This is a genomic window from Limosilactobacillus reuteri subsp. reuteri (genome assembly GCF_000016825.1).
In the GTDB taxonomy this organism is placed as follows: Bacteria; Bacillota; Bacilli; order Lactobacillales; family Lactobacillaceae; genus Limosilactobacillus; species Limosilactobacillus reuteri.
Window position 1 is genome coordinate 1,718,528 of record NC_009513.1, and the last position, 57,671, is coordinate 1,776,198.

General features: G+C 38.4%; 59 protein-coding genes and 1 riboswitch (2 of these 60 running past the window's edge). Of the genes, 18 read left to right on the plus strand and 41 right to left on the minus strand.

Annotated elements, in window-relative coordinates:
- Both LREU_RS08660 and LREU_RS08665 read left to right on the plus strand, forming a co-directional pair.
- Positions 1–151, plus strand: partial view of a nucleoside hydrolase gene (locus LREU_RS08660; protein ID WP_003669060.1) — the final stretch only. It extends 812 nt beyond the left edge of the window; 151 of the gene's 963 nt are visible here — the last part of the coding sequence; its start codon lies beyond the left edge, outside the window; the stop codon is at positions 149–151.
- A 291-nt stretch (positions 152–442) separates the two neighbouring features.
- A complete protein-coding gene (locus LREU_RS08665) occupies positions 443–1,198 on the plus strand; it encodes a glucose 1-dehydrogenase (protein ID WP_003669062.1) in 756 nt (251 codons plus the stop codon).
- Between the two features lie 52 nt (positions 1,199–1,250).
- Here LREU_RS08665 and LREU_RS08670 read toward each other — a convergent pair whose 3' ends face one another.
- Positions 1,251–2,036: a sulfite exporter TauE/SafE family protein gene (locus tag LREU_RS08670; protein WP_003669063.1), complete on the minus strand. Its 786-nt coding sequence runs from the start codon at positions 2,034–2,036 to the stop codon at positions 1,251–1,253.
- Positions 2,037–2,145: 109 nt separating this feature from the next.
- Positions 2,146–2,235, plus strand: a riboswitch (TPP riboswitch).
- Between the two features lie 67 nt (positions 2,236–2,302).
- Here LREU_RS08670 and LREU_RS08675 point away from each other — a divergent pair.
- The 5 genes from LREU_RS08675 to LREU_RS08695 all read left to right on the plus strand — a co-directional run bounded on the left by LREU_RS08675 (position 2,303) and on the right by LREU_RS08695 (position 7,327).
- Positions 2,303–2,863, plus strand: coding sequence for an ECF transporter S component (locus tag LREU_RS08675; RefSeq protein ID WP_003669065.1), 561 nt, complete (start codon positions 2,303–2,305; stop codon positions 2,861–2,863).
- Between the two features lie 4 nt (positions 2,864–2,867).
- Entirely contained in the window at positions 2,868–4,250 is a 1,383-nt protein-coding gene (locus tag LREU_RS08680) for an ATP-binding cassette domain-containing protein (RefSeq protein ID WP_003669066.1), read from the plus strand.
- Positions 4,240–4,893, plus strand: a complete 654-nt coding sequence (locus tag LREU_RS08685) for an energy-coupling factor transporter transmembrane component T family protein (RefSeq protein WP_011953567.1) — start codon at positions 4,240–4,242, stop codon at positions 4,891–4,893. Before LREU_RS08680 ends, LREU_RS08685 begins: the two co-directional genes overlap by 11 nt.
- 41 nt (positions 4,894–4,934) lie before the next feature.
- Entirely contained in the window at positions 4,935–5,276 is a 342-nt protein-coding gene (locus LREU_RS08690) for a magnetosome magnetite crystal formation protein family (RefSeq protein WP_003669070.1), read from the plus strand.
- 89 nt (positions 5,277–5,365) lie between these two features.
- On the plus strand, positions 5,366–7,327 hold the full coding sequence (locus LREU_RS08695) for a cation:proton antiporter (RefSeq protein ID WP_003669071.1): 1,962 nt from the start codon (positions 5,366–5,368) through the stop codon (positions 7,325–7,327).
- A 47-nt stretch (positions 7,328–7,374) separates the two neighbouring features.
- On the opposite strand, the gene LREU_RS08700 is transcribed toward LREU_RS08695, so the two are convergent.
- Positions 7,375–7,731, minus strand: coding sequence for a DUF1304 domain-containing protein (locus LREU_RS08700; protein WP_003664884.1), 357 nt, complete (start codon positions 7,729–7,731; stop codon positions 7,375–7,377).
- 13 nt (positions 7,732–7,744) lie between these two features.
- Positions 7,745–8,638 carry an alpha/beta hydrolase gene (locus tag LREU_RS08705; protein ID WP_012390618.1) on the minus strand — a complete coding sequence of 298 codons (894 nt, stop codon included), beginning with the start codon at positions 8,636–8,638 and terminating at the stop codon, positions 7,745–7,747.
- 207 nt (positions 8,639–8,845) lie between these two features.
- Between LREU_RS08705 and LREU_RS08710 the strand changes: the two genes are divergently transcribed.
- Both LREU_RS08710 and LREU_RS08715 read left to right on the plus strand, forming a co-directional pair.
- Positions 8,846–9,259: a helix-turn-helix domain-containing protein gene (locus tag LREU_RS08710; RefSeq protein WP_003664887.1), complete on the plus strand. Its 414-nt coding sequence runs from the start codon at positions 8,846–8,848 to the stop codon at positions 9,257–9,259.
- 10 nt (positions 9,260–9,269) lie between these two features.
- Positions 9,270–10,127, plus strand: a complete 858-nt coding sequence (locus tag LREU_RS08715) for a hypothetical protein (protein WP_003669074.1) — start codon at positions 9,270–9,272, stop codon at positions 10,125–10,127.
- Positions 10,128–10,181: 54 nt separating this feature from the next.
- Here LREU_RS08715 and LREU_RS08720 read toward each other — a convergent pair whose 3' ends face one another.
- Together LREU_RS08720 and LREU_RS08725 are read right to left on the minus strand one after the other, a co-directional pair.
- Positions 10,182–11,168 carry a zinc-binding dehydrogenase gene (locus LREU_RS08720; RefSeq protein WP_003669075.1) on the minus strand — a complete coding sequence of 329 codons (987 nt, stop codon included), beginning with the start codon at positions 11,166–11,168 and terminating at the stop codon, positions 10,182–10,184.
- 45 nt (positions 11,169–11,213) lie between these two features.
- The gene (locus tag LREU_RS08725) at positions 11,214–12,626 is read right to left on the minus strand and encodes a PTS galactitol transporter subunit IIC (protein ID WP_003669076.1); all 1,413 of its coding nucleotides are present in this window, start codon (positions 12,624–12,626) and stop codon (positions 11,214–11,216) included.
- Positions 12,627–12,779: 153 nt separating this feature from the next.
- Here LREU_RS08725 and LREU_RS08730 point away from each other — a divergent pair, with 153 nt between their 5' ends.
- The 3 genes from LREU_RS08730 to LREU_RS08740 all read left to right on the plus strand — a co-directional run bounded on the left by LREU_RS08730 (position 12,780) and on the right by LREU_RS08740 (position 15,724).
- Complete coding sequence (locus LREU_RS08730) at positions 12,780–13,949, plus strand: MFS transporter (RefSeq protein ID WP_003669077.1); 1,170 nt, start codon at positions 12,780–12,782, stop codon at positions 13,947–13,949.
- A 172-nt stretch (positions 13,950–14,121) separates the two neighbouring features.
- On the plus strand, positions 14,122–15,003 hold the full coding sequence (locus LREU_RS08735) for an XRE family transcriptional regulator (RefSeq protein WP_003669078.1): 882 nt from the start codon (positions 14,122–14,124) through the stop codon (positions 15,001–15,003).
- A 10-nt stretch (positions 15,004–15,013) separates the two neighbouring features.
- Positions 15,014–15,724, plus strand: coding sequence for a hypothetical protein (locus LREU_RS08740; RefSeq protein ID WP_003669079.1), 711 nt, complete (start codon positions 15,014–15,016; stop codon positions 15,722–15,724).
- 233 nt (positions 15,725–15,957) lie between these two features.
- Here LREU_RS08740 and LREU_RS08745 read toward each other — a convergent pair whose 3' ends face one another.
- The 3 genes from LREU_RS08745 to LREU_RS08755 form a co-directional block, all read right to left on the minus strand.
- A complete protein-coding gene (locus LREU_RS08745; protein ID WP_003669080.1) occupies positions 15,958–16,416 on the minus strand; it encodes a hypothetical protein in 459 nt (152 codons plus the stop codon).
- A complete protein-coding gene (locus LREU_RS08750) occupies positions 16,413–16,820 on the minus strand; it encodes a hypothetical protein (protein WP_003669081.1) in 408 nt (135 codons plus the stop codon). Before LREU_RS08750 ends, LREU_RS08745 begins: the two co-directional genes overlap by 4 nt.
- A 129-nt stretch (positions 16,821–16,949) precedes the next feature.
- Positions 16,950–17,963 (minus strand): lipoate--protein ligase, encoded by a 1,014-nt coding sequence (locus LREU_RS08755; protein WP_003669082.1) that lies wholly within the window; start codon positions 17,961–17,963, stop codon positions 16,950–16,952.
- A 200-nt stretch (positions 17,964–18,163) separates the two neighbouring features.
- Here LREU_RS08755 and LREU_RS08760 point away from each other — a divergent pair, with 200 nt between their 5' ends.
- Both LREU_RS08760 and LREU_RS08765 read left to right on the plus strand, forming a co-directional pair.
- Positions 18,164–18,631 (plus strand): universal stress protein, encoded by a 468-nt coding sequence (locus LREU_RS08760; protein ID WP_003664906.1) that lies wholly within the window; start codon positions 18,164–18,166, stop codon positions 18,629–18,631.
- An 11-nt stretch (positions 18,632–18,642) separates the two neighbouring features.
- Positions 18,643–20,571 (plus strand): elongation factor G, encoded by a 1,929-nt coding sequence (locus LREU_RS08765; RefSeq protein WP_003669083.1) that lies wholly within the window; start codon positions 18,643–18,645, stop codon positions 20,569–20,571.
- A gap of 66 nt (positions 20,572–20,637) precedes the next feature.
- Here LREU_RS08765 and LREU_RS08770 read toward each other — a convergent pair whose 3' ends face one another.
- From LREU_RS08770 to tnpA, 3 genes are all read right to left on the minus strand, one after another.
- Positions 20,638–21,540, minus strand: a complete 903-nt coding sequence (locus LREU_RS08770) for an ROK family protein (RefSeq protein WP_003669084.1) — start codon at positions 21,538–21,540, stop codon at positions 20,638–20,640.
- A gap of 25 nt (positions 21,541–21,565) precedes the next feature.
- Positions 21,566–22,918, minus strand: a complete 1,353-nt coding sequence (gene brnQ, locus LREU_RS08775; protein ID WP_003669085.1) for a branched-chain amino acid transport system II carrier protein — start codon at positions 22,916–22,918, stop codon at positions 21,566–21,568.
- A gap of 84 nt (positions 22,919–23,002) precedes the next feature.
- Positions 23,003–23,452 carry an IS200/IS605 family transposase gene (gene tnpA / locus LREU_RS08780; protein WP_011953568.1) on the minus strand — a complete coding sequence of 150 codons (450 nt, stop codon included), beginning with the start codon at positions 23,450–23,452 and terminating at the stop codon, positions 23,003–23,005.
- Between the two features lie 74 nt (positions 23,453–23,526).
- On the opposite strand from tnpA, the gene LREU_RS08785 reads away from it, so the two are divergent.
- Positions 23,527–24,777: an RNA-guided endonuclease InsQ/TnpB family protein gene (locus tag LREU_RS08785; RefSeq protein ID WP_003669087.1), complete on the plus strand. Its 1,251-nt coding sequence runs from the start codon at positions 23,527–23,529 to the stop codon at positions 24,775–24,777.
- Between the two features lie 405 nt (positions 24,778–25,182).
- Here LREU_RS08785 and LREU_RS08790 read toward each other — a convergent pair whose 3' ends face one another.
- From LREU_RS08790 to LREU_RS08805, 4 genes are all read right to left on the minus strand, one after another.
- Positions 25,183–25,929, minus strand: a complete 747-nt coding sequence (locus LREU_RS08790) for an alpha/beta hydrolase (RefSeq protein ID WP_003669088.1) — start codon at positions 25,927–25,929, stop codon at positions 25,183–25,185.
- 34 nt (positions 25,930–25,963) lie between these two features.
- Positions 25,964–27,319 (minus strand): APC family permease, encoded by a 1,356-nt coding sequence (locus LREU_RS08795; protein ID WP_003669090.1) that lies wholly within the window; start codon positions 27,317–27,319, stop codon positions 25,964–25,966.
- Positions 27,320–27,495: 176 nt separating this feature from the next.
- Positions 27,496–29,907 (minus strand): phosphoketolase family protein, encoded by a 2,412-nt coding sequence (locus LREU_RS08800; protein WP_003669092.1) that lies wholly within the window; start codon positions 29,905–29,907, stop codon positions 27,496–27,498.
- Between the two features lie 269 nt (positions 29,908–30,176).
- On the minus strand, positions 30,177–30,908 hold the full coding sequence (locus LREU_RS08805; RefSeq protein WP_003669094.1) for a GntR family transcriptional regulator: 732 nt from the start codon (positions 30,906–30,908) through the stop codon (positions 30,177–30,179).
- Positions 30,909–31,039: 131 nt separating this feature from the next.
- Between LREU_RS08805 and ybaK the strand changes: the two genes are divergently transcribed.
- The gene (ybaK, locus tag LREU_RS08810; RefSeq protein ID WP_003669096.1) at positions 31,040–31,546 is read left to right on the plus strand and encodes a Cys-tRNA(Pro) deacylase; all 507 of its coding nucleotides are present in this window, start codon (positions 31,040–31,042) and stop codon (positions 31,544–31,546) included.
- A gap of 87 nt (positions 31,547–31,633) precedes the next feature.
- Positions 31,634–33,070 carry a C69 family dipeptidase gene (locus tag LREU_RS08815; RefSeq protein WP_003669097.1) on the plus strand — a complete coding sequence of 479 codons (1,437 nt, stop codon included), beginning with the start codon at positions 31,634–31,636 and terminating at the stop codon, positions 33,068–33,070.
- 58 nt (positions 33,071–33,128) lie between these two features.
- Here LREU_RS08815 and LREU_RS08820 read toward each other — a convergent pair whose 3' ends face one another.
- Together LREU_RS08820 and LREU_RS08825 are read right to left on the minus strand one after the other, a co-directional pair.
- Positions 33,129–34,961: an ABC transporter ATP-binding protein gene (locus tag LREU_RS08820; RefSeq protein ID WP_003669099.1), complete on the minus strand. Its 1,833-nt coding sequence runs from the start codon at positions 34,959–34,961 to the stop codon at positions 33,129–33,131.
- On the minus strand, positions 34,945–36,687 hold the full coding sequence (locus tag LREU_RS08825) for an ABC transporter ATP-binding protein (RefSeq protein ID WP_003669101.1): 1,743 nt from the start codon (positions 36,685–36,687) through the stop codon (positions 34,945–34,947). The genes LREU_RS08820 and LREU_RS08825 overlap by 17 nt, the downstream gene beginning before the upstream one ends.
- Positions 36,688–36,856: 169 nt before the next feature.
- Here LREU_RS08825 and LREU_RS08830 point away from each other — a divergent pair, with 169 nt between their 5' ends.
- Entirely contained in the window at positions 36,857–37,861 is a 1,005-nt protein-coding gene (locus LREU_RS08830) for a D-2-hydroxyacid dehydrogenase (RefSeq protein ID WP_003669102.1), read from the plus strand.
- A gap of 61 nt (positions 37,862–37,922) precedes the next feature.
- On the opposite strand, the gene LREU_RS08835 is transcribed toward LREU_RS08830, so the two are convergent.
- From LREU_RS08835 to LREU_RS08950, 24 genes are all read right to left on the minus strand, one after another.
- Positions 37,923–38,456: an ECF transporter S component gene (locus LREU_RS08835; protein ID WP_003669104.1), complete on the minus strand. Its 534-nt coding sequence runs from the start codon at positions 38,454–38,456 to the stop codon at positions 37,923–37,925.
- Between the two features lies 1 nt (position 38,457).
- Positions 38,458–38,838: a DUF4430 domain-containing protein gene (locus LREU_RS08840; RefSeq protein ID WP_003669106.1), complete on the minus strand. Its 381-nt coding sequence runs from the start codon at positions 38,836–38,838 to the stop codon at positions 38,458–38,460.
- A 288-nt stretch (positions 38,839–39,126) separates the two neighbouring features.
- A complete protein-coding gene (gene cobT, locus LREU_RS08845) occupies positions 39,127–40,179 on the minus strand; it encodes a nicotinate-nucleotide--dimethylbenzimidazole phosphoribosyltransferase (RefSeq protein WP_011953570.1) in 1,053 nt (350 codons plus the stop codon).
- A gap of 1 nt (position 40,180) precedes the next feature.
- Entirely contained in the window at positions 40,181–40,891 is a 711-nt protein-coding gene (locus LREU_RS08850) for a uroporphyrinogen-III synthase (protein ID WP_003669110.1), read from the minus strand.
- A 36-nt stretch (positions 40,892–40,927) separates the two neighbouring features.
- A complete protein-coding gene (locus tag LREU_RS08855; RefSeq protein WP_003669112.1) occupies positions 40,928–41,518 on the minus strand; it encodes a histidine phosphatase family protein in 591 nt (196 codons plus the stop codon).
- Positions 41,515–42,276 carry an adenosylcobinamide-GDP ribazoletransferase gene (locus tag LREU_RS08860; protein ID WP_003669113.1) on the minus strand — a complete coding sequence of 254 codons (762 nt, stop codon included), beginning with the start codon at positions 42,274–42,276 and terminating at the stop codon, positions 41,515–41,517. The genes LREU_RS08855 and LREU_RS08860 overlap by 4 nt, the downstream gene beginning before the upstream one ends.
- Positions 42,277–42,284: 8 nt before the next feature.
- On the minus strand, positions 42,285–42,875 hold the full coding sequence (locus LREU_RS08865) for a bifunctional adenosylcobinamide kinase/adenosylcobinamide-phosphate guanylyltransferase (RefSeq protein ID WP_003669116.1): 591 nt from the start codon (positions 42,873–42,875) through the stop codon (positions 42,285–42,287).
- 62 nt (positions 42,876–42,937) lie between these two features.
- Positions 42,938–44,269, minus strand: coding sequence for a glutamate-1-semialdehyde 2,1-aminomutase (hemL, locus tag LREU_RS08870; RefSeq protein WP_003669118.1), 1,332 nt, complete (start codon positions 44,267–44,269; stop codon positions 42,938–42,940).
- Positions 44,253–45,224 carry a porphobilinogen synthase gene (hemB, locus tag LREU_RS08875; protein ID WP_003669120.1) on the minus strand — a complete coding sequence of 324 codons (972 nt, stop codon included), beginning with the start codon at positions 45,222–45,224 and terminating at the stop codon, positions 44,253–44,255. Before hemB ends, hemL begins: the two co-directional genes overlap by 17 nt.
- Positions 45,225–45,229: 5 nt before the next feature.
- A complete protein-coding gene (gene hemC / locus LREU_RS08880; protein ID WP_003669121.1) occupies positions 45,230–46,147 on the minus strand; it encodes a hydroxymethylbilane synthase in 918 nt (305 codons plus the stop codon).
- Positions 46,137–47,402 (minus strand): glutamyl-tRNA reductase, encoded by a 1,266-nt coding sequence (gene hemA / locus LREU_RS08885; RefSeq protein ID WP_011953572.1) that lies wholly within the window; start codon positions 47,400–47,402, stop codon positions 46,137–46,139. The genes hemC and hemA overlap by 11 nt, the downstream gene beginning before the upstream one ends.
- Position 47,403: 1 nt before the next feature.
- On the minus strand, positions 47,404–47,862 hold the full coding sequence (locus LREU_RS08890) for a precorrin-2 dehydrogenase/sirohydrochlorin ferrochelatase family protein (protein WP_003669124.1): 459 nt from the start codon (positions 47,860–47,862) through the stop codon (positions 47,404–47,406).
- A 14-nt stretch (positions 47,863–47,876) separates the two neighbouring features.
- On the minus strand, positions 47,877–49,382 hold the full coding sequence (locus LREU_RS08895) for a cobyric acid synthase (RefSeq protein WP_003669125.1): 1,506 nt from the start codon (positions 49,380–49,382) through the stop codon (positions 47,877–47,879).
- Positions 49,383–49,456: 74 nt separating this feature from the next.
- On the minus strand, positions 49,457–50,260 hold the full coding sequence (locus LREU_RS08900; RefSeq protein ID WP_003669127.1) for an energy-coupling factor ABC transporter ATP-binding protein: 804 nt from the start codon (positions 50,258–50,260) through the stop codon (positions 49,457–49,459).
- Between the two features lie 11 nt (positions 50,261–50,271).
- Positions 50,272–50,949 (minus strand): cobalt ECF transporter T component CbiQ, encoded by a 678-nt coding sequence (gene cbiQ, locus LREU_RS08905; RefSeq protein WP_003669129.1) that lies wholly within the window; start codon positions 50,947–50,949, stop codon positions 50,272–50,274.
- A gap of 20 nt (positions 50,950–50,969) precedes the next feature.
- Positions 50,970–51,281, minus strand: coding sequence for an energy-coupling factor ABC transporter substrate-binding protein (locus tag LREU_RS08910; RefSeq protein ID WP_003669130.1), 312 nt, complete (start codon positions 51,279–51,281; stop codon positions 50,970–50,972).
- The gene (locus LREU_RS08915; protein ID WP_003669133.1) at positions 51,278–52,024 is read right to left on the minus strand and encodes an energy-coupling factor ABC transporter permease; all 747 of its coding nucleotides are present in this window, start codon (positions 52,022–52,024) and stop codon (positions 51,278–51,280) included. Before LREU_RS08915 ends, LREU_RS08910 begins: the two co-directional genes overlap by 4 nt.
- Positions 52,008–52,721, minus strand: a complete 714-nt coding sequence (locus tag LREU_RS08920; protein ID WP_011953573.1) for a cobalt-factor II C(20)-methyltransferase — start codon at positions 52,719–52,721, stop codon at positions 52,008–52,010. Before LREU_RS08920 ends, LREU_RS08915 begins: the two co-directional genes overlap by 17 nt.
- Before the next feature lies 1 nt (position 52,722).
- Entirely contained in the window at positions 52,723–53,502 is a 780-nt protein-coding gene (locus tag LREU_RS08925; protein ID WP_003669137.1) for a sirohydrochlorin cobaltochelatase, read from the minus strand.
- A complete protein-coding gene (cobA, locus tag LREU_RS08930) occupies positions 53,495–54,889 on the minus strand; it encodes a uroporphyrinogen-III C-methyltransferase (protein WP_003669140.1) in 1,395 nt (464 codons plus the stop codon). Before cobA ends, LREU_RS08925 begins: the two co-directional genes overlap by 8 nt.
- Entirely contained in the window at positions 54,879–55,637 is a 759-nt protein-coding gene (gene cobK / locus LREU_RS08935; RefSeq protein ID WP_003669141.1) for a precorrin-6A reductase, read from the minus strand. Before cobK ends, cobA begins: the two co-directional genes overlap by 11 nt.
- Entirely contained in the window at positions 55,634–56,359 is a 726-nt protein-coding gene (gene cobJ, locus LREU_RS08940; protein WP_003669143.1) for a precorrin-3B C(17)-methyltransferase, read from the minus strand. The genes cobK and cobJ overlap by 4 nt, the downstream gene beginning before the upstream one ends.
- A gap of 12 nt (positions 56,360–56,371) precedes the next feature.
- Positions 56,372–57,427, minus strand: coding sequence for a cobalt-precorrin 5A hydrolase (locus tag LREU_RS08945; RefSeq protein WP_003669144.1), 1,056 nt, complete (start codon positions 57,425–57,427; stop codon positions 56,372–56,374).
- A gap of 2 nt (positions 57,428–57,429) precedes the next feature.
- A protein-coding gene (locus LREU_RS08950; protein ID WP_003669146.1) for a cobalt-precorrin-4 methyltransferase crosses the window boundary here: on the minus strand, positions 57,430–57,671 show its final stretch. It continues 520 nt past the right edge of the window; only the last 242 of its 762 coding nucleotides appear in the window; its start codon lies beyond the right edge, outside the window; it ends in the stop codon at positions 57,430–57,432.

Sequence of the window (57,671 nt, forward strand, 5' to 3'; positions counted from 1 at the left end):
CCAAGAAGGACCTTACTATGGTCGAACAATTGGTGACAACGCTAAGTTAAACGATCCTAACCCTAATGTTAAGGTTGCCGTTAACGTTGACAAAGAACGTTACCTCAAGGCCTTCATGGATCGCTTAAACAAGCTTTTCAAAGAAAACTAAATTTAATTAAGAGGCTGTTGAAAAAACTTAGTTTTTAACGGCCTCTTTATTTATACAAATATTGTTAAGATATCGTGGAAATTAACCATAAGGCTCGAGGCTAAGTCCGTACGATAATCAGCCCGTGCCGTGCTAATCACCGTTCTATCCTTAGCCCACCGCCTTGTCGAGAAGGTTAATTCCCACTCACTTTCATTTTACAAGGCGTTATTCTCCTGTTTTTCTTCGATAGTTGTTATAATAAAATTTGTAAAGGATTGTTTTTGATTTTACTAAGGAAGTGTCTTATCAATGGGTCGTTTAGATAATAAAGTTGCAATTATTACTGGTGGTTCTAAAGGAATTGGAGCTGCTGTCGCAAAAAAGTTTATCGAAGAAGGCGCAAAGGTTGTTTTAACCGCTCGGAAGATGGATGAGGGACAAAAAGTCGCTGACCAACTAGGTGACAATGCGATCTTTATCCAACAAGACGTTGCTCGGAAAGGAGACTGGGACCGGGTAATCCGCCAAACTGTCCAAGTCTTTGGGAAGCTCAATATTGTGGTTAACAATGCGGGAATTGCCGAATACGCCGATGTTGAGAAGACGGACGCTGAAATTTGGGATAAAACAATTGCCGTTAACCTTACCGGTACGATGTGGGGAACTAAGCTCGGTATTGAAGCAATGAAGAACAACGGGGAAAAGAATTCAATCATCAATATGTCATCCATTGAAGGACTAATTGGTGATCCTGATCTCTTTGCATACAATGCTTCTAAGGGTGGTGTCCGCCTCTTAACTAAGTCCGCTGCGCTTGATTGTGCCCGGAAAGGCTATGACATCCGTGTAAATACAATTCATCCTGGTTATATCTCAACTCCACTAGTTGATAATTTGGTCAAGGATGATCCAAAAGCAGAAGGACACCTAGAAAGCCTTCATCCCCTTGGCCGTCTTGGAAAGCCAGAAGAGATTGCTAACCTCGCTTTATACCTTGCTTCAGATGAATCAAGCTTTAGTACTGGTTCGGAATTTGTCGCTGATGGTGGCTATACGGCTCAATAAAAAACAAAACAAAAGGATCATTGCCAAACTAGATGACAGTGATCCTTTTGTTTTAAATTAAATTCCGAATTACCAATGAAACTGCCAAAATCAATGATCCAACCCCGACAATTATTTGCATAAGACGGCCAGGCAGGTGGCGAACAATAATCGGTCCTAAGTAGCCCCCGATTACATTTCCAATCATCAACGGAATAACATAATTCCAATAAATTGTCGTCTCAAGTGCGAACACTATCCAGGATGTTGTATTTGTAACAGTCATCGCAACATTTTTTAGCGCATTATTAACTGCAAAGCTCTTTTGCCGATTGATCACTGTCAGCAAGGTTAGCATTAACACTCCGGCGCCGGCATTAAAGAAGCCCGAATAGATCCCAACAATAAAAATACCAATGATTGATAAAAATTGGCCAATCCGTGATTTACCAAATAATTTACTGTTTCCTGCCATCGTCCCTGTACTTTGCTTCGGATGATGGGGAAATAACAAGATAATTCCAGCTAACGCAATGCATAATGGCACCAGTTCCGCAAACCACTTACTGGGGACAGCAAACAGTAAAAAAGCCCCAATAACGGAACCAGCAAATACCAATGGCAGAATAATCCATAATTGCCGGCGATTATGCTCTAATTCCTTAAACGATGAAAAGACCGAACTATAGTTACCAGTGACTGTCGAAAAAGCACTCGTTACGTTTGCCATCACTGGCGGTAATCCTAGTGCAAGCAGTGATGGGTACGAGACTAGTGATGCTAAACCAGCGGCTGCACTAATAATCCCCGAAAGAATCCCAATTCCTAGTAATAATAAAACAAAAACTACTCCACTCATTTCTTAAACCATCCCTTTTAAATGCTAGTGTTAATTGTAAACCACTTTTCTAAGATAAGTAACCTAATTAACGATTTGCATTTCGTTATAATATTAGCTATGATAATAGAGAATAAATCTGGGGTGCCAAACGGCTGAGATAATACCCATTGAACCTGCTCTGGTTAATACCAGCGAAGGGAGATTCAGTGATATTAACTTAATGATTAACTCCATGATTTTTTGTCATGGAGTTTTTTTGCCCTTATATCTTAAGGAGTTTTATTATGACTAAACGTTCATTACATTTGCGTGACATTATTTTGCTTGCCCTAATTGGAATTATTTTTGGTGTAATTTATTTTGCAGCCGGCTTTGTCTATAACGGGCTAACTGTTCTGCTGACACCAATTGGTTATGGTCCAATGGCTAACGATTTAACAATGGGAATCTGGTGTATGGCTGGACCGCTTGCCGGCTTTTTGCTTCGGACACCGGGAGCGGCTTTCTTTGGTGAGTTTTTGGGAGCCGCCGTTGAAATGCTTCTCGGCGATCAGTGGGGAGCAGCCAACCTAATTTCTGGAGCAGTTCAAGGTATCGGGTCTGAGTTAGGTTTTACTTTTACGCTTTATAAAATGTATAACTGGTTGACCTTACTCATCTCATCCCTCACCCTTACATTTGTTACCTTTGGCTGGGATTGGTTCCGCAATGGTTATAATCACTTCAGCGGACAAATGCTCATTATTATGCTTATTGCGCGCTTCATTTCAATGTTTGTCTTCTCTGGAATTCTGGTTAAATTGATTACTAATCTTCTCCAACGAGCCCACTTAATTAAACACTAAGACTATGAAAAATATACGATTTAATGATCTTTCATTTAATTTTGATCAGCAACCAATCCTTAAAAATATCACCGCCGAATTTACGGCCGGAAAGATTCACTTACTTACTGGGGTCTCTGGGAGCGGTAAATCCACCATTCTCAAGTTAATTGCTGGTCTCCTGCCTAAATATGGTGGTGAAATAGTTACTGGAGCAGTCGATGTACCAACAGATGCTCAAATTGGGATGGTATTTCAAGATCCGTTAATGCAATTTGCCCTTGATACGCCACGCCACGAATTAGAATTCACCCTAGAAAATTGCCAGGTACCCACTGACAAAATTCCAGAGCGCGTTAAAGAAGCTTTACAATTTGGTAAAGTTGATGATCTTGCTAACCGGTTAATCACCACTCTTTCCGGTGGGCAACAACAGCGCGTGGCTTTAGCAGCTGCTACAGCAATGCAACCAAACGTGCTTTTATTAGACGAACCCTTTGCCAATATTGATGAAGAAAACCGCCAACTTATCCTTAAACAATTAGTCCGCCTCAACAGTGACTATCACACAACAATTATCATTACTGACCACGATTTGCATGGTTACGAGCGACTACATCCACTGGTTTGGCAATTAGCTAAGGGGCGCCTTGCCCAGCTTTCCACTAAAAATAGTAACCAACTTTTGACAGCGAGCGCTACTCCCCAAATTACCACTGCTCTTCCCCCGTCAACCTTACCTGTGATTATCAAATTTGATGAATTAGCAATAAAAAGAGGGAATCATTTCTTACTTTTACCAACCAATTTAGGCATTGTTAAAAATAAAATAACTTTATTAACGGGGCCAAATGGGATTGGTAAATCTACCCTTCTAAAAGCAATTGCCCGACTTTTAAAATATGAAGGAAAGATTGACTATGCGGGGGAAAGCATTCAAAAAATATCACCTGGGAAATATTACAAGCATCTGGGATTAATTTTTCAACATGCAAACGATCAATTCCTAAATGTAACTGTTGGCGAAGAACTGGCATTGGGCTTTAAGACTTGCCAGAATCCCTATTTTAGCCAACAACAAGTCAACGAAGCATTAGCAGCTCTTGGTCTGAACGGAAGAGAAGATCAAGTTGTTTATTCTTTAAGCGGTGGTCAAAAGAAAAAGCTGCAAATCTTGCTGATGTTAATGCGCGGACAAGAAACATTATTACTGGATGAACCATTCACTGGTTTAGATCCAGCATCTTTAAAGACTGTCCTACAACTAATCAAAGCATCCCAAAAAGAAAAACCACAGACTTTGCTAATTGTTAGTCATCAATTAAGCGGACTTGATGGTTTCATTGATTATCATCTTACAATGAATCATCAACGTCTTAATTATGTTGGAGGGAGTTATGAATCCTAGTTTAAAATTATTACTTGTTATTTTGCTTTCACTTGAGCTGACTTTTGTGACTAAGCTGTGGATTAACCTGATTGTCATTGTAGTGTGTTTGCTAATCCTTATTCATCAGCGATTTCACTGGCGACAATTTTGCTGGTTGGCTTTTGTCCCTCTCTTTCCGGCACTAGCTATTTTCATTACAATTGTCTTCTTTAGTCCTAGTCATAGTCTCTTCGATGGAACCGTTCTTTTCAGCCGACTCTATGTTTATGTCTGCCTTGGAACAGTCTTTACGTTTACAACCGATACCTTAACGCTTGCTCGCTCATTAGAACAAAATTGTCACCTTCCCAGCAAATACGCTTATGGGGTGCTCGCCGCTCTTAATCTAATTCCGAAAATGAAACAAGCCGTTACAACTATTTATACGGCCGGACAAATGCGAGGTGTTAATTTACATTGGTGGTCACCAACGCTCTACTTCAAAGCGATTCTGGTTGCGATTCAATGGTCAGATCAATTAGCGCAGGTCATGGAATCACACGGTTTCGTTGAAGGACAAGCACGAACAGCTACCGTGGATATCCCGATTACCAGCCACGATTGGCTTTCTTTTTTTAGTATTATTTGCCTTGTACAGATAATTGTAATTGCGCTCCCTTGAGTTTTCATGCGATAATAATATAAAAAGAAAGGACTGATATAGTGAACGATAATAATTTAACGGACCGGATCGTTAACGCTTTATCCTATTTAAGCATCTTATTTTTACCAGTTATCTTTCCACTAATTGTGTGGATAATTGCCAAAAGCAGTGATCGACCAACTATTGCCAAAAACGCTCGCTATGCATTTTGGAGTCAAATTTTCCCATTGTTATATGTAATAGGTGCAATTTTAGTCTTTAGTGTCTTTTCATTAAACCCCGCTAACTTCCACGGGGGCGCATTGTTTGGAATTCTCCTAACATTTGCTCTTTTATTAGCCCTTTTGTTATTTATTTATAATATTGCCATGGCCGTAAAAATGCTGATTGGCCGTGAATAAGCTTAAGTAAGAGAGTAGAGACCAGGAAATGCTAGTATTTTCCCGGTCTCTCATTTTTTATCCAAAATATCAAGTGAGGTGATTAATCGATGGAAATGATTTTAGGCATTGTTCTTCTATTGACTGCTGTTGTTGCAGCTAATGTTGTTCATCTTGTTTACCCTAAGATTCCACTATCCATCTATCAAATTATTGCAGGAATTCTTTTAGCATCCCTGCCTACTGAGGCCACTAACTTTACCATGCATCCAGAATTATTCATGATGGTGATTATTGCTCCTTTAATGTTTAATGACGGGCAGAACCAATCATTCCGTTATCTTTCAAGCAATATCAAATCGATCCTATCAATGACTGTTGGATTAGCACTTGTAACGGTCTTGATTACTGGTAGCTTTTTACATTGGCTTCAACCAGCAACGTTCTCCTTAGCACTTGCCTTTATGTTGGCCGCGATTGTTACGCCGACTGATGCGGTCGCTGTAAAGTCAATTACTACTAATATGAAGGTACCGAAAAATGTTAATGGTGCTCTGGAATATGAATCCCTCTTTAATGATGCATCGGGAATTGTGCTTTTAGACTTGGCGCTGGAAACCTACCGTTCTGGACAATTTTCGCTTGGTCATGGAATCTGGATCTTTGTTTATGTTTTCTTTGGCGGAATTATCTTCGGAGCAGTGTTAGGGAGCCTGTTAATTAGTCTCCGTATTAGTTTGATGCGGAAGCACGTTGATATTGGCTCCATCGTTATTCCGATCAACGTAATGACTCCCATCGTTGTTTACTGGTTGGCTGAAGAACTACACCTTTCAGGAATCCTAGCCGTCGTTGCAGCGGGCGTTGTTCATAGTATCCTCTATGATCGAATGCGGCTTACATCTACTAAAGTACAAATGTCTACTACTACTATCTGGAATATCATTAGCGATGCGTTAAACGGGTTAGTATTTGTCCTTTTAGGGGTGATGCTTCCGCAGGTACTTGGAAGGACTTCTTGGCAAAATCTGGGTGCAATCGTTGCCTTAGCCTTTGCTATCTATATTATTACAACCCTCTTAAGATTTTTATGGGTCCGGTTTAAGTTCGTCAACATTCAATCGACTAACCTTAACCGTGATAGTCTCTTAATGGCGTTAGGAGGAATTCACGGAACGATCACTCTGGCATTAGCATTCTCGTTGCCAGTACTGATTAATAACCATCAATTTGCTTTCCGTAATTCAATGATCCTGATTGCCGCAATTGTTATTTTGATTAGTATTGCTGTCGGCGCAATTGGGTATCCAATTATTTTACCGCCTAAATCTAAGAGCTATTCGAAGAGTGAATTTCAAAAAGAACTTATTAAAACAGTTCAATATGCTATTAATGAGCTACGGACTTCAGAAAAATATTCACCAGAAAAAGCGGCTGTTATTGACCAATTGAGTAGTCAAATGACGCAATACCATGAATTCAATCGCAACGTTTATAGTCAATTAATGGGTAAAGCTCATCAAATTGAATTGGCTACCTTAGACCGCCTTAACGAAGAAGGCCGAATCTCTGACAAGGAGGCCAAATTCCTCGTTAATTTTGTTACACGGTCGATTTTCCGCGTAAATAAACACAGCTTTCTTGAATTATGGGTCATCTTATGGCACCGGTTAAAATGGCGTTTTATTCGCTACCGCCATCTCAAAAAAGGCTCCCGCTACAATGTGGGGCCAAAATATCAATTAACCAAGGAACAGCGCACTGAAACAGCGGAGATCCTAGAAATAATTAATCGTGAAATCGATAAATACCTTCATTCGATTGAAACTCCACAGAACGCGAATGAAGTTGCCATGGTACGACGGACGTACTTCCAACGAAAACGATTCTTCCTGCACGATATTTCGATGGATACCGACCTCATTACTTCTTTATTTATTGAGGCATTTCAGCTTGAGCACAGTTATGTTCAAATGCAACTTGCTGATGACCAATTTTCACAAGAATTGGCAAACGCATTAAACGAACAGATCTCGACTGATGAATTGGTTTACACTCAATCATTAGACTAAAAAAGGAAATTGCTGCAAAATCTTGCAAAGCAATTTCCTTTTTATGTTTAAAGAAATGTAAGTAAAAACGCAATCAATGCTGGTAAAAATTGAATTAGAATAATTTTTTTGGTTGCAGTAAGTGCACCAAATAATGCAACAACCATCACAAAAACCAAGAGCATTTGCCATACTAATACTAAGGTTGCCCCACTAAATAACCAGTAACTGGCGATGATAGCTGCTCCTAAGGCTCCGTTATAAATACCCTGGTTAGCGAATGAAACCCGGGCTTCATGCTGTTGCGTAAACTTAAGCGGTAAGTCAAACGCCTTGGCTTGCTGTGCCGGGTTACCAAAGATTTCTAAGGCCATAATCCCTAAATGTTCGATTGCAACAAACATCGTAACAATAATTGCAAGCATCTTTTTCCTCCAACTATTTAATATAGTGATCTAAAAATCTTGTCAAATGGCGGCGATATTCGCTGGGATGGGTCGCATACGACTTTGCGTGCGCTGCCCCTGGTACTACCCACAATTCTTTGCTTCCCTCTGTTGCACGGTAATTACGATAAACCATTTCAGTTGGAACAAAATTATCTTTTGCTCCATGGATAAATAGCATTGGGCGATGATTATGATGCAACATATTTAAGGAGCTAGCTTCATGAATGTAAAAACCATTCTTCACCCGATTAATTAAACTCATCGTACTTATTAATGGCACCCGTAAAAACTTCGGAATCCCATATAAATTACCAGCTTCATAATTTAATTCATCATTAAGGCTCGTATATCCACAATCTTCGACAAATGCTTTTACTTGTGGGGGAAGGTTAATGCCACTAGTCATCATTGTTGTCGCACCACCCATGCTGACCCCAAACAAGACTACTTGGCTATCTTCCCCATTATGCCGAATAAGTTTATTAATCCATTTGCGAATATCATAACGCTCTGGCCATCCATAGCCAATGTATTTTCCTTGGCTTTGACCATGAGCACGCGCATCTGGCATTAGAACATTATACCCCATCTGATGGAAAAGCGCGGCATATTCGCCCATCTTCTCCTTGTCACCCATAAAACCATGGGCAATTACCACATTTTTAGTTGTTGATTTAGCAGCAGGGATGTAATCAGCAACTAGTTTATAATTTCCACTAGCCGATTTCATTGTCCATTTTTCTTTTTTAGCATGCTTAAACCACATTTTCTGCTCATACAATGGATCATTTCGTGAGATTTTAGTTGAATTATTAATAAAATCCTTATGCCCCGGTACCATTGCCACCGAGAAAAAATAGCTACTAGCGGCAAAGATTGCCACTGCAATTACGACTACAATTCCAATGAGCCATCGCCAAGGATGCCACTGTTTTTTTTTGTCTTTGTTCTCAAAATAATTAACCCCATGTCGTATTATTTAATCAATGCGCCTAGTTTAGCACACTTTCTGTTATTTTGCATATTCTTTTCATTCAAAATCGTGATGCTAATGTTAAAATAGATAATGATATATTAAGGGAGTGAAATAATGTTTCCAGAACGCCTACGAGCACTTCGCAAAGGACAAAAGATAACCTTAAAGGAGCTTGCTACCCACCTCAATGAAAACCTTGGCCCCAATGAAAAGCCAAACACTGCTTCACAAATCGGTAACTGGGAACGCGGTATTCGGACCCCGTCATACGTTGAAGCACGAAAACTAGCCGAGTTCTTTGATGTCAGTCTGGACTATCTTACCGGAAAAACTGATCGTGATGATTTTGACTTAGCAAAATTATTTTTCTCTAGTAAGAACCTGTCGTTTAATCAAACTGTACTTTCAAGTGATGATCGATATGAAATTTTTCAACTAATTGATGGTTACTTAAAGGGACGGCATAATCGCCGGGATACAGACACCTTCTATGGTAAGCAAGAGCAACTAGATTTAAAACTTAAATAAGGAGTTTGTGATGAATCCTAAAAAATTAAAGCAGCTAAAAAAGCGGGTAAAAAAAGCTCATCAAATTGTTAATGAGCCTTCCTATATTCAAGAACTAAATACTTACCGTGACCTATTCGATGACTTTCCTCCTGTAAAATACCTCATTAATAATGTTTTAGAAAGTGATCGACTACTCAAAAACGGCTTATTGCCACACCCTCTACCAAAATTATTATTGCCGGATAACATTCAAGATACCATTTTCAAAAAGGTTAATAAACAGTTCCCCCAAGGTGATCCACGCGGTGATAAACTTTGGAACAAATATAGTGAGGCGTTGCCAAAATTGGATAAGGCGTTGCGCAACTATCGTGATTATCTCGAAGAAACATACGGAATGTGGTCATACGTCAATGCACCTTTTGCCAAAGCACTTTCTGATTATTTAGGCGGGGCGCCGACACTGGAGATTATGGCCGGTAATGGTTATATTTCTAAGGGATTACGCAATAACAATGCCACCCAAAAGATTTATACTACCGATAGTCAGGCATGGATAAAAGAAAACGAAACGGGCAAACACCCTGTCACTAAGATTGAGAAGTTGGACGCTCTAGAAGCAATCAAAAAATACGGTGACGAGGTCGAATATGTCATTATGTCATGGGCTCCCGATAAGGGTGAAATTGACTGGGATGTCCTGCAACTTCTTCGTTCAACATACCCCGAAGTCAAATTATTAGTTATTGGCGAAAAAGATGGCGCAACTAACTCTAAAAAATTCTGGCAAGAGGCACAATTGAGTCAAGACGATGAATTACAGAAAGTTAATGCTAACTTGCACTCGTTTGACTTGATTGATGAACAGATTTATCTAGCGAAATAAAAGAAGTTGAGGTTAAAAGAGAACAAAAGCTTTCTCTTAACCTCAACTTTTTATTTAATCAATTTTAGCCACTAATTTTCCGACTACTTCATGATTTTTAATCGCTGTTAAGCCATCAATAATTTGATCAAACGGAATCACCTTCTCAATCAAAGGCTTTACATCCCCATTAGCTATTAATTTTAACATTTCCGCATTCATTCGGCCTAAATCAGCCTGCTGATATGGATTACCACTGAGATGCGCCCCACCAAGATTAACGACATCCATCCCTAGACCGCGATCAAACATTGGAACATTATCAAGTGAAGGAACGTCAACAATCGTTACTAAGCGTCCATTGTAAGCTAGCCGTCGCAAATCAAGTTCTGCTTCTTTTTTGCCTACCGTATCAATGATCAAATCAACGCCAAGCCCATCGGTGAGAGCGGCTAACTCTTTATCCACATCTTCAGTTTGATAGTTGATGATTGCATCTGGAGCGAGCTGCTTTACGTAGTTACATTTACTAGATGAAACAGTTGTAAATACCTTACAGCCATGAAGTTTAGCAAGTTGAATAGCGATACTGCCAACGCCACCCGCACCAGCATGAACCAACACGGTATTAACATTGGAAAAATTAGCTTTGCGTTCTATTGCTTCATAAGCTGTTAAAGCCCCACATAAAGCACTAGCAGCAACTTCATAGGAAACAGAATCCGGAATCTTAGCTAATTCATAAGTCGGGGCAGTCACATATTCGGCGAAACAACCATTTTTCGTTAAATCACCATGTCCAGATACTCGGTCACCAACATGCCAATTCGTAACTCCTTGACCGACACTAACAATCTCCCCAGCAACGTCCAATCCAAGGATATGCGGATACTGCCAAGCACTAACGCCGCCTTCAACGATTTTATAGTCGACCGGATTAAGCCCAGCAGCATGCACTTTGATTAAGACTTCATGTTCAGCTGGCGTAGGAACCGAGACTTCCGCAAAATTCAAATCTTGCAATGAACGATCTGCTGCTTTTTCGACTACTAAGGCTTTCATTTTTTCGCTCTCCTTAATTTTATAACAATTATTATAGCACTTTGCCTAAGCATTCTTCATGGCCATCTTATTAAGGTAGTGCCAAATTTGCGAACGATATTTCCGTAATCCGAATAACATCACAAGATAAATGATAATTGCTAGTGAAATCCAAACAGGACTTTCTGATATAAAGGCAGCAAAAACCAATGCATTCAATGGGCGTGCTACTAAGTTAAAGCTTGTTACCAAGACCACCCCGGTTGGAATTGCAACGCCATAGTGGGCCACTGCTGCAGTATAGACCGGACTGAGCCAACTAGCCGCATATAAACCTAAACTAAACCACACAATTCCCGTCGCAATTACTTTTAAGATATTTCCACGAGTTACCGCGACAATTGATTCAATCATGTACGGAATTGCAATTAAATCAACTACCGGAAGGGTCTTATTGCCAGGAAGGATAAAAGCAATTAAAACCATAATCGGGATTAAAATGATTCCTGAAATTAAAGTTGCTGATTCCCCATAGCCGACCCCATCATCCACTGCTAGGAACCACCGCTTTTTATCATAACGGCTATTTTTATTTTCGCCATGCCGTTTCTTCTGCTGTTCATCAATTTCAGTCGCGATGGGAATAAATGCCTTTGCGAATACGTTTGTAACCAGGGGAAAGATCGCCATAACGGCAGCTAGTTGAATCGCAAATTTAGTAATCTGTCCCCACGCGCTTATTTTCCCCAGTGAAGATAAATTACCCAGGATTCCAATTATTAATCCTAGGATAATTCCCATTGTAATTGGTTCTCCAAAGACACCTAGTTTTTTCTGAAAATCTTTAGGAGTCATCTTCACTTTGTTAAATCCCAGTAAATTCCATAACGGATCTAAAATAATCGCTGGAACCACTTGCTCGATATTATGTAAGGAGTCGACGGTGGTATTCTCAATTCCATAATAGTCTGCCCACCGGTCTGCTTGAATCTCCGCTAAGACTAGTGAGTACAGGAGCATAAAAAATTCCAGCCCTAATGATAGCCAATAATTATGAGTTACATAAAAAGCTAGCGTGCCCCAAATCATATACCCAAAATTATTCCAAATATTAGAAGGCAGAAATACTTTGGTAACGCCAAGTGCAAATAAAATTAATTCAGCTAGTAATCCAAAAACAAAAAACGATAAACCAACCGTTGATCCAAACGCTGCTAATGACCCTGCTTGCCAGCCGATATCAACCACTGGTAGTTTAATCCCCGTATTATCAACCATTTGGCGGACAATCTTAGTCACCACTGGCGTAAATTCTGTGATAATCCAGGTAAAACCAGTTAAACCGACACCAGCATAGAAGGCACTCATCATTGCTGTCTTAGGCTTCACTCGTAGTAATAAGGCAATGATAAAAATTATTATTGGGACAACTACACTTGCGCCAAAGGTTTGAAAAATAGTATTAACTTCTTGAAGCATGTTTTATCCCTCCATCGAATAAACTGTTACCTATATTTTCTCTAAGACCGATCTTTTTAGCAAGACAAAAGGTTTATCTTCGTTTGCTATAGAAATGCATTCAGAAATTTGCTACAGTATGATGAGTTTAATTTATTAGGGAGGGTACATTTTATGAAATATCGTTTACAAGCTATTATTTTTGTCTTCGTTGCCTTTATGCTTGGGTGTAACGAATATATGATTGTCGGCGTTTTACCTGATATTGCTCATGAATACCATGATTCACTTGGTAAGTTAGGCCTACTTGTAACTGTGTTTGCCTTGGTTTATGCTATCTTTACTCCGATTATTACTTCAATGGCAAATCGGTGGCGACGACATCATGTCTTATTAGTTCTCATGGTCATTTTCTTTATCGGCAATACCTGGACAGCGATGGCGCCAAACTTTATTTCAATGTTGCTTTCACGGATTCTAACCGCTAGTGTTGCCGGTGCGATTATCTCAATGGTCCTCGTAATGGCGAGCTATGTTGCGCCGCGCGAAAAAAGAGCAAGCCTGGTTTCATGGGTTTTTGCTGGATTTAGTATCGCGTCAGTTATCGGTATTCCAATCGGGACCGTTATCAGCACTACCCTTACTTGGCATGATAGTTTTTGGATGATTTCTGGAATAACAATCATTGTTTTTGTCGCCTTACTCTGGCTCGTCCCACGTGATACGCCTCAATTTAAGAGTACCCTTAGTAAACAATTTGTGTTATTTAAGGATTCTCGAATCATTCTCGGTGTTAGTTTCATCGTTGCTACTTGTGCGGCTGACTACACAATTTATACCTATATTCGACCTTTAATCACTAACGAAATGGGCTTTGATAATACTTGGTTAAATTGGCTCTTATTCGGAATGGGAATTTTCTTTATTATTGGTAATAAATTTGGTGGCTACCTGGCGGACCGTGGCGGAATCCACCGACTCAGTGGAATCTACGCGGCAATGACAGTCTTATTTCTCATCTTTGGCCCCGTCTTACCATTCAAGTGGGGCGCCATTATTATTGTGGCTGTCTTATGTATTGCCTTTTCATGCTATGGCTCTTCCACCCAATTGATGTTCCTCGATATTGCCGAAAAACAATATCCTCAATCACTTGACTTAGCTTCATCTCTAAACTCGATTTTTGCTAATATTGGTATTTCGCTGGGCTCTTTTACTGCCTCTCAGGCTGTCACCTTCACTGCCATGAAAAATCTCGGTTACGTTGGTGCAGTCTATGGGCTTCTCGCAACAATACTAGTCATCGTCCTTAGCAAAAAATATACGGGGATGCGCAATTATTAATCTTAACTTTGAGTACAGATGGATTTTCTATCTGTGCTTTTTATTTCCCGGGAAATTAATATGCAACTAATAGTAGCGGGGTGAGCAATTGTTGTTATCTAAGGATTCTATTGACCTTTTAAGCAGATCCAATTAAATTCTAAATATAGATTTTGAAAAGGAGCTTTTTGCTATGTCATACTCTTTCCCGCATCAACTGCTCAAATTGCGGACTGAAAAACAATTATCACAAGCTGAACTAGCTACGCGCCTGTTTGTTTCCCGCCAGGCCGTCTCCAAATGGGAAAACGGGGATGCTGAACCAAGTATCGACAAGCTAATTTTGCTTGCCAAAGTTTTTAATGTTTCATTAGACCGCCTCATCCTGGGAACAAACGACTTTAATCAACCACTGGTAAAACTTAATAATATTGTTAAAACTTTTAACTCACCAGTTCTCAACAGCCTTGATTTAACTATTCAGAATAATGAACGCATTGCCCTCCTTGGTAGTAATGGCGCTGGTAAAACAACTTTAGTAAAGATAATTGAAGGTACTTTGAAACCCAACGAAGGTACTGTTAAATGGTATTTTAATAAAAATGATTCTTTAAATATCATGTCCCAAGAAAATGTTTTAATTCCGACCCTAAAAGTTAAAGAGCAAATCAGTTTGACAGCCGCCATAACTAAGGTTGATTCAAAACAACGAATCAATTATCTTCTTGATCAATTTAAATTATCATCCCAGCCAAATACAATTATTGCGAAATTGTCAGGTGGACAAAAACGTCGCCTTTCGCTCTTACTTAGCGTCCTCCGTCAGTCCAAACTTCTGATCCTAGACGAGCCGACTGTTGGGATGGATTTAGAATCAATTGACTATTTTTGGCATTTTATTGAAAAGGTTTCAGGAAGTATTTTAGTTATTACTCATGATTTCAATCAAATTGATAAATTCTTTTCCCGTGTTCTGCTCCTTAAAGATGGCCAAATTTCTCACGACATCCCTGTTAAAGAAATTCACCAACATAATCAAACAATCGAACAATGGTATCGTCAACATAATCGTTAGGAGCTTTCTTATGAATATCATAGCAATTCAACTAAAACAAGTTTTACGCAATCGTCGTTTCTTTCTTTTTACTATTCTCCTGCCAGGTATTTGGTATGTATTTATGATTCAAGTTGCTAGTACATCTCTCCCCGCTACTGGCAACTTCCGGCTTGCTTTACTCTTGCTTGCTCTCCTGATGGGAATACTCGGCAATTCAATCGTTACTTTCAGCAAACGCATTTGTAGTAATAAGGACTTCTATATTTTTCAATCGCACATTAGCCACTATTCTTTGTGGAACTATTTATTTTCGCAATTAACTACCCAAGTCATCATAAATTTGTTCATCACCATCGTAATTATGATTCTTGCCATTTTTCTTCATACTATTGAGTTCAACTTTATTACTATCACTAGTATTTTATTAACCAATATTATCGGAATATATCTAAGCGTGATCGGGTTTGCAATTGGGCTTTCCTTTGACGCACCAACTGTTGATGCCGCTGGAACCCCAATCCTATTTATAATCGCAACTTTTATTATTCCGTGGAAACACCTCTTACCAGCTAATTCTTTTATTGATTTTTTTACTAATATACAAAAGCTATTTCCAACTTATTATCTTTATGCCGACCTTGATCATCTATCGGTTAGTCATCTTGGGCTACTATTTGTAACTGCGATTATTACTCTGCTACCTTGGCTTGGCTTTATCTATCGAAAATTAATCAATTAAAAAAACCGGAATACTTAGTATGTTTAGTACTAGGTATTCCGGTTTTTCGTGTATTGATACTATCTCAAGTCAATCAGCACTGTCCACATGGCCGATTAACTGGACACCTCACAATCCGGTGAGTTAATGTGTCTCACTTGCCAAAATGTCAATGGTAGCTCTTAGGGTCGCTACCAGACCTCTCGACTCATCGCAAACTATAATTTAGCATATTTGACCCATTGATGCAACTCTTATGCTCTTGCTTCCATTATATCTGCAAGGTGTTCGGCTACCCATTCTTGAGCTTTAGTAACCAAATCAGTTGTCTTTCCACTTTGATCGGTTTCATTTGCTAATTCATCGATCCGCAATCCCGTTTTATTAATATCTTCACTCTCCATTACTAAATAAAGATTAACAGGGTACTCGATCTCTTTATCCAATAATTTAACATCTAATCGCTCTGCCTCATCCATCGGTATGTTGATTAAGTTGGTTTCTAAGCGAAAGCTAACTGGATCACCTTTTTTCATTTTAATATTCATCTTATATTGACCAAGGTGTCCCGTATCAAGCTGTTCAATCATAAAATTAATCGCAGTTGTTAATACTGTTTTTTGCTGTGATTGGGCAGCAGTTTTTTCAACTTCTTCTGTCACAACCTGATCGCTCGTCAACTGTGACAAATAATCAGCTACTGACATCTTCATTTTTTTATTTGCTCCTTCATTTTTTCAATTTTAGCTTTTGTATAGTCTGCACGCTGTTTTGCACCATAATAAACACCAGCAGCTCCTACTAAAATTCCAACAATACTTAGTGCTTGAATAAATAATCCGTAGGCACTTTCTCGTGGACTTACCATTTGAAATGCGGCTAAACTAGCGATTGCAAAATAAAGGTTTACTAAAATCGTTGCATATCCACAAAAGCGCATCTTTAAAAACGATAATCCGTTAACAATGATTGCTAAAACGATAAAGAGGAGCAGCCGCGGCCATACAGATGATGATGTCAGCGAGTGACCATGCTGAACAAACATAAAAGCATCAAGGACTAATGCAATTACTGCTGCTACTGATGTTACAATAACAACTTTTTCATTATTTTTCATTTATTTTGCCAACTTTCTTTTTTGCTATCCCCGCGGATGACCAATATTTTTACATTCCTTAATTAACAAAAAAGGAATGTAACGATTAATTACACTCCTCATTTTACTAAATTAAGTTAAAAAGCTCAATTATGCGAGTAAATCAGCTACTTCAGCGGTTGGAATTCCTGTAATATATTGTTGGGTTCCTTCCGCTTCAAGGACTTTAGCAATTTCATCATGGTCATACTTAACTCCTTGGAGCTTTTCTGCTAATTGGTTAATATCCTGCGGGCCAAAGAAATCACCATAGAATTTCACGTTTTTGATTACGCCATCTTTAACATCAAAGCGGGCATCAATTGTCCCCATATCAAAGTGTTTTCGCCGCTTAACCGTAAATTCTGGCGACTTACCATAGACCCAATCCCAGTTGTTATAGTACTGCTCATAGATCTTATCAATTTCTTTTTGATCCTCGGGAGTAACCACGTATTGCTTATCCTTAATCTCCTCAAGGTCGTCAACATGAAAGAGACCCTTTAGCAATTCGTCCCTAAATGTTGGCACATCAATATCTTGGTACTTTTCATCCAAGTATGGGCGGAGGTTCGTAACCCGTGATCGAACGGATTTGATCCCCTTTGAAGCAATCTTATCTTTTGCCACATGAAGGGCATCCGCGACGACACTTAAGTCAACGTCAAGCATTAGCGTTCCATGGGAAAACGTCTTTCCATTACGTGAATACATCGCATTTCCCGAGAATTTCTTACCATCAACTAAAATATCATTACGACCGCTGACCTCTGCACTGGTAGCGCCCATTTGATGAAGAACATTAACAATTGGCTGGGTAAACGATTTAAAGTCACCAAATTCCTCACTATCGCTTGGGACCACAAAACTAAAACAGAGATTCCCTAAGTCTTGATAAACAGCACCACCGCCTGATAAACGACGGGTTACCCGGATATTGTGTTCTTTTACATAATCATGATTAATCTCTTCAAGCGTATTTTGGTTTCGGCCTACAATAATACATGGTTCTTCATAATAAAATAGTACTAAAGGCTCTTTCCCAAAATCCTTATTATTCATTAAATATTGTTCTGTAGCTAAATTCATTCCAATATTATGAGAAGTCATTGAAACATAACGCATAACTAGCACCCTCTTATAAAAACATCAACATAAATAGACTAAAGTTTTACTTTTGTCATTTAGTCATCCAATTGTAGTGTACGTCTTTTAGTAAGCGTTTGCAATACATTATCAACAAAGTGAAAAATACTTTCTTTTTTACATCTTTTTAGGGCGAAAACATTTTATAATAAAGGTATAAACTTTCGGAGGTGTCTATTATGACAGAAATTTATCCATACAAACACATTCTCGTTGCTGTCGACGGCTCAAAAATTACTAGTAACGTCTTAGAAAGTGCCATTGATTCTGCACTACGGAATCATGCTAGCCTTGATATCTTACGGATTGTTCAAGTAACGCAACTAACTGATGGCTATAGCAATGCGGCCCTTAGCAACGAAGAAACATATAATATTGTTAAAACCACCAAGGAACGACTCGATGACTTGAAAAAGCGTGCGGTCGATGCGGGGGTTGAAGACGTTAACGTTCATATCCGATTTGGAAATCCAAAACGTGTTATTGCCCATGAATTTCCGTCAGATCACAATACTGACTTGATTGTTCTCGGTGCGACTGGTGTATCTGGTCTTGAACGCTTTGTTCTTGGCTCTGTTACCCACTATGTTAGTCGGATGGCAAAATGTGATGTTCTTGTTGTTCGCAAAAACGACCATGTTAACTAGGTGAAAAAACGGTGAAACAAATTGTTACTGGCATCGTTGCTCATGTCGATGCTGGAAAAACGACTTTAACCGAAGCCCTCATGTATAAAACCGGCGCTATTCGAAAGCTAGGCCGTGTGGATAATGGGGATGCTTTTTTAGATCCTAATACGCTCGAAAAACAGCGCGGAATCACTCTTTTTACCCATCAAGCTGAACTAACCTACAATGACCTTGTGCTTACCCTTCTCGATACCCCGGGGCACGTCGATTTTACTAGTCAAACAGAACAAGTCTTACCAGTTCTTGATTATGCAATTCTTGTCGTTTCAGCCACTGATGGTATTCAGGGATACACGCGCACATTATGGGATCTTCTTGCGCGTTATGATATCCCGACTTTCATTTTCATTAACAAAGAAGACGTGATTGGTGCTGATTCTAGCGGTGTTATCGAGCAACTGCAAAAAGAATTTTCGCCAGCTTGCCTTGATTTTGCTGATCCATTAACTGATGAAGTTCATGAAACAATTGCCATGCAGGATGATACAGTTTTAGAAAACTACCTCAGTACTGGCAGTCTTAGCGATCAAACAATTCAACAATTGATTAAACAACGTAAAGTGTTCCCTTGTTATCGTGGAGCAGCCCTAAAGCTAACTGGAATCACTAATTTCTTAAAGGGACTTGAGAAATGGACTGTTACGCCTGAGTTCGCTGATGAATTTACAGCGCGGGTATTTAAGATTTCCCATGATGACAAGGGCAACAGACTTAGTTGGGTTCGCGTATTCGGTGGCAAAATTCCAGCTAAATCAGTTTTGTTAAATGAAGAAAAAGTGAACCAAATTCGAATATATAACGGGGCTAAATTTACCCCGAGTCAGGTTTTAAGTGCTGGTCAAGTCGGTGCTCTTACTGGATTAACTTCTACATCCCCTGGACTTGGTCTTGGTAAAACAAAGCCACTCCCGGCACCAGTTATAAAACCAGTCTTAAATTATGCCGTTAAAGTTGATAAAGAGGACCTTCATGCTTGTCTCAACGCCTTAAAAGAGCTTGAAGATGAAGATCCACAACTACAGATCTCTTGGCATCCTCACATCCAAGAGATTCACGTTCAGATTATGGGAGAAGCTCAACTTCAGATTCTGCAACAATTGCTTCAAGAACGTTACCAATTAAAAGTTACATTTGATGAGGGAAACGTTCTATATCAAGAAACGATTACTAACAAAGTTGAAGGGGTCGGTCACTTTGAACCATTACGTCACTATGCCGAAGCCCACCTTCTTTTAGAACCGGGAAAACAAGGCTCTGGAATTACAATTAGCAGTGATTGCAGTCTTGATATCCTTGATCGCAATTGGCAACACCAGATCTTAACTAGTTTACAGGCCAAAGAACATTTAGGGGTTCTTACAGGAGCTCCCCTTACCGATGTCAAAATCACCCTCATTGGTGGTCGCGGCCATATTAAACATACAGTTGGTGGAGATTTTCGTCAGGCTAGTTGGCGAGCGGTTCGCCAAGGATTGATGGAATTAAAGGGACAAAACGGATGTCAATTATTAGAACCTTGGTATGCTTTCCACCTTAAAGTCCCGAATGACCAAGTAGGACGCGCAATTAATGACATTCAACAAATGCATGGTACGTTCGAGCTTGATGAAGCTAATAGTCAAGCCCTAACCCTGATTACGGGAACCGCTCCTGTTGTGGGCATGCGCGACTACGCCCAAAGCGTTCGCGCCTACACTCACGGCCAGGGTCAGCTCGAGCTTGTTGTTGCTGGCTATTATCCATGTCATAATGCTGAAGATGTTATTAGAGATGTTAATTATGATCCGGTTGCTGACCTAGAAAACACTCCTGATTCCGTCTTCTGTGCGCATGGTGCTGGTTTCCCCGTTCCGTGGAATGAAGTCCCAACAATGGCGCATTATCCATATAGAAAATAGGTTGTTGATATTGCCATAAATAAAGAGGAGCTAGAAGAAAAATTTCTTCTAACCCCTCTTTATTTTTCATTCAATTGTCAATAGCAATCCATACAATGCACCTAATAAATTAGCTTCATTGCCAAACTTTGCGGTCATTATTTCTGGCATCGTAACATCATCATGAAGACGGTAATCACTCTTTTGCAGAATCATAAATTGCTTCTTTATTTCATCAATTAAAATTTTTTGGGCACTAATGCCACCACCAATGAGCACACGTTCAAGGTCAACAACTGTCTGGATATTTAAAATCAAAACGGCTACTCGTCGACAAAAACCTTCAAATAAGGACCAAATAACTGGATTATGACGATTAATTTCTTTAAATACTCGCCGGCCATCAGTCTTATCCTTAATATCACAAATATCAGCCATGGTTTCAATCATCTTAACTGCTGAAGTAGTAGCCCCCATTGTCGAATAGTGAAGTTCAGGCGCATCATTATCAATGATCATGGCACTTAATTCACCGGCCTGAAAATGCGGTCCGTGCAAGAGCTGGTTATTAATAACAATCCCACCGCCAACTGAAGTTCCTAATGTAATTACAGCGCCACTACTGATACCGTTGAGATTGCCAAGCCACATTTCCGCCAATGTCGCACAATTAGCATCATTACCAACATATACTGGGCAATGAGCTCGTGATTCTAGATAGGCTGCAAAGTTAAAGGTCCCCATAAAGCCAAGGGCACCAGTAAACTTTACCTCTCCCGTCGCCGGATTAACGACTCCTGGAAGACTGACACAAATCGCAGTAACCTTGTCTAAAACCGGCTCCACAACAGCAAAGATTGCAGCCAGAAATGCTTCTTTTTGATGAGGAGTTGGGACATGATTTTTCTCAAAAATATTACCAGAGTGATCAATTAACGCACTCTTTATCTCTGTCCCACCAATATCAATACTCAAATACTGTCGTTGCATAACTCCTCACCTCATCTCTCTTATATTATACACGACTCCGCTGCTGAGGGTACCATATACAAATACTGATGAATAAGCCCACCATGGTAAAAGGCAACCAACTAAAGCCAAGTTGATACAAGGGAAAGTATTTTTCTGCAAAATGAATTAATGACATACTAAATGTGGTATCCCGTAAAACCGGTGGAAAAGCATTTACCATATCAAAAAACGCAGGAATCATTGTTATACCTGTCGTGATTCGGTAAATTAACGAAGCTCCCTTGAATAGGGGCGAAAAAATACCTAGTAGGATCAACACAATGGCTAATGGATAAAGGAACATTAAAACTGGTATCGACCATGAAACGATCCGATCTAATCCCATGTTAGCAACTAGAAATGACAATAGGCAATTGCCCCGTAAAAAGGCTTTATAAGAAATCTGGGGAAAACGATAATGAAAGTCCTGGGCAAAAGCGACTACTAACCCCATCGCCGTTGTCATACACGTGATTGTCGCAAGGGTTAACAATAATACATTTCCAAAATCTCCCATATAATAATGAGCAATTTGATTTAATGTTGTTCCCCCATTAGCTGCGATTATGAATTGGTGCCGACTCGTTGTCCCCAAATAAATTAGTCCAATATATAAAATCCCAATTCCAAAAATCCCGATCATTCCACCCTTGGTAGTAGCGAGTGAAACTGATTGTTGAGATTTAAAACCAAGTTGGCGAATTGCGGTAATAATCGTAACCCCAAAAACCAATGCTGCTAATGCATCAACAGTATTATATCCTTGAATAAAACCATTACTAAAGGCATGATTAACATATTCTGGAGTTGGTTGGGGAGTAGTTGTACTTCCCATTGGATGAATAAAGGCGAGAAGAAAAACCAAAAATAACATAATAAGGAAAATTGGATTTAAAACCTTACCAATTATTTCGGTGATTTTTCCTTCACGCGTTGCAAAAAAGTAAACAATTAGAAAAAATGCTCCGGTATAGGCTAATAATCCCCAGCCTTGCATCCCTTTACTTAAATATGGCGCAACTCCAATCGTATAAGGAACAGTTGCCGTACGTGGGGTTGCACATAAAGGTCCAATAATTATTTGAACCAGGACAAGGAAAATAAGGGCAAACCTTTTCCCATTTGGTAAAGCTAGTTCATATAATCCATTTGCATGTGTAATACTAATCGCTAGTAATGCAAATAGCGGTAAAAGAACACCAGAAAGCAAGAATCCACCCGTTGCTGCTATCCACTGGTTACCGGCTAATTGTCCTAAATGCACAGGAAAAATTAAATTTCCTGCCCCAAATAACATTCCAAAAATTAGCGACCCAATTACCAAGTAGGGTTTACACGCTGCTTTAATTGAGCTCATAGTTAATCACTCATTCCTTTTCTCTCAATTTAATGATATTCAGCCGGAAATCCCGTGACTCTAGTCATGGGATGGAAGGCCCTATCAAGCTCCGTAAGGAGCTTTGTTCATTTCATTGTATTTTTGATCGTTTATATATTTCTCGACAACTTCTTTACTCATATTACCTAACGTGCTCATGTAGTAACTAGGCGACCATAAATGACCACTCCAGGATTGGGACTGCCGAATTTCCGGGTGTCGACGTAAGAAAATAAAGGCGCTTCTGCCTTTGAGCGCTTTGATGGCACTAGTCGGTGCCTTGCTAGGCGGAAAGCTAATTAAGACATGAACATGGTCAGGCATAACTTCCATTTTCTCGATTACAATTTCGTTATCCTCGGCTACTTGCCATAGGATCTCCTTCATTTCGTTTGATAACTCATCAGTAGTAAAAGTTTTATGACGATATTTAGTAACCCAAATTAGATGGAAATGGAAATTATAGATATATCGTCTGGTATATACTGCATCTTTGATTTTATCTTTACTCATTTTATTTACCTCTATATTTATCATCATTGACATATGATATAATGTCATTATATCAACAAAGAAGGTGAAATTAAATGAAGTCAATGGCAAAAATGCAATATCATTATGGCCTGAAAATGCGTTGCTATCCTAGTGACCAACAAAAGCAGTTGATTAAAATTAATAGTGACGCTAGTCGCTTTATCTATAACGAAATGGTTGCGATCGGTAAGGAACTAATGCAACTTCGCAGAGTTAAATTACCGATTGACACAGTTCAGGATCGTATTAAACAACTAACTATGCGCCAAAACGCTAAACAAATGTCTAATCACTATCAATTTTTAGAAGATAAACGAATTGACAGTTTGGCGAAAGCTAATGCCATTCAGAACTATCGGAAAGCTTGGAATGCTTTTCGGAAGGTCCACACCGCTGGTGTTCCTAAATTTCATCGAAAGAGTTATCGCTGGCGTTATCAAACCAATTGTCAATACCCAGGGCAAAAGATTGCGTTGCTAACTAACGGTACAGTCTGTTTTCTAGATAATAGCCATGTCAAAGTCCCTAAAATCGGACTGTTACGGGTTGCCGGTTCTCAAGCACGTCTTTTGAAGAGAATGTGTGAGACTAGAATTGGTACTGTGACATTGATTAAAGATCCAGCGGATCACTTCTTTCTATCAATGCAACTAGCTTCAGATGAATCTTTTGTTAAAGTGTCCCAAGCTAATCACGGACATATCGGAATTGATCTTAATACTGATAATTTCTTAACCGATAGTAACGGTAATACAGTTCCTAATCCACGATATTATCGCACTATTAAAGGCAAATTAGCCAAAGAACAGCGTATTTTATCTAGACGGCAACGGCGTGTCAAAAAAGAACATCGTTCTTTACGCGATAGTAAAAATTACCAAAAGCAACGCTTGTTAGTTGCCAAACTCCATGCCAAAGTAATGAACCAAAGACATAATTTTCTCCAACAAATCTCTACTGCATTAATCAAGAACCACGATTTAGTAGTAGCTGAGGAGTTGCGTAGTAAGAACATGCTCAAGAATCATGCTTTAGCGCTTAGTATTTCTGACGTTGGCTGGCGTTCCTTTCTCGGCATGTTAGCTTATAAAGCAGATTTGTATGGTCGTCAATTTATTACAATCAGCCCAAGAAATACTACCCAAACATGTCACAATTGTGGCTTTGTGATGGGCACTAATGGCACGGACAAACTAACGTTAGCTGACCGAAAATGGACTTGTCCTAACTGTGGTACTCACCATATTCGTGACTGGAACGCAGCTAAAAATATTCTTGATAAGGGAATAGTTAAACTAGCTTAGTTTATCTGTCCCTATGGCAACCTGGGGACATAAAAGGCGTTGGTAATTAGACGACCACTGTTTGATTATAACTTCGGTTGATCAAATAAGTTGTCCCTATCTACGCAAATTGTGGTCTGAAATCCACGAGGTTTTTCGGCTCACAAGCCACTAACTTTAGTCAGTGATGGTTGACTCTGACGCTAAATTATACCATGAAATAATCATCCAGACAGGAGTATATTTTAAGCAAAGGGAGCGACTCGTGACTTCGTTTTTCGACGCGAAGCTAGCCTCTGGGTGCCCCCGCAAGCAACAATAGGCCTCCAATGTTCGGTTCTTTTACCGGGCGTTGGAGGCCATTGTTGTACTGCGCCATTTGTCTTTTGTGAAAATAACTTGGCTTATGTCACAGTCCCTTTAAAACTAATTTTTTAAAAAGTTAGCTACCAGTTCCAAAATTTCTTGGCGTCGTGAGCCATTAAACATATGTCCTTCTTCAGGAATTAAATGCAATTCACTGTTAGGCATGATTACATTATATTTCTTTGAAGCTTCCGGGGAAACTACATTATCAGCTAACCCATGAATTAGCAGTGTGGGTCCACTATAATGCTGCGCTGTTTCGTAAATTGGTAAAAGCTGCGCCGTTCGGAAGTAGTCGCCGCCAACGGTAAAGCCATGCACATCAACCGTTTCTGGTATATGGTTAGGGTCATATTGGCTTCCCTGACAAACTCCTTTTAGCGCATCATCTTTCAAGGTTGCGGCAGGTGCCAGCAGTACTAGTTTTGTAATAATATCGCGATAATAAGCCGCCAGCATCGAAGCAACTACCCCACCTTGCGAATGACCAATTAGGTAAATCTTCTTTGCTTGCATAGTTGTGTGAGCATAGTCAATGATTTTCATTCCATCCAGGATTTCACTGAAAACTGTCATATCCTTGAATTCACCATCACTATGGCCAGTCCCATCAAAGTCAAAGCGTAACGTTGGAATTCCTTGTTGGTTTAAATAGTGCGAAAGAGCATACAGAATTTTAGAATCATCATATCCCAGATTGCCCTTAAAGCCATGCATCAGAATTGCAATCGTATCGTTTTTAATCGTCGTTGTTCCTTCAAGAAGGCCATATAGTTTTAGACCATCTCGTTTGATTGTTATTTCCATCAAACCACCTCTCGCCTATTATACACTGTTTGACTTAGTGTTTTAGTTTCTCCAACATTTCCCGGTGGTGAGCCTCGTGTTTTTCATCCACCTTAACAAAGAAGTAAGAAACCGCGGCTAGGATGGCGACTACAACCCCAACTGTGATCGTTTTAATTGTGAAATTGGTTACCATGTAGCACGAGATTAAGAGTGCTAACACTGGAATGATATATTTTCCGGGAAGCTTAAACCCGTGATTAGGGAATTCATTAGTATGTTTAAACTTAATTACTGCTAAAATTGATGGAACATATTGAACAAACGAAGCAAGCACAATACAAGAAACAAGAAAGAGGTAAGATTGCGTAACTAATAACATTGAAACAACGGCTGTCAGGATGATTGCTACCCAGGGTGCATCATGGCGGTTCTTTTTACCAACCCACTTTGGCAACATCGCGTGTTCATTCGCTAGTGAGGAAATTAATGACGGAGTGTTAAAGGAGGCCGCAAATGCCACCCCGAAAATACTGATTAACATTCCCACAATTACTAAAATGTATCCCCATTTACCGACACCAGTTCCAAAGGCATTTGCAATTGGCGTACTATATTTTGACATCCTAGTTCCCAAAATACCGATTGCTACCAGCATCATTAGCGAATACATAATCGTTACACTAACCATTACGGCAATTAATACACGCGGAATATTTTTCTCCGGATCAGTCATTTGTTTTGCAGCAATTGGAATAAACGAAAAGCCGGTAAACATATAGAAAACAACACTAAAAGCTGCTCCAAAATGTTTGGCAAGCGGCATCGCCCCGGTGGTTGCTGCATGAGGAATTACCGGTGAAAAATTGGCAAAATGAATACAAAAAACGCCAATTACAATAAAAGCAAGAATCGTAATCATTTTTGCAGCTGAAGAGAGGTTATCGACCAACTTAACAAGCGTTCGGCCAAAGAAATTAATAATTGAGAATAATAAAATTAAGCCAAAAACAGAAACATAGTATACCCAATGAGTATTAAAAATCGGTAAAAAGCTTCGGAGAGTTGTCAACAAAGCTACCACTTCGGCAGATAAAGTACAGCATCCTAGAAACCATGTAAAGATGCCGAGCTCATAGCCAGTAAACCGGCCAAATGCATTATAGGAATAAAGCCATGCGGCACCCGATCCGGTAAACCGACTAGAAAGGTCCGCATAACATAATGCAACCATGCTAACCGTAATCGCCGCACAGAGTAAGACAAGGACACTTGCTAAATTCATATCCTTATAGATAACTTGTGGTAGCAAAAAAGCACCTGAACCAATAACACCATTAATACCTAAAAAGTAAATTGAAATAAACGATAACTTTTTAGGATTTTTCTTTTCCGTATTGATAAGCTCCACCTTCTATCTTCTATAACAAAAATAATATTACCTTCATTTAAAGTCTATTCTTATTTTAAAGGGTTTACAAGTAAGGCAAGTTAACCAATCTTTATATTTCCAAACAAAAAGAGACCGAGTTAAACTCGATCTCTTTTCTTAATTTATTAAGTGTTTAATTAGCAATCAGTAGCTGATTACTTAAGACCCTTCCAAGTCCAGTTAGTAACTTCTGGTAAGTCCTTACCTTCTGAACGGATGTAGTGGTTGTGCTTGTTGATCATGTTGTCCATCTTGGCAACAAATGCAGCACTCTTTTGTTCGTAACCAGGAACACTTTGGATAGCGTCCTTAGCTAAGTGGAACCGGTCAAGTTCGTTTAATACACGCATGTCGAATGGAGTGGTGATATCACCATTTTCTTCGTATGAGTGAATGTGAACGTTACGGTTAGCACGATCGAAGAACAATGCTTGGATCATGTCACGGAATCCGTGCCATGCAAAGATAACTGGCTTGTCAGTAGTGAAGTAACTATTGAATTCAGCATCAGTTAAACCTTCAGGGTTCTTGTCAGTGTTCATCAAACGCATAATTTCGATGATGTTGATGTAACGAATCTTCAATTCAGGGAAGTTGTCATGAAGAATGTCAATAGCTGCAAGAGCTTCTTCAGTAGGTTCAGTACCAGAAGATGCAAATACAACATCTGGTTCAGTACCTTGGTCAGTAGATGCCCAGTCAATGTAGCCAAGACCATTGTCAGCCAATTGAGTAGCTTCATCAATAGAGAACCATTGTGCACGTGGGTGCTTAGAAGTTACGAAGAGGTTGATGCATTCTTGGTTACGGAATGCCTTGTTAGATACAGCCATTAATGAGTTAGTATCTGCTGGCAAGTATTCCTTAACGAGGTCTGGACGTTCCTTTTCAAACAAGTGAGTCAATAGACCTGGATCTTGGTGAGTGTAACCGTTGTGATCTTGTTGGAATACAGTAGAAGTATCAACAAAGTTCAATGCTGGGTATTGGTGACGCCAGTAAAGATCCTTAGCCTTACGTAACCACTTCATGTGTTGAGTAAGCATTGAATCAACAACACGACCGAATGCTTCGTAAGTTGCGAAGAATCCGTGACGACCAGTTAATGTGTAACCTTCAAGGAATCCTTCAGCTTGGTGTTCTGAAAGTTGTGAATCGATCATACGACCTTGTGGAGCCACATCTTCGTCGTTTGGTTCGTGGACACTTTCCATCCATTGACGCTTTTGACCATCAAGGAATGCGTAAAGACGGTTTGACTTAGATTCGTCAGGACCAAATCCACGGAAGTTAGTTGGGTTCAATTCAGCCATCTTGTTGAGGTACTTACCCCATTCAAGCATGTCTTGCTTTACAACAGAACCAGGATTTTGAACATCAATAGCAAAATCACGGTAGTTTGGCAATACAAGTGGCTTAGGATCGATACCACCATTAGTGATAGGGTTCATAGCCATACGACGGTTACCTTCTGGTGTGTTCTCTTCAACAAGAGCAACTGGGTGACCATCTTCGTCAAACAATTCTTCTGGCTTGTATGACTTCAACCAATCAACAAGGATGTCCTTGTGTTCCATGTCATCTTGGGATACTGGAACTGGAATTTGGTGTGCACGGAATGAGTTTTCAATTGGGTTACCATCAAGGTCAGTCTTAGGACCAGTCCAACCCTTAGGTGCACGGAAGATAATCATTGGCCATTGTGGTAATGAGTTATCATTGTTTTCACGAGCGTTCTTTTGAATAGCCTTGATTTCTTCAACAACCTTGTCCAAAGTCTTAGCCATTTCTTCGTGAACTTCCATGTGAGGCTTGTAACCCTTGAATTCACCATCACGGTCAGCTTCTTTGTAAGCTGAAACAAAGTATGGCTTCCAACCCATACCTTCGAAGTACTTAGTAAGTTCTTCGTCGCTCATCCATGAAAGGATAGTAGGGTTAGAAATCTTGAATCCGTTAACTTGGATGATTGGTAATACCGCACCATCCTTGATTGGGTTAATGAACTTGTCTGAGAACCATGATGCCATTAATGGACCAGTTTCAGCTTCACCATCACCGATTTCAACAGCGGCAATAACTTCTGGGTTATCTAAGATAGCACCAACACCGTGTGAAAGTGAGTAACCAAGTTCCCCACCTTCGTGGATTGAACCTGGTGTTTCAGGTGCAGCGTGTGATGCAGTACCGCCTGGGAATGAGAAGTGCTTGAATAACTTAGCCATTCCCTTAGTGTCTTGAGTATATTCAGGATAAATTTCAGTGTATGAACCATCCAAGTATGAGTTGTTAACCATAACTTGGCCACCGTGACCTGAACCTTCGATGTAGAACATATCAAGGTCATACTTCTTAATTACACGGTTCAAGTGTGCGTAAATGAAGTTTTGAGGAACAATAGTACCCCAGTGACCAATTGGCTTAGGCTTAACATCTTCTGCCTTTAATGGTTGGCGAAGTAATGGATCACCCATTAAGTACAATGTACCAACTGAAAGGTAGTTAGCTGCACGCCAGTAAGCATCAACACTTTCCAAGTATTTCTTGGAATCGTAATCTACTGCCATCTAATAAACACTCCTTCTATATAAATCAATACGTCCTGTGCTTTCTAACAACATAACGTAAATCATTAAATTTACAATGTTAATGATAAACTGTTTTTTCAAAAAGTCAACCTTTTTACAAATTGATACGGTCCAATTATAAAAAATTAATAATTTTAAGCCGCTCTTTAGTTTTGCAAACCGGCTAACATCTTTAGTCTAACACCATTTGCCACATTCTACGGTTATATTGCGCAAACTTATGACAATCTAATGAACTTAAATTAATATTAGCCTTCCTGGTCTAAGCTAACAAAAGTACTATATTTCATGTATTTATAGTGAATGCGCATATTTGAAACTTCAAATGGTGTTCCATCATCTAAAAAGAAGATTCCATCAATTATGCCCACCGGTTCTATCGAGCTTAACTTTAATAATTCTTGGTCTTGTTTATCTGATGGTGATACGCCAATGGTCATGAATGACTTGGTAACTCGTTTTCCCATCTTATCCTCAAGATAATTAAAAATAGAGCCGTTAACAATTTCAGGAGATAAGGTTGGTGTAATCTTAATCGGGATAAAACCAGTTTCAATCATAAAAGGTTGGTCATCAATTAGCCGTAACCGTTTGATTTGGTAAACAAAGTCATTATCATTGAGGAACAACTCTTCTTGTACATCCTTATTTGCGGGAACAACCTGGTAATCAAGCAACTTAATCCCTTGCTTCTTCCCATCAGCACGGAAACTATCCGTAACTCCCAAATTACTCCCCTCATAATGAAATAAGGACTGATTTTTTAGGTAGAGCGGATTAATAAAAGTTCCTGAACCGCGTTTTTTGAAGATAATTCCTTCTTGCGCTAATACACCTAGTGCTCGTTTGATTGAACTTCGACTTACCTCGTAAATCTCACTTAAGCTTCGTTCGTCCGGTAGCCGCATTCCGGGGTATTCATTGCCTAAAATTTTTTGTTTTATATCACGCATCACTGAGCGATATACTAAGTCTGCCATCTAATTAACTCCTCGGATTTATTTAATTCGAATTTTAATGATACACTTTAAGTATAGCAGACCTATTTTAAATTGGGATCTTTTTGTAAAATATTGGTGCGACCCAGATAAATTTAGGAGATGATCTTCTTATGAGTAAAAAGAATAAAAAAAGTAAAATGAAAAAAACGCAGGTGGAACAAATCTTAGACAAAAATAATATTCCATATGAGCAAGCTGAATTTCCGACGCATCAAGATGGCGATGTCCGTTCAATGAGCGTTGACCACACCGGCATTGATGAACATATTATTTATAAAACCCTTGTTCTTACTGGTAATGTGACTGGCCCCTTAGTCGGAGTCATCCCCGTTGATACTCACCTTGATGAAAAGAAATTAGCTAAGGTTTCCGGCAACAAAAAAGTTAATATGGTTCCGCTTAAAAACTTGTTAAAGACAACGGGGTATGTTCATGGTGCTAACACGCCTGTAGGAATCTATGAAAAATTTCAATATCCGATTTTTATTGATAATGAAGCAAAAGAACAAGGTGAAATTTATGTTTCATCTGGGAAACTTGGTCGATCGGTTAAACTAAATGCTGAAGACTTAGCTGGATTAGTTCATGCAACTTTTGCTGATTTAGAACAAAAGTAGTTTTCCATTGATTGACCTCCCTAGTTGTGAAGACTAAACTTATTACTATAGTTTTATTTAAGGTCATTATAGAAAGGTCCTGAAAAAATGAAGAAAAATCTATCTGCTTGTACAACCGTTCTTGTAGGCCGTAACGCTACAATTGATGGTTCAACCATGGCAGCACGGAACGATGATACTTTCGCTCCACTTACACCACAACGTTTTGTAACTTATCCGGCATATCATAATCATCCTAATCAAGTTAAAGCTTATTTAAATAAGTGTGTGATTGATCGCCCCGCTGATGGTTACCGTTATCAAGGTACTCCTAATGTCGATTACAAAACTGAAGGGGTTTTTGACGAAAGTGGTTTTAATGAAAAGAACGTTGGGATGAGCGCCACAGAAAGTGTTTATGCTAATGCACGGGTTTTAGCCTGTGATCCGCTTAATACTGAAACAGGAATTAATGAAGACCTTATCGTCGCCGCTACCCTTCCCTTCATTGATAGTGCACGCGAGGGGGTTGCTTACCTCGGTAAATTAATCGCTAAATACGGTTCTGCAGAAGGAAACGGGGTTATTTTCAGTGACAAAGATGATGTTTGGTATATGGAAATCGTTACTGGACATCACTGGGTTGCCCAACGGATTCCAGATGATGCATACGCTGTTACTGGAAATCGAATTGCCATTCAACAAGTTGATTTTAATGATAAGGCTAACTTTATGTGGTCTGACGGAATTCAAGAATTTGTTGCAAAGAACCACCTCAACCCAGACAAGTATGAATGGAATTTCCGCCATATTTTCGGAACTGCTGATATTTTTGATCAACACTACAACACTCCACGACAATGGTACGGTCATAAGGTATTAAATCCGGAAACTGAATTTGATCCGCTTGATTTTGATATTCCATTTATTATGCAAACGGATCATCGAATTACCCTTGAAGACGTTGAAAAGATCCTCAGTAGCCACTACCAAGGAACCCCTTACGATCCACTAGGTCATGACGGTACCGACCAGCAAAAGCATATGTTCCGGCCAATTTCACTAAACCGGACGCAAAATTCCCACGTTCTTCAGGTTCGTAATGACTTACCGGAAGCTGCTTCAACGATTATGTGGATGAGCTTTGGTATTCCTACCTTTACCCCATATGTTCCATTCTTTGGTAATGCTGAAGATATCGATGTAAGCTATCGTGAAACACCAGAGAAACTTAATATGGATTTAAAGAGTGCTTACTGGATGTATCGGGCGCTTTCAATGATTGTCGAATCACACCATGCAGAATTTTCTAAGGCCGACTTAGATTATCTCAAAGATGCCCGCGAATACCTCTACGGCTGGGTCAATGAAGTTGCTCCACAGGTTAAGGGGATGTCATCTTCTGAAGTCAGTGCTTTCTTAAGTTCAAAGACACATGAAATGGTTGCCGAAATGGCTAAACGAACAAAAGCTTTAATGGCTGAGTTAGTAATGAACGGACTCGAACTTTCTAAGTTAACATTCCAAATCGATAAGAACTTGTAAAACAATAATAAAAAATGGGTTAGTTTATGGTAAAAACCACAAGCTAGCCCATTTTTCTTTAATTATTTCCAGCAAACTGACTATTATAAAGATTAGCGTAAAAACCTTTTTTATTCATTAATGATTCATGGTTACCTGTTTCGATAATCTTCCCATGATTAACCACGACAATCTGGTCAGCCTTCCGAATCGTTGATAAACGGTGAGCTACAACAAAACTCGTCCGTTCTTGCTGCAGAGCATTCATCGCTTCTTGAATCAAGACTTCTGTTCGAGTATCAACAGAACTAGTAGCTTCATCCAGAATTAAAATTTCCGGATCAGCTAAAAATGCCCGTGCAATCGTTAATAATTGTCGCTGTCCCTGTGAAATATTAGAAGCGGACTCGTCTAAGACCATTTGGTAACCATCAGGCAGTTCACGAATGAAAGCATCCGCCCGGGCCATCTTAGCAGCATGATAGACTTCTTCGTCCGATGCATTCTCATTCCCATACTTAATATTTTCAAAAATCGTCCCAGTAAAGAGCCAAGTATCTTGAAGAACAATCGCAATATGCTTACGTAAGGTATCACGAGTCATTGAACGAGTATCTTTCCCATCAAGATAAATATGGCCACCTTGCGGATCATAAAACCGCTCTAAAAGATTAATAATGGTCGTTTTCCCTGCTCCGGTTGTGCCAACAATGGCGACCATCTTATCTCGCGGTGCTTTAAGGTTAAAGTCTTGAATAAGCGGTTCATCAGTATAGCTAAACTTAATATCCTTGAATTCAACTTTCGGAATATCCTTTCCAGTAAGGGATGGAATATCCTCAACCTTATCACTCATCTCTGGTTCATCCAAAACAGCAAAAATACGTTCTGCCGAAGCAATTGTTTGTTGGATGGTGTTACTTAAATTCGCAATTTGGGCAATTGGTTGAGAAAACTGATTGGTATATTGTAGAAATGCTTGCACATTACCAAGAGTAATCTGACCATGAATAACTTGAATCGCTCCAACCACTACTACAACAAGGTACCCAAGATTCCGAATAAAGACCATCATTGGCATCATTAAGCTAGAGAAAAATTGTGCTTTCCATGCTGCTTGGTAGTACTGATGGTTCTCTTTATTAAACTTTTCTTCTTCATCTTGTTCCTTGTTAAATGTCCGCACGATCGTATGAGCAGCATATGTTTCTTCTACTTGGTCATTAATTTTTCCCAAAGCAGCTTGCTGACGACCAAATAGCCGTTGTGAAGTTGGGGCAACAAAAGCAACTACCAGAACACTAAGCGGAATTGTGACAAGGGCAATGATTGTTAATTTCCAACTAATCGTAAGCATTAAAATGAAAACACCAACAAGCGTTAACAAACTCGTAATGATTTGAATCAAACTTTGCTGGAGAGTTCCCGCAATATTATCCATATCATTAACCATTCGACTCATAATGTCCCCATTATTATGAGTATCGTAATATTTAATTGGCACCCGGCGCATTTTTCCTTCAAAATCTTGACGCAAATTGTAAACAACACGTTGCGATACTCGTGTCATAATTTGTAACTGGAGGAAACTAAATAGTCCAGAGAACAAATAAAGCAAAATGACTGTAATTCCAATTTGCCAAATCCGGGTAAAGTTAATTGGAAGGGTACTTAAGTGGGCACCAGCTTTCATTTCTGCATACCCTTTAAGCATTCCATCATAAATGATCGTAGTAGCTTCACCAAGAATTTTTGGTGCTAAGATTGACAAAATAACAGAAATAACAGCTAAGAGAATTGAAACAATAACCCCAACTCGCCATGGCCGTAAATAGGCAATTAATCGCTTTGTGGTTGGCCAAAAGTGTTGAGCCTGTTCAGGTACTTGTGGTCCTCTACGCACGATCAACATCCCCTTTCTCGACTTGTGACTTAATTATTTGTTGGTAAGTTTCATTATGTGCTTTTAATTCTTGGTGAGTCCCTTGACCAACTACTCGTCCTTCATCAAGCACAATAATTTGGTCAGCATCAACAACAGTAGAGATTCGCTGAGCCACGATAACCGTTACGGCACGTTGAATTTGTGGGTCTTTTGCTAAGGCCGCCCGGAGTTTTGCATCAGTTTCAAAATCCAAAGCCGAGAATGAGTCATCAAAAACATAAATCGACGCTGGCTTAATAATTGTTCGAGCAATCGCTAACCGTTGGCGTTGACCACCAGAAAAATTACTTCCGTTTTGCTCAACAATTGCGTCCAATCCGCCTTCTTCACGGACGAAATCTGCCGCTTGCGCAATTTCAAGTGCATGCCACATTTCTTTATCCGTTGCTTCCTCATACCCAAATTGAAGGTTAGACCGAATAGTCCCACTAAAAAGGACCGCTTGCTGTTGAGTAATAGAAATAACCTCATGCAGATTATGCTGACTTAGCTTTTTAACTGGGACACCATCAACTTTAATCTCCCCGCTTTCAATATCAAACAACCGCGGAATTAAGTTAACCAAAGCTGATTTACCTGAACCGGTCCCTCCAATAATCGCTAAAGTCTGACCTGCTGTAACTTTAAAGTTCAAGTCATGCAAGGCCAATCTTTCCGCCCCATGGAAACGAAAATCAACATTCTTAAATTCAAGTGAGGCCGGTTGATTAATCGAAATCTTTTCCTGATCTTTTTCCGGTGCATTATGAATACTGATCGGCTGATCTAGAACCGCATTAACCCGAGTAGCAGATGCCGATGCTCGTGGAACAAAGACAAAGATCATTGAAAGCATCATAAAGCTAATCATAATCTGAGTGGCATATGTCATAAAGGCAATTAAATCCCCTACTTGCATACTCATATTAGCTACAAGATGGCCACCCAGTAAAATAATGGCAACATTTGTCATCCCTAAAATAAGCGTTACTACTGGGAACAACGTCGAAACAATTGTAAAGGCCTTGATTCCGGTTTGCGTGTAGTCCTCGTTTGCTTTTTTGAAACGGTTTTGTTCCCGCTCTTCCTGCCGAAAAGCACGGATAACTCGAACCCCTGTCAGTCCTTCTCGGAAGATTAAGTTAATGCGATCAGTTTTTTTCTGAATGCTCTTGAATAACGGAACCGCAAAGTACATAACCACCATGACAATAATTGCTAAAATCGGCAGACTAATAAAAAACACTTTAGTTAGTTGTGGTTCTCGAACATACGCTAGAACACAGGCTGCAACAAGCATTACAGGTGCTTGGAGCATCATCCGAAGCATTTGCACCATGACATTTTGAATCTGCACAATATCATTGGTTGACCGCGTAATTAAAGATGAATCGCCAAACTCATCCATTTCACGATTCGAGAAACGTAAAACCTTATGATAGATCTGGCTTCGTAGCTTTTCACCCACCTTCATTGATTGGGTCGCCGCAAAATAAACATTTAATCCTGCTGCCACTAATCCAATCGCAGCCACAATCAGCATCTTAATTCCTTCATTCCAAATTACGCCCATATTCTTTTGCACAATTCCCCGATTAACAAGGTCGGCGGTAACTGTCGGCAAGTATAGGTCGCACGAAACTTGGATTAATAAAAAGAAAACTGCACCAATTGTTGCCCATAAGGCTAAATTTTTTCGTGCTATACGTATCAAAACAATCCTTCCTTCATCTATTTTTAGTCATCTTGAACTATTATACAGACTTTTTAAAAAATTAGCTTTTATTCTGATAATCCCTTTGATTAACACTTTTGTATAAGATAGAATATTATTTGAAAGCAATTACACACTTTTGGCACATACAGAAAGAAGATAGATATTTATGGTTAAAAAAATTTTTGCTTTTAGTATCCGAAAAGATGAAGAACCTTACGTTAAAGAATGGGCTAAGGATCATCCCGAAGTAGAAGTAGAATATACGGATGAACTCTTAACTCCTGAAACTGCCGCAAAAGCTAAAGGAGCTGACGGGGTAGTCGTTTACCAACAACTCGATTACACACCAGAAACGCTACAAGCACTGGCTGACGAAGGTATTACAAAGATGTCACTACGTAATGTTGGTGTTGATAACATTGATATGGCTAAGGCAAAAGAACTTGGCTTTGAAATTACCAATGTTCCTGTTTACTCACCAAACGCAATTGCCGAACATGCTGCTATTCAAACAGCCCGAATTCTTCGCCAAACCAAGGTCTTAGATGAAAAGATTGCTAATGGCGATTTACGGTGGGCCCCAACAATTGGTCGAGAAGTGCGTGATCAAACTGTTGGTGTTATCGGAACTGGTCATATCGGACGTGTTTATATGCAAATTATGGAAGGCTTCGGTGCTAAGGTAATTGCATATGACCCATTTGAAAATCCAGAATTAAAGAAGCAAGGATATTACGTTGACAGCCTTGATGATCTATATGCTCAAGCCGATGTGGTTTCTCTTCACGTTCCGGCTACCAAAGAGAACTTCCATATGATTGATAAAGACGCAATTGCTAAAATGAAAGACAATGTTGTAATTGTTAACTGTTCACGAGGCGCATTAGTTGATACTGATGCTGTAATCGAAGGACTTGATAGCGGAAAGATCTTTGGCTTTATCATGGACACTTACGAAGATGAAGTTGGAATCTTTAATGAAGATTGGCGTGACAAGGAGTTCCCTGACAAGCGACTTAAAGACCTTATCGATCGTTCAAACGTCCTTGTTACTCCACATACAGCTTTCTATACTACTCATGCTGTCCGCAACATGGTTCTTAATGCCTTTGACAATAACCTTAAATTAATTAATGGTGAAGAAGCTGACACACCGGTTAAAGTTGGCTAATATAATCACTACAAATGAAAAAAGAGATTGGATGAATTTCCAGTCTCTTTTTTATTTAGTACTATTGCAAGTAGCGTTTAAACGCAACCGTTAAGGGTTTATACAAGATAAAATAACAACCAAAATTACCAACTGCATGATAGAAATCAAATAGCAAGCCACTTAGCCAGTACGCCATAAAAGCAGCCCAGCCCCCATATATCGACATTCCTAAACTAACTATGAACCCGTATTCAAAACCTAAAAACGTCGCTAAAATTAACTGAAGAGTGAAATGCTTCTTTAAGGGTGTTACTTTAGCTAATCCTGCTACTGTAACAACACAAACTATATATGCTAAAATTTGTGGGATTGTCCATATGCCAAATCCTAGTAAGAGATTTGATAGAACCATTATCATTACTGCTAACGATATTCCAAAACCAATTCCCAACATTAAAGTTGCAATCATAATTAGATCAGTAACTGGCTGTACATTAGGAATTGGAATAATCTTGAATACACGTAAAACAGTTCCTAAAGCAGCAAGCATGGCAATTAATGTCATCCGTTTAACTTGATCATGCTTACTAACAACCTGCGATCGCGCTTTCATATTATTCCGCCTTATCTAGTGTAAATTGTACCTTATCATTATTCTTAAGAGTTTGCTGATTAGCTAACTTATTTACTTTTTTACCATTTACTGTGTATGTCCAATAAATACTCTTCTTTTGGTTTTCTTTTCTACCATCAATTGAAGTAATAAAACCTTTTGCTTCCTCAACTTTCCAATTCTTTTTTAGTCCAGTAATTACTTTATCGTTCTTCTTTAAAGTAGTATTCCTTGTGGCAACAGTCTTCTTACCTTGTTTAAGAGTATAGGTAACTTTTATTGTATTATTATTCCCCTTTTGATCTTTATTTGTATATCCAGTTAGCATAAAAAATGCCAAAAACATAGCTAAGATACTGCTCAAAACTTTAAACTTTTTCATAAATTATTGCCTCCTGCGCCTTTTTTGAAAGCGCTATAGTTTTTTTACAACTTAAAAGTACAATTACTTAGGAGACAGTTCAATAGTTTATTAAAAAGCAGACAAATAAATTCTACTTTTTTCATGATTAATTAAAAAAGTAGAATTTTATCCTGAGTTTTTTTAGTTTTTCGTCAACATTAGCACTTTTATGTTTATAAAATAACAAGATTTGATTTTTTAACTAATTAGGCTTTGTCGAAGCAATCATAATAATAATATTTTGTTCTTTTAGTATTTTTTTGGAGTTTACGGAATGAAATTGAAGTCCATCTCCTGCAATGTATTCATATTTGTGAGCATTGCCTTCACTCCATCAAGCCATGGTAAGAGCATCATGGCCCCACTCCCTTCACCCACACACATATTAATATCAATATAAGGATCAAGACCGAGAGCATCAAGAACAATTCGAGATCCTTTTTCCTTTGATTTATGGGTAGGGATCATATAATTTACTACTCCTGGCTTGATTGAATTCGCTAGTAATGCTGCTGAATAAGATAAGAATCCATCAAGAAGAACAGGTTTATTCATTGCTCCAGCTGAAAGCATTGCTCCAGCCATTGCACCTAATTCGAGTGCACCAACCTCACTTAATACTATAAGCGGATCCGGTGATTCGTTTTCTTTCAAGTTTGCTCGTTCAAGGCTTCTATTAACAACATCAATCTTATGTTTTAAACGTTCATCAGAAATATTAGACCCCCGCCCAACAACTTCTGCTGCTGTTTTATTCAAAAGTGCTGCAATTATTGCTGAAGCAGCAGTGGTATTTCCCATCCCTAGTTCGCCTGTTGCAATTACCTGATTACCTTCTTCAAATGCTTTTACTCCCATATCGAAACCATATTGTACAGCTTCTCTCGCTTCTGCTATCGACATTGCTGGTTTATGTAGCATATCTTCAGTTTCATGACGGATTTTATGAACCCTGACCAAAGGAAAATTCAAATCTGTTTTAATTCCAATATCATAAACTTGTAAGTCACAATTAAAAGCTTTTGCTAGTGCTGCAACGGTAGTATGTCCCTTCATCATGTTAACTGCTTGAATTGCTGTAATTTTTTGCGGACTAGCAGAAACCCCTTCATGAACAACTCCATTATCAGCTGCAAAAACTAAGCATTTTCGTGGTGTAATATTAAAATCAGTTGTTCGATAAATTCCTGCTAAATGATCAGCAAGTTCTTCTAAGCGGCCAAGCCCTTTTACCGGTTTAGCAAGATCATCTATTTTCTGCTGCATTGCGTTCATTTTCTCTTCATTAAGTGGTCGCAACTCTACTTCATCAAATTCCATTTTAATTTTCCCTCTCATAATGCCATAAGCTATCTAAAACATTTTCAAGTACGTGCTTTTTCCTATCGGGATATATAACTTTCAATCCCTTTTCTTGGATATAATTACCGGTATTCTCTCCTAAGACATAGTAATTAATATCACGATACTCATTACTATCTACTCTCGTCATAACTCCAAACATACGATTAAAGTTCGAAATACTAGTAACTAATGCACTTGTAATATGTTGTTTCATAAAAATTTTAAGTGCTTTTCCTTCATGCTGTTTATCCCATGTATTTTTATAAATTACAATTTTTCGTCCATAAAAATCGGAATAGTATTTCTCTGCTTTATCTCCAATAAGCCAACAAACATCCGTAACATGTTTATTCTTTAATTCCTCTAATAATGATTTCCGGTTCTCACTTGGAGCAACTTGAATTGGATTACTAACCTTATTTTCCAAATTTTGCTGAATTTTTTTGCTAAGAACATAAATAGTTGCTGTTGAATTTAGTTTCTTTAACTGATTGCAAAATACCTGCGCACCAAAAAGACTAGTGATTGTTAGGGCCTTACTATTTTGTAAAATCTCTTTATCTTCTTGCGTTAAATTAACCGCTTTCAAAATTCGGAATGGAAAATAGATCACATCGTCTTTTTGTTCTAACTTTATTCGCCAATATACTGGAACTTTATTTTTAGGATAAGTAATCAAAATTGCCATTTTATTATCCTCCTCATGTTTCTACAAATATCTTTTTTATTGATTAAGATACCAATTCTGAACAATACCATTTTTTAGATTAATAACGCTGTAACAAGATGCCGGAAAGTTAAGCGAATAAAAGTCCGCCGTTGGATCAACCAATTCTTGATAAATAATTCTAATAGAGCCTAGATGAGCGACAACAAAAACAACATCATTTTCCATTGTATGATCTAATAACCATCGTAAACCGTAATTTACCCGCTCTTTAAAATCACTAAATGCTTCTATTGTAGGAGGGGTATAGGTTAATGGAGCTGCTAACCACTTTTCCCATTCATCTGGATAACGATTCTCTATCTCATTCGCATCTAATCCTTCCCAGCATCCAAATCCTTTTTCGGCAAAATCCGGTAATACGATTGTGGGAACCGTTGGACGCTGTTCTTTTAATGGGACTAATGTTTGGACTGTTCGTTTTAAGTTAGTCACGACAAATAGTGTTGGATATAACTTATTTACTTTTGTTGCTAATAATTTTGCTTGTTCTTTTCCTTTTTCATCAATTTCCACATTGGCAGTGCCATAAAATTTTCGCAAACGATTAAATTCTGTTTCACCATGACGAGCTAAAATTAATTTCATAATCCCCACCTCGTCAATATTGTAAGGACAAACAAAAAGATTAACGGTGATAAACTTGCAAACGCACCTAAAGTATCCCCTGGCGTTCCCCCTAATACTTTCGTGACCTTTCGTCGATAAGAAATTGCTATTATTGGAATTGCCAGATAGCTTATTAATCCCTGCCAAGAGAAACATAAACCTATTATTATAATGGAAAAAATTTGTGCAACAATAATTCGCCATGTGCTTATTCCTAGCCAAATATTCGAAAGCCCATGTTTATTTTCGGGATAAACCATTTTATAAAATAATAAAGACAAACCAGTTTTAGTTAACATTGTTAAACAAACGGTCAATAAAATCATGTGAAATAAATCAAAATACGAACTAATAATGATTCCTAGTCCGATTACTAATCCATAATAATATAGTAATGCAAGGCTCCCCATTGTCCCAAGTCTACTATCTTTCATGATTGCATAAATTTTATCTGATGTTCGTGATGAAAAGAATCCATCTGCGGTATCCGCCAGTGCATCTAAATGAAATCCGCCCGTTAATAAGCCATCAGTAATCCAGTAAAGAATCCATGCAAACCATATCGGAAATAAGTATGTAAATCCCCAAAAAACTACCCCTTCGATACACCCTAATAAAAAGCTAAATAATGTAATGTATTGAATACTAGTTTTAACTTTATTAGTAGCATCATCAACTGAAATTGGAATATTTAACTTGGTAAAAAATTGACCAAATAAAATCAATGAATCTAACATAACTTCACCTACTTTAACTTCTGCGCAATTCCACTAATAACAAAATAAACATTATCGGCTTCTTTAGCGATTAATTGATTAACTTCTCCATAAAGATCCCGTAATATACGTGTCTGCTTTGTAGCCGGTACTACTCCTAACCCAACTTCATCACTAACAATCACCATTGATTGATTGTTTACTCGAACAGCAGCTAAGATCTTTTTCCAATTACTAAGTATTTTTTCCCGTACTGTCGCTATTTCTTGTGAAGAAGCACTTTCTAAATAATCATCGATTTTTTCCGGCGATGTTTTTGCTAAAACTAAGTCATAAAAAAGATTAGTAACTAACATAATGGCATCATCAAGTAAGTAACCATCTTGTTGACTATTATTAATAAGTTCATCGACGTGCTGATACTGCTCGCGAGTTATCCATTTATTTGAACGTCGAGCTTGGTGACGCTGAATTCGAAGTTGCATTTCGCCATCGGGATTTTTTACTACTCCGGTCGCAATATAACAGATCCGTTCTTTCCGTGAATACAAGTGCTCTGCAAATTCGGATTTACCACTTTTTGCCCCTCCTAAAACAAAGGTTAAACTGCTGTTATTCATTTTTAATAATCCTTTCAAAAAGGGCTGTGACAACCATTGCCACAGCCCTTTAAATATTCTATTTACTTGGTTGCCGCATTAAATGCTGCATCAAATGCTGCAATTGTCTTTTCAATGTCCTCATCGGTGTGTTTAGTTGAGATAAAGTTAGTTTCAAATTGCGATGGCGCTACATATACACCATGAGCTAATAATTCCCAGAAACACTTTTCAAATAACTTCTGATCACAAGCTTTAACATCATCAAAATTATTAATTGGATCACTGTTATAAAAGTAACTCCACATTGTACCAACATGGTGCACTGTCATTGGTACACCATATTGGTCAGCTGCATGTTTAATGCCTTCTGTTAAAGCAGTAACTTTTTTATCCATTTCAACATAATCATCTGGTGTTAATTGTTCTAAGGTGCTAATTCCACCAGTCATTGCTAACGGATTACCTGACAACGTTCCGGCATGATAAATATCTCCAGCAGGCGTAATATTTTCCATAATTTCACGACGTCCACCAAAAGCACCAACTGGGAGTCCACCACCGATTACTTTGCCTAAAGTGGTTAAGTCCGGCGTGATATTGACTAGACTTTGAACACCATGATAAGCTGCCCTGAACCCTGACATAACCTCATCAAAGATCAATAATGCACCATGTTCATTGGTAACGTTACGTAAAGTTTGTAAGAACTCTTGGGTTCCCGGAATAACTCCCATATTGCCGGCAACCGGTTCAACAATCGCACAGGCAATTTCATCACCATGTTCAGCGAAAAGTTTCTTAACACCAGCAACATCATTATAGGCAACGGTAAGTGTATCATAAGCCAGATCATCGGGAACACCAGGCGAAGTATTAATTCCAAACGTTGCTAATCCTGAGCCAGCATCAACTAGCAATGAATCGCTATGACCATGATAGTTACCCACAAATTTAACGATTTTTTTTCGATGAGTATATCCACGTGCTAATCTGATCGCACTCATTGTTGCTTCAGTTCCAGATGAAACCATTCGAATCATTTCAATTGACGGCATAATCTTATTAACAATTTTTGCCAATTCAGTTTCTTGAAGGGTTGGCGCACCGTAGCTTGTTCCCTTAGCAACTGCTTTATCTAACTCTGCAACTACATGATCATCTGCATGTCCTAAAATTAGTGGCCCCCATGAAAGAACATAATCAATGTACTTATTGCCATCAATGTCATAAATATATTCGTCCTTACCATGGTCAATGAATAAAGGATCACCACCAACATTTTTAAATGCTCTGACAGGGCTATTGACCCCACCTGGCATATACTTTTGTGCTTCCTTAAAAGCTATCTTTGACTTTGTTGTATCTAATTTACTCAAAACAAACCCACCTAACAAATTAAAGTTTCTTAGCAACGTCCTTGGCAAAGTAAGTAATAATTAAGTCTGCTCCAGCTCGTTTCATTCCAACCAGACTTTCGTAAACAATTTGGTTTTCATTAATCCAACCATTAGCCGCAGCTGCTTTAATCATTGCATATTCACCAGAAACATTATATGCAACTAACGGCAGCAAAGTATGATTACGAACTTCACGCATAATATCCAAGAAGGCCATTGCTGGTTTAACCATCACAAAATCAGCACCTTCCTTTTCATCACTAGCTACTTCGCGCAATGCTTCTAAGCGATTAGCTGGATCCATTTGATATGTTTTACGATCTTTAGGCCCTTCTTTAGGCGAACCATCAGCAGCATCACGGAATGGGCCGTAAAATGATGAGGCAAATTTCACAGCATAGGACATAATCGGTGTATTTTTATACCCTGCTTCATCAAGTCCTTGGCGAATTGCTGCAACATACCCATCCATCGCATTAGACGGTGCAATTATGTCAGCTCCAGCTTTTACTTGACTTACAGCTGTCTTTGTTAAGTATTTTAATGATTCATCATTCAAAACGACCCCATCTTTAAGAATTCCACAGTGACCAGTACTTGTATATTCACATAAACAAGTATCAGCGATAACAATTAAATCTGGATAATTTTTCTTAATCAAACGAATTGCCTGTTGAACAATTCCATTATCTTCCCATGCGCCAGTTCCAACTTCATCTTTTCTTTCTGGAACACCGAAAATAATAATTGATTTAATTCCTAACTTCACAATTTCTGTAATTTCATCAAGAATTGAATCTAAACTGTAACGGTAAATGCCTGGCATTGATGGAATTTCTTCTCGCCCATTAATAGTGGCATCCACAAAGACCGGCATAATTAGATCATCCTTATTGAGATGAGTCTCTCTTACTAAATCACGCATGGCAGTGCTAGTACGTAAACGACGATGACGATCAAATTGCAACATTATCCCTATTCTCCTTCAATAATTCCAAATTTATCCTTAGCCAATAACTGATCAGCAACTTTTTTACCGACTCCAGAATTATTGGCAGGTATTTTTGTTTCTTTTATAACATGTTCACCATTAGGGGAAGCGATCAACCCATCAAATAGAATTTGACCATTTTTCGCGTAGGCATGGCCCCCAATCGGGAAATTACAACTTCCACCCAATTCACGCATAAATTCACGCTCAACTTGCACACAATAAGCTGATTCTTCATCATTAATTTGATCAAGCATTTTGCGAATTCTAGTGTCATTTTTTCGGCATTCAATCGCTAAGCAGCCTTGACCAACTGCCGGCATAATATAATTTTGCAAATCCAAAACATGATAACTACTTAAGTCAATATTTAATCTTGTTAATCCAGCCTCAGCTAAAATAATACCGTCAAGCGCTTCTGTGTCTATTTTTCTTAACCTAGTATCTATATTACCCCTAATAGGTATAATTTTTAAGTCTGGTCGAATACTTAATAGTTGTCCCTGGCGACGTAAACTATTTGTCCCGATTCGTGCACCTTTAGGAAGGTCATTCAACGATGAAAGATTTTTCCGGCTGACTAAACAATCATATGGAGATACTCGTTTAGGAAATGCTCCTAAAACTAATTCTTCTGGAAGAATCGGCATCACATCTTTTAGACTATGAACAGCAAAATCAATCGTGCCATCTTTTAGTTCGTCTTCAATCTCTTTAACGAAAACGCCTTTCCCACCGATTTTAGCAAGGCTGACATGTCGGTTTCGATCCCCTTCAGTAATAACGTTTTTTATTTCAAATTTTATGTCGGGGAAAATCTTTTCCAAACTAGCGATTACCAATTCTGTTTGCGCCATTGCTAGTTTACTTTTCCGACTGCCAACAATTACTTTATTTGTCATTATTTTGATTCTCTACTTTCAAATTATCCATGCCAAAAATTTTACAGAAAAAGTCAATATCAGCCGTAGCCCCTGGTGTTACTGACAATTCTTTAATTTCTTTAATTGGTCCTTTAATCATTTGATTAACAATACTTTTCATATGCTTACTAATTACTTTTCGTTCATGCGAATCTAATTCAGGAAGCTTGCGAAGTAAACTATCGTAAGCTTCTCCTTCAATCCTCAACGAATGCTCACGTAATCCTCTAATTACCGGAACAATATGCAGTTGCTTTTCCCAAATATAAAAGTCATTAACTTCTTGGGGAATTTCATTAGCAATTTTTTGAATCATTAATCGTCGTTTTTCATCATTGGAGTTTAAAATCATATGAACATGATCAACATCATAATATTTTAATTTTGTACTGTTAACTGCTACATTTCGTGGCACACCAAGATCAACAATCATTGTGCTTATCTGTTCATCGGCCTTAAATAAGGGTTGCTTAACTGTAGCTGCAAAAATAGCTGCATCAACATTATGTACGACTGTTGCAAGCTGGTTAAATGGACGGGCCTCAACTACTCCTTGAAGTTCTGTCGCAATCTGCTCAGCCTTGCTATCTGTTCTATTAAGCAACAGCACCTTGCTAAAGCCCATATTGCTTGCATTATAAGCAGTATGTTTTCCAATCTGTCCCAACCCAACGACTGCTAAGGTTTTACCCTCAAGTGAACCAAACTGCATCTTAATTTGGTGTAGACCAGCTTGACCTGATGATTGTGCTAATTCACTAACACGGTATTTTGTATGCATTCTTTTAGAAAATGTAATTGCTTGGCGAAATAAATGATTTAAGATTGCGCCAGTTGTTCCCTCTTTTGTTGCAATTTGAAAAGCATCCTTCATTTGACCTAGTATTTGCGGCTCTCCCTTAATTAACGAGTCCAGGCCAGTGATCACCTTAAACAAATGCTCAGCAACAGCGTCCTTTGTCGTAACAGTAACAAATTTTGTAAAATCATCAATTGTATAATGGAACCATTCCGCTAAAAATCGTCGAATATAGTAACGACCTGTATGTATTTGGTCCACAACCGCATACACCTCTGTTCGATTACACGTTGAAATTAATAAATTTTCCAAGATACTCTTTTCATCATTTAATAACTTATCTGCCTTCGGAACTTCTTCTTTTGTAAAAGAAAATTTTTCTCGCAAATCTAATGGTAATTGATGATAATTTAAGCTTACACACATCAAATACATTTTATTCAAACTCCTTATGAAACTTTTGCTTTATCCATTCTTTAATCTCATTTTTCATTTTCTTAGCCATACTTGGAGACTTTCCCATTGTTGAGACACTAATAAACATGTCATTAGCCTTAATCGTTGCTAGATTATAAAAGTCTGAATTAGTTTTATCACTGGTATTGTTCACCAGCTGAAAATGTGTCGCCTCTTTTTTTACTTGATCATTAACTGCTCTATCATCAGTACATGTAATAATAATATCCATATTTTCGACATATTTCCGCTGATACTTATCTGGTATCCAATTAATTTGGGTAGGTTGTATTTCAGGGGATAGAAGAGGACTAATAACAGTTGGGCGAACACCAGCTGCCAATAACTTATTTATTTTACGACATGCAACTTTTCCTCCGCCGACGACAGCTACATTTTTATCAGCTAAGTTTAAGATAATCGGATATGGCGATTGCATAATTTATTCATCCTTTATTCTTTCGTTGAGTCTTGCAAGATTTGATTAAACTTATCCATGTCAACATTCTGAGCAAATAGTTGGGCTAATTTCTCATATTGTTGGTCTTTATAACCACTAATCGAAACAGTAGTATCTACCAATGGTGCCATTCCCTTTGCTACGCGAAGCTGATTTAACAAGTGTCGTGTCCAATAAGGGTTATCAAAGATTCCGTGAAGATAGGTACCAATCACTGTTCCATCAGTACTAACTGCTCCATCCTCACGATTTTCTGGTTGACCGTTTGTTTCCTGGATTGTTGAGAATGGTGTTGAGTTTAGACCACGTTTTGTTGTTCCCATATGGATTTCATAACCTTTTAAAATGTAATTATTTCGCTTGGCAACCGCCTGAGTTGTTGTCTTTTTTTCATTAAAGGTTGTTTCTGTATCAAGTAACCCGAGACCTTTTTGTTCTTTAATTGGTGACTCAATCCCTGTTGGATCATACAGCATCTGTCCTAAAATCTGATATCCCCCACAAATACCAACGATCATACTTCCGTCCTTATGAGCACGTAAGATTCCCTCTGCAATCCCATTTTTACGCAAAGCTACTAAATCTGCGTTCGTGTTTTTACTTCCTGGAATAATTAATAAGTCTGGAGTTCCAAGTTCCTCTGCCGTTAAAACATATCTTACCGAAACATCTGGTTGAATTTCCAAACTATGAATATCTGTAAAGTTAGAAATCTTATCAAGATCAATTACCGCTACATCCAGGTCTTTTTGCGTATCTTTTTGTCGTGGTTTCCGAATTAGCGATACGCTATCTTCTTCATCAATATCAATACTGCTCATTGGCAAAACACCAATCACAGGAATTCCTGTTAGTTTCTCAATCATCTTGTTCCCAGATTCTAGTAAGGACTTATCTCCTCGAAATTTATTAATAATTATTCCTTTAATGCGTTGCTGGTCTTCGCGAGGCATTAATTTAATCGTGCCATAAATTGAAGCAAAGACACCGCCCTTATCAATGTCTGCAACTAGGATTACTGGTGCATCAGCCATTCGCGCCATCCCCATATTAACAATGTCATTTTCATTTAAATTGATTTCTGCGGGACTTCCAGCTCCCTCTAAGACTATTACATCATTTTCATCTGCTAATGTATTATAGGCCATCATAATTTGTGGAATTAGTTCTCGCTTGAATTGATAATAACTAACAGCATCCATATTCTTCAGCACTTTTCCCATTACAATAACCTGAGAATCTTTGTCCGTGGATGGCTTTAATAAAATTGGATTCATTCGGACATCTGGTTTAACCTTAGCTGCTTCAGCTTGAAAAACCTGCGCCCGACCCATTTCATCCCCTTTCTCAGTAATAAATGAGTTCAAGGCCATGTTTTGCGACTTAAATGGCGCAACCTTTTGACCACGATTAGCCAAAATTCGACAAACTGCTGCGGCCAACCAGCTTTTTCCAGCGTCAGATGCCGTTCCTTGAAACATTATTGACTGCACTGTCATGACATTTCATCCCCTAAGCTTAATCTATGTACCAAAAGCTGTTTTAAAAGTTCAGCCTTTGAGTTTTTATATGTTTACTTACCTTGTTCGGCAAATAATTCCTGTTCCGTTGTATATAAAGGCAATCCTAATTTTTGGTGAATCTTAACTAGCCACGGTTGTTCCAGGTTATTTTCCTTTAATAACTGTTCATCATTAAAAACGTTTTCCCTATTTCCCTCTTTAAGAATCCGATTATTTCCCAAAAGGTAAAAATAGTCACATACTTCATACATAAAGTCCATATCATGACTAGAGAGAATAATTTTTTGACCATTGGCAATTAACTTCTTTATCAATTTTTTCATTCTTAACCTACCATCTGGGTCCAAACCAGAAGTTGGTTCATCAAGTAAGATCCATTCAGAGCCAATCACCATAATACCCGCAATGGCAACCCGTTTTTTCTGACCACCACTAAGGTATTGAATAGGTTGATCCTTTAAGTTTGAAATATCTAATTCACGTAAAACCCTTTCGACACGTTGCTTAATTTCATCATTAGAAACTTTTAAATTTCTCAAAGCAAACGCAACGTCATCTTTCACTATTGAGTAGAAGATTTGCTGATCAGAATTTTGGAAAACAATTCCTATTTTTCGCCGTAAATTTCGAAGTCCTTTTTTAGAATATTCAACTTTGTGACCATCAACAAAAATCTCACCTGCTGTTGGTTTTAATTCACCAACCAAATTCAAGAAAAGCGTTGATTTCCCTGCACCATTATGACCGATAATGCCAATAACTGATTGATTATCGTGACCGAGCTTCATTGAAACATCGTCCAATATTTTATGCTTATCGTCATAGCTAAAGCTTACATGCCTCAATTCAATCATTATTGCTCCTCCTAAAGATAAAAATCACCATTATATAGCTTAGCATCGAGTGCTTTAGTCATCATTTGATAATTTATAATGACTTGTTCAAATAACATTTTTGCTAAAATTCCAGATGAATGAATCATTAAACTAAAAGAGTCATAGCCGAACCGTAATCGTTGAGCACGGTGAATCTGCTCAAAAGCATCAATAAAGATAAAGATGAAACGATACATTAGCATCGTTACTTCAATCATTACTCGTGGCAGATGCATAGCTTTTAGTACCTGTAAAATTTGAATAAATGGGGTTGTTAACGCAAACCAGTACGTACAGACAATTGCTGTCATACATTGCAATGCTACCTGCCCAGCTTTAGGCATCATTACTTTTGCCAATCCAAGATAAACATTTCCAAGTTTTATCGGTCCAATAAGGGTAGAGCGTTGAGAAGAAATAGTTACAACAATTCCAATGATACTTAAAACTACAAAAGGAATAATTGCATAAAACCAACTAATATAACGCTTAAATGAAACATTAGTTACGTAAATGGTGATACCTGCTACTGTAAATAGGACAATTACTTTAATCCATTGAATTGGCTGGAAAGCTAAAACCATTCCTACTAACCATAAAAAAGCTTTTAACTTTGGCGACCAATTAACAATTCGATTTTCATAAGCATATTTATCGATACTCAACATTAATAAGTCACCAGCCTTTACTATTGTTTTACAGTCTGTTTGGTTTTATTTTGTTGAGCTTTCTTTTTACCATGAGCAGCCCCAATAAAATAACAAATAATTCCTGTCCCCAGTGAACCTTGCACAGTAAACAATAAACTTTCGATTTCTCCCGATGGTGGAGTCCAGACAGGATGCGCCCATGCTTTATAACTTGGATCAAATTTCTTTATTTGCTCTGTTCCTTGGTCATCACTCCCGCTATATTCTCCTTTAACAAAAATAAAAGGAATCAATACCAAAAGAATTACACAAATTGCTAGGATAATATTAGTTTTTGTTCGTTTTTTCATTGTAGGGCTGACTCCTTCCATAAATCGTTACTGATTACCAAGTTATAAACAATAACCGTAAGCAATCCTTCTGCTATTGCCAATGGAATTTGAGTAATAGCGTAAATACTTAGGAATTTGATTAGCGCTGCTGCAACTCCACCATTCGGATCAGGGAAAACAATTGCTAATTGAAAAGCGGTAGTTACATACGTAGACCAGTCAGCAAACATCGCACACAAAAATAGTGAAACTGAACGACTAACTTTCATTGCTCGACATAATTTCCAAACTGCATAACCAACAATTGGGCCAACAATTGTCATTGAAAATTCATTAGCACCAAGCGTTGTTATTCCTCCGTGTGCTAATAATAATGCTTGGAACAATAGCACAATAACACCAAGAACCGACATTACTCCAGGGCCAAACAAAACTGTTCCTAGACCAACTCCAGTAGGGTGCGAACAAGAACCAGTTACTGAAGGCAATTTCAATGAAGATAAAACAAAGACAAACGCACCACAAAGGGCCAACATTACCTTGGCATTAGGAACACCAGAATTTACAATCTTATACATTCGATAAAGACCATAAATGAAGAACGGAAGTGACACTGCATACCAGAAAATACACCAGCGTGGCGGAAGCATTCCTTCCATAATATGCATTGCATGAGCTGTGGCAGGATAAGCAAGGGTATAAACTAGTCCAATCATAAGGAAAGTAATAAACTTACGATATTTTTTAATTACTTTTAACATTTTTGTTTCCCTTCTTTAATAAAGCCGTAGAAAAATAAGGCAGTTTGTCATTAATTGAATAATCAATTAATCGTTGCTTCTTTTGTTTTTCCATTGAAGCATTTTCAACAACAATCGTTTTACTCAATAAGTCTCGCTGTTCCAATATCTTATAAACCTGAGCAAACCTAGTAGCAATTTTCATAATTACCACATTATCATTAAGGTCGATTGCTTTTTCCAATTGTGTAATATCAGCAGTCGCTGGAATAATTTCAAGACTTTCTTCATCTAACATTAGGGGAACAGAGAGGCTGGCTGCAATTTGACTGAATGATGAGATCCCCGCAATCGTCTGGATATCAATCCGTTCTGCTAACATTTTCGCAATATAACTAAAAGTGCTATAAACAGATGGATCACCAAGGGTCAAAAAACCAACATTATTATCATTTTTAACATCTTTAGCAATCTCTTCAGCAATTTCTTGCCAGCTTTTTATCTTCTTTTCCCAATCATTAATCATTGGAAAATGTCGTCGCTTTATTTTTAAATTCGCTGGTAAATACGGTGCAGCGATATTTTCAGCTACACTTCTACCACCTTTATGAGCTTGGGGAGCATATAAAATATCAAGCTTTTTTATTGTATTAACTGCTTTTATCGTTAAAAGTTCACTATCTCCGGGGCCAACTCCAATCCCATAAAAACTAGCCATTTTAATCACCTTCTTCGACAACCGGCTTTAGCTTTGCAATAAACATATTTTGAATTTCTGGAAATTCGCCTAATCCCTTCAATACAGGATGGGCGGCTATCCCATTCTCCTTTAAGATACTTTTCCATGATTTGGGATCATCTGAGGCCATATCATTATGCGCATGGTTTCCTGCAACCATCATTAATGGCTGCAAATAAACCTTATTAATATGTGCATGACGAAGACGCTTAATTTCGTCATTAATATCTGGATAACTTTCTACCGCACCTACATAACTTTTTGAACCATATAACATATGATCCAAGCAAGCATAAGTTGTAAAAGCACTATGCGCTGTTCCGTGGCCCATCCATAAAACGGCTTTCCCAGATGGTAAATATTCACTTTGCTTCTGTAGGAATACAACTAAGTGTTGAAAATCTTCAAACGTCTCTAATAAAGGCGCTGTTACTTTAATTTTCAAAAATTTTTCTTTATAACGATTAACCGCATCACATACTAAGTTATATTCAATTCCTGGAATAACATGTAAAGATTGGACATATACTTTTGTGTATCCCTGATCACGTAATTTTGACAGTGCTGTATCGACATCATCAATTCGAATTCCTTCATTTTTTTCAATTCGTTGCCGAACGATTCTAGATGTAAATGCCCTAAAGACGTCATAATCTGGAAACGCAGCCCCAATCGCTTTTTCTGTAGCTCCGATTGTTTTTTGTCGTGTTTCTGGAAATGTTGTTCCAAAACTTACTGCCAAAATTGCCTTTTTAGTCATGCATAAATTCCTCCTTGACCTGAATAACAGTCTTCTTTACGTCTGGTGGACATATAACCACATGACCAAAGCCAGCTTGAATTGCAGCTTGTTGAACTTTTTTCCCCATTGCAAATGCTTTTAACATTGATACTTGTGATAGCTGTTTTTCGCTTAATGAAGCTAAAAAATCATTTATACTAGCAGTACTTGGAAAAATGACAGCACTGAATTCTTTAAGGTCAAACGGTAATACAAGCGACCGTTTCTTCTTTTCATATAAGCTAAGAAAAGTTCCAATATTATATGTTGGTTTACTGCCACCAATTTCAATGGTTCTTTTCACTGGTATATCTTGCGGCATGCCTTTTATTGCTAAGATTCCTGTTTTCTGTAATGCTTGAACTACTCGATGGTTACTGGCAATAATTTTTTTATCTATAAGTTGTCGAACATCAATACCATTCTTTATTAAGAGGGTAATAAATTGATGATAAGCAAGGACATCATCCACAATAATCGCATCGTATTCATCGATAGAAGGAAGAGTCACTTCTAATGGCTCGATTAAAGCACGCTGGTAAAAGTCAGCAGTTGCCCCTAAATCTTCTAATGAATTAAAAAGGCGTTGATGTTCACTAAAAGGAATTAATAAATGCACACCGGTCAATGGTTTATTGATATTTAATTGCTTACTCAATTTAACGACTTGACCTACAACAATTAATGCTGGCGATGAAAGTTGATGTCGAGCAACCAATTCATTGATATTTTCCAAATCGCCAATAACCATCTTTTGTCGCCATTGGGTAGCCCACTGTATTATTGCTACAGGTGTTTGCGATGATTTTCCATGCTCGACTAGCTGTTGACAAATTTTAGGAAGTTGCGCCATTCCCATCAAAAAAACGATTGTCCCTTCTTGATGAGCAATATTTTCCCAGTCCAGTTGCTGACCATTCTTTTTATGATGACCAGTGATAATATGAAAGCTTGAAGCATAGTCACGGTGAGTTATGGGAATCCCCGCTGCAGCTAGCCCAGCAATTGCACTAGTAATCCCTGGAATAACTTCAAAATTAACACCAAACTGTTGTAATACCTGTGCCTCTTCACCACCCCGGCCAAAGACATAAGGATCACCAGCTTTTAGTCGAACGACCTTTTTCCCTTGCTTAGCGTAATCAACTAACATTTCATTGATTTTCGACTGCTTAACCTTATGATGTAGAGGTAATTTCCCAACATCGATCAATTCCGCCTCATTATTTGTAAATGCTAATAACGAAGGATCAATTAACCGATCATACAAGACGATATCCGCTTCATTTAATCGCCGCTTGCCAATTAACGTTAATAATTCTGGATTACCCGGTCCGGCACCTAGAAGTGTTACTCTACCATTCATCGTTTTCCTCCAAGTATTTCTCCAATTCCTGTAAACTCGAAACCATATGTGGATAGCTTATTTGTGGTCGACGAATAATTATGCAGGGAATTCCTAATTGCTGACAAGCAGCTATCTTTTCTTGAACCCCACCTTGGCGACCACTCTCTTTTGTCACCACAATTTTTGCATTGGCATGTTTGAATAATTCTATATTTAAGGCCAGTGAAAACGGACCTTGAATGGCATCAATTTGTGAAGCGACGAAACCAGCATTAGTTAGTTTTTCCATTACTTTAGTTGTCGGTAAAACACGGACATGCAAACGATCAGCCCCTAACTGCTCAGCATAGGTAGGAGCAGTTTTACTACCAGTTGACAAATATATTTTTCCTTTTACCTTCTTTGATATCTGACAAGCTTCTTCTAATGAATTAACCAGTTTAAGATTTGCGTCTTTAATGTAATTATTTGGGCGTTCAAATCTTAAATATGGAATCTTAAGTTTTTGGGCTTCGTTGATTGCTAACTCTGAAATTACCCGAGCAAAGGGATGGGTTGCGTCTAAAATAAGTTTGATATGGTGGCCTTGACAGAATGAGGGGAAATTTTCAGTAGTGAAGGTAATTTTAACAACGTTTTCCGTATGCTTAGCCGCTAACTTAACTCCATAGTCGCTAATGACTGAAATAATAAATGGAACCTTTGCATCCCTTAATACATCTGCTACTTCCAAGCTTTCAGTTGTTCCACCCAATAATAAAATCATAGTGTATAACCTCGTGGAGTAATCATCCGCCCATCTTCAACATAAGTATTCTTGTTACCTACAATTACAATTGAAGTCATATTAATTTCTGTTTCATCAAGATCAGCAATCGTTGTTACCTTATCAACTTCTTTTGGTCGTGCAACATCTTTCCCAATTCCGACAATTGTATCTGGTGACTTATATTTCAATATAATATCAAGGGCTTTTCTTAAGTGATGCGGGCGACCCTTACTCCGTGGATTATAAAGGCAAATTACAAAATCTGCTTTAGCTGCAGCATCAACACGTTCGGTAATAACTTCCCATGGTGTCATCAAGTCACTTAAACTAATATGACAAAAATCATTCATTAACGGCGCACCTAAATGAGCAGCAGCTGCAATACTTGCTGTAACGCCTGGAATTACCTTAATATCAATATGTTGCTCCATTTTACCGGCAAGCTCTAAAATCAAACCAGCCATCCCATAGATCCCAGCATCACCGCTAGAAATAATTGCAACATCTTTCCCAGTTGCCGCAATCTCAAGGGCTTTTTTACAACGTTCAATCTCGCCCCGCATTCCGGTAACAACAAGTTCTTTCCCCTCAATCATATCTTCAATTAGCCGAACATACGTTGCATAACCGACAATTATATGCGTATTTTCAATTACCTCTCGTGCTTCTTCAGTCATTAATTTTTTTGATCCAGGTCCTAATCCAACTACATATAACATTTTCAATTCCTCCTAAACTTCATGCAAGCGACTAAGCGCCAGTGTGATTTCATGATCTGCATACCGCTGTGTTACATTCCGTTCCCCACTAGCATAATCAGCAGCAGCACATGCAACATTACCAACTCCTACCGTCTTTTTTACAAAAGCAGATTCTGGATAATTTTGACTAGCTTCTTGTAACTCTGCAGCTGGATAAAATTCAGCTTTAATCCCTAAGGTGGTTGCTAAATATTGAATTGCTCCTTCATGCCTTTTAATATCAATTGATGCTACTTTAATAAATGATTTCCACAACAATTGATGTTGTTGGCAAAATTCTGTAAAGGCTTGTTGCACCATTGCAATTGTAATATTTTTTCGGCAACCAATTCCCAAGACATTTACCCGGGGAACTACATGAATCACATCAGAACTTTTAGAAAAACCAGTGTGATCTGAAACAATAATTAATGGTACTCCCGATTCATGATCTTTAATCCTAGTTAATACCTTAAATCCACTAAACTGGTTAATGTATTGTGTTAAGTACGGCTCAATAAAGAGTTCTACAACTTTTCCTTCTGCTAAGCGACGATTGATTGCTTTTGTATTTTCTTTAAAGTTGGGATACCATCCATTGACCTTTTTAGCTAAAACATCCAATGATTGAACATTTTCTGTGTCAGTTGCGGTTGTAATTACTGGTTCTGATCTCATTAATCTAGCAATTAACCTTGTCCATTCATTAGCTCCACCGACATGCCCAGAAAGTAAACTAATAACATGCCGTGCTTTTTCGTCCATTACAACAACTGCTGGATCAACTGTTTTATCAATAATCACATCAGCCAATGCACGAACGACAATTCCTGTTGCCATAATGCAAACGATACAATCATATTTTTTAAAAAGATGGTGGATTGTTGCGGTAAAAGCACCTCGTGAATAATAATTTTCATCATCTCGAGCTAAGCGTTGGGGTAAAACAAGGTCTACCTTATATCCTTGTTTTTTTACCCGGCTTTTCAAACTTCTTGCCGTCGAAGCACCACCCTGGGTTAAAGCAATCACAGCAAGGCTTTTCATAATTACTTACTCTTTTTCCGGAACATTGTACTGAAACTTGCATCATATAAATGAGAATAATTATATTCATCACCTAAGAACTTACCAACCATAATCAATGCTGTTCGTCGAATATCGGCATCATGCACTTTTTCAGCGATATCACTTAATGTTCCCCTAACGACCTTTTCATCTGGCCAGGTTGCCTTATAAATAACGGCTGCTGGTGTGTCTTCAGGGTATCCTCCCTCTTCTAATTGCGAAA

Excerpts from the sequence above, each read along its gene's own strand:
- LREU_RS08915 (WP_003669133.1), bottom strand. The coding sequence starts at position 52,024 with ATGTTAAAAGTAATTAAAAAATATCGTAAGTTTATTACTTTCCTTATG.
- LREU_RS08805 (WP_003669094.1), bottom strand. The coding sequence starts at position 30,908 with ATGGCAGACTTAGTATATCGCTCAGTGATGCGTGATATAAAACAAAAA.
- LREU_RS08820 (WP_003669099.1), bottom strand. The coding sequence starts at position 34,961 with ATGTTGATCGTGCGTAGAGGACCACAAGTACCTGAACAGGCTCAACAC.
- LREU_RS08835 (WP_003669104.1), bottom strand. The coding sequence starts at position 38,456 with ATGAAAGCGCGATCGCAGGTTGTTAGTAAGCATGATCAAGTTAAACGG.
- LREU_RS08850 (WP_003669110.1), bottom strand. The coding sequence starts at position 40,891 with ATGGCAATTTTGATTACTTATCCTAAAAATAAAGTTCCAGTATATTGG.
- LREU_RS08830 (WP_003669102.1), top strand. The coding sequence starts at position 36,857 with ATGGTTAAAAAAATTTTTGCTTTTAGTATCCGAAAAGATGAAGAACCT.
- LREU_RS08925 (WP_003669137.1), bottom strand. The coding sequence starts at position 53,502 with ATGACTAAAAAGGCAATTTTGGCAGTAAGTTTTGGAACAACATTTCCA.
- LREU_RS08760 (WP_003664906.1), top strand. The coding sequence starts at position 18,164 with ATGACAGAAATTTATCCATACAAACACATTCTCGTTGCTGTCGACGGC.
- LREU_RS08770 (WP_003669084.1), bottom strand. The coding sequence starts at position 21,540 with ATGCAACGACAGTATTTGAGTATTGATATTGGTGGGACAGAGATAAAG.
- LREU_RS08865 (WP_003669116.1), bottom strand. The coding sequence starts at position 42,875 with ATGAATAACAGCAGTTTAACCTTTGTTTTAGGAGGGGCAAAAAGTGGT.
- LREU_RS08675 (WP_003669065.1), top strand. The coding sequence starts at position 2,303 with ATGACTAAACGTTCATTACATTTGCGTGACATTATTTTGCTTGCCCTA.
- LREU_RS08790 (WP_003669088.1), bottom strand. The coding sequence starts at position 25,929 with ATGGAAATAACAATCAAACGAGATGGTCTAAAACTATATGGCCTTCTT.
- hemA (WP_011953572.1), bottom strand. The coding sequence starts at position 47,402 with ATGTATTTGATGTGTGTAAGCTTAAATTATCATCAATTACCATTAGAT.
- LREU_RS08890 (WP_003669124.1), bottom strand. The coding sequence starts at position 47,862 with ATGCAATCGCCATATCCGATTATCTTAAACTTAGCTGATAAAAATGTA.
- LREU_RS08700 (WP_003664884.1), bottom strand. The coding sequence starts at position 7,731 with ATGCTTGCAATTATTGTTACGATGTTTGTTGCAATCGAACATTTAGGG.
- LREU_RS08725 (WP_003669076.1), bottom strand. The coding sequence starts at position 12,626 with ATGCTTCAAGAAGTTAATACTATTTTTCAAACCTTTGGCGCAAGTGTA.
- LREU_RS08920 (WP_011953573.1), bottom strand. The coding sequence starts at position 52,721 with ATGGCTAGTTTTTATGGGATTGGAGTTGGCCCCGGAGATAGTGAACTT.
- LREU_RS08695 (WP_003669071.1), top strand. The coding sequence starts at position 5,366 with ATGGAAATGATTTTAGGCATTGTTCTTCTATTGACTGCTGTTGTTGCA.
- cobJ (WP_003669143.1), bottom strand. The coding sequence starts at position 56,359 with ATGTTATATGTAGTTGGATTAGGACCTGGATCAAAAAAATTAATGACT.
- LREU_RS08735 (WP_003669078.1), top strand. The coding sequence starts at position 14,122 with ATGTCATACTCTTTCCCGCATCAACTGCTCAAATTGCGGACTGAAAAA.
- LREU_RS08840 (WP_003669106.1), bottom strand. The coding sequence starts at position 38,838 with ATGAAAAAGTTTAAAGTTTTGAGCAGTATCTTAGCTATGTTTTTGGCA.
- LREU_RS08945 (WP_003669144.1), bottom strand. The coding sequence starts at position 57,427 with ATGAAAAGCCTTGCTGTGATTGCTTTAACCCAGGGTGGTGCTTCGACG.
- LREU_RS08680 (WP_003669066.1), top strand. The coding sequence starts at position 2,868 with ATGAAAAATATACGATTTAATGATCTTTCATTTAATTTTGATCAGCAA.
- LREU_RS08710 (WP_003664887.1), top strand. The coding sequence starts at position 8,846 with ATGTTTCCAGAACGCCTACGAGCACTTCGCAAAGGACAAAAGATAACC.
- LREU_RS08670 (WP_003669063.1), bottom strand. The coding sequence starts at position 2,036 with ATGAGTGGAGTAGTTTTTGTTTTATTATTACTAGGAATTGGGATTCTT.
- cobT (WP_011953570.1), bottom strand. The coding sequence starts at position 40,179 with ATGGAATTTGATGAAGTAGAGTTGCGACCACTTAATGAAGAGAAAATG.
- LREU_RS08800 (WP_003669092.1), bottom strand. The coding sequence starts at position 29,907 with ATGGCAGTAGATTACGATTCCAAGAAATACTTGGAAAGTGTTGATGCT.
- LREU_RS08910 (WP_003669130.1), bottom strand. The coding sequence starts at position 51,281 with ATGAAAAAACGAACAAAAACTAATATTATCCTAGCAATTTGTGTAATT.
- LREU_RS08720 (WP_003669075.1), bottom strand. The coding sequence starts at position 11,168 with ATGAAAGCCTTAGTAGTCGAAAAAGCAGCAGATCGTTCATTGCAAGAT.
- LREU_RS08750 (WP_003669081.1), bottom strand. The coding sequence starts at position 16,820 with ATGAAAAATAATGAAAAAGTTGTTATTGTAACATCAGTAGCAGCAGTA.
- LREU_RS08755 (WP_003669082.1), bottom strand. The coding sequence starts at position 17,963 with ATGCGTTATGTTTCAATGACTTCTCATAATATTGGAATGAATTTAGCT.
- LREU_RS08815 (WP_003669097.1), top strand. The coding sequence starts at position 31,634 with ATGAAGAAAAATCTATCTGCTTGTACAACCGTTCTTGTAGGCCGTAAC.
- cobK (WP_003669141.1), bottom strand. The coding sequence starts at position 55,637 with ATGATTTTATTATTGGGTGGAACAACTGAAAGCTTGGAAGTAGCAGAT.
- LREU_RS08665 (WP_003669062.1), top strand. The coding sequence starts at position 443 with ATGGGTCGTTTAGATAATAAAGTTGCAATTATTACTGGTGGTTCTAAA.
- tnpA (WP_011953568.1), bottom strand. The coding sequence starts at position 23,452 with ATGAGTAAAGATAAAATCAAAGATGCAGTATATACCAGACGATATATC.
- hemC (WP_003669121.1), bottom strand. The coding sequence starts at position 46,147 with ATGACAAATAAAGTAATTGTTGGCAGTCGGAAAAGTAAACTAGCAATG.
- LREU_RS08730 (WP_003669077.1), top strand. The coding sequence starts at position 12,780 with ATGAAATATCGTTTACAAGCTATTATTTTTGTCTTCGTTGCCTTTATG.
- LREU_RS08860 (WP_003669113.1), bottom strand. The coding sequence starts at position 42,276 with ATGTTAGATTCATTGATTTTATTTGGTCAATTTTTTACCAAGTTAAAT.
- LREU_RS08785 (WP_003669087.1), top strand. The coding sequence starts at position 23,527 with ATGAAGTCAATGGCAAAAATGCAATATCATTATGGCCTGAAAATGCGT.
- cobA (WP_003669140.1), bottom strand. The coding sequence starts at position 54,889 with ATGAATGGTAGAGTAACACTTCTAGGTGCCGGACCGGGTAATCCAGAA.
- LREU_RS08745 (WP_003669080.1), bottom strand. The coding sequence starts at position 16,416 with ATGAAGATGTCAGTAGCTGATTATTTGTCACAGTTGACGAGCGATCAG.
- LREU_RS08685 (WP_011953567.1), top strand. The coding sequence starts at position 4,240 with ATGAATCCTAGTTTAAAATTATTACTTGTTATTTTGCTTTCACTTGAG.
- LREU_RS08740 (WP_003669079.1), top strand. The coding sequence starts at position 15,014 with ATGAATATCATAGCAATTCAACTAAAACAAGTTTTACGCAATCGTCGT.
- LREU_RS08855 (WP_003669112.1), bottom strand. The coding sequence starts at position 41,518 with ATGAAATTAATTTTAGCTCGTCATGGTGAAACAGAATTTAATCGTTTG.
- brnQ (WP_003669085.1), bottom strand. The coding sequence starts at position 22,918 with ATGAGCTCAATTAAAGCAGCGTGTAAACCCTACTTGGTAATTGGGTCG.
- LREU_RS08900 (WP_003669127.1), bottom strand. The coding sequence starts at position 50,260 with ATGATTGAATTGAGGCATGTAAGCTTTAGCTATGACGATAAGCATAAA.
- hemB (WP_003669120.1), bottom strand. The coding sequence starts at position 45,224 with ATGTTGCAATTTGATCGTCATCGTCGTTTACGTACTAGCACTGCCATG.
- ybaK (WP_003669096.1), top strand. The coding sequence starts at position 31,040 with ATGAGTAAAAAGAATAAAAAAAGTAAAATGAAAAAAACGCAGGTGGAA.
- LREU_RS08715 (WP_003669074.1), top strand. The coding sequence starts at position 9,270 with ATGAATCCTAAAAAATTAAAGCAGCTAAAAAAGCGGGTAAAAAAAGCT.
- cbiQ (WP_003669129.1), bottom strand. The coding sequence starts at position 50,949 with ATGTTGAGTATCGATAAATATGCTTATGAAAATCGAATTGTTAATTGG.
- LREU_RS08895 (WP_003669125.1), bottom strand. The coding sequence starts at position 49,382 with ATGACAGTGCAGTCAATAATGTTTCAAGGAACGGCATCTGACGCTGGA.